Source organism: Allobosea sp. R86505, from assembly GCF_042466375.1.
GTDB lineage: Bacteria > Pseudomonadota > Alphaproteobacteria > Rhizobiales > Beijerinckiaceae > Allobosea.
This window is the reverse complement of record NZ_JAXHPY010000001.1, coordinates 3,470,672-3,524,904: the sequence shown is the minus strand read 5'-3', so window position 1 is coordinate 3,524,904 and position 54,233 is coordinate 3,470,672. Positions and strand designations below refer to the sequence as shown.

Annotated in this window: 58 protein-coding genes (2 of these 58 running past the window's edge); 27 read left to right on the top strand and 31 right to left on the bottom strand. The window is 68.2% G+C overall.

What is annotated here, in order from left to right; translation table 11 throughout:
• From SJY11_RS16945 to SJY11_RS16925, 5 genes are all read right to left on the bottom strand, one after another.
• Window positions 1-11 carry the beginning of a Zn-dependent hydrolase gene (locus tag SJY11_RS16945; RefSeq protein WP_376987938.1) on the bottom strand. It extends 1,270 nt beyond the left edge of the window, so the window shows 11 of its 1,281 coding nt (coding positions 1-11); it begins with the start codon at window positions 9-11; its stop codon lies off the left edge, out of view.
• Window positions 8-967 (bottom strand): agmatinase, encoded by a 960-nt coding sequence (locus SJY11_RS16940; RefSeq protein ID WP_376987937.1) that lies wholly within the window; start codon window positions 965-967, stop codon window positions 8-10. The genes SJY11_RS16945 and SJY11_RS16940 overlap by 4 nt, the downstream gene beginning before the upstream one ends.
• 155 nt (window positions 968-1,122) lie before the next feature.
• Complete coding sequence (locus SJY11_RS16935) at window positions 1,123-2,016, bottom strand: LysR family transcriptional regulator (RefSeq protein WP_376987936.1); 894 nt, start codon at window positions 2,014-2,016, stop codon at window positions 1,123-1,125.
• 86 nt (window positions 2,017-2,102) lie between these two features.
• Window positions 2,103-3,497: an amidohydrolase family protein gene (locus SJY11_RS16930; RefSeq protein WP_376987935.1), complete on the bottom strand. Its 1,395-nt coding sequence runs from the start codon at window positions 3,495-3,497 to the stop codon at window positions 2,103-2,105.
• Complete coding sequence (locus SJY11_RS16925; protein ID WP_376987934.1) at window positions 3,494-4,396, bottom strand: polysaccharide deacetylase family protein; 903 nt, start codon at window positions 4,394-4,396, stop codon at window positions 3,494-3,496. Before SJY11_RS16925 ends, SJY11_RS16930 begins: the two co-directional genes overlap by 4 nt.
• 474 nt (window positions 4,397-4,870) lie before the next feature.
• Between SJY11_RS16925 and SJY11_RS16920 the strand changes: the two genes are divergently transcribed.
• The 7 genes from SJY11_RS16920 (at window position 4,871) to SJY11_RS16890 (ending at window position 12,611) form a co-directional block, all read left to right on the top strand.
• Window positions 4,871-5,980: an ABC transporter ATP-binding protein gene (locus tag SJY11_RS16920; RefSeq protein ID WP_376987933.1), complete on the top strand. Its 1,110-nt coding sequence runs from the start codon at window positions 4,871-4,873 to the stop codon at window positions 5,978-5,980.
• A gap of 16 nt (window positions 5,981-5,996) precedes the next feature.
• Window positions 5,997-7,025: an extracellular solute-binding protein gene (locus SJY11_RS16915; RefSeq protein ID WP_376987932.1), complete on the top strand. Its 1,029-nt coding sequence runs from the start codon at window positions 5,997-5,999 to the stop codon at window positions 7,023-7,025.
• Between the two features lie 18 nt (window positions 7,026-7,043).
• A complete protein-coding gene (locus SJY11_RS16910) occupies window positions 7,044-7,907 on the top strand; it encodes an ABC transporter permease (protein WP_376987931.1) in 864 nt (287 codons plus the stop codon).
• A gap of 166 nt (window positions 7,908-8,073) precedes the next feature.
• Window positions 8,074-8,892 carry an ABC transporter permease gene (locus SJY11_RS16905; protein ID WP_376987930.1) on the top strand — a complete coding sequence of 273 codons (819 nt, stop codon included), beginning with the start codon at window positions 8,074-8,076 and terminating at the stop codon, window positions 8,890-8,892.
• A 154-nt stretch (window positions 8,893-9,046) separates the two neighbouring features.
• Window positions 9,047-9,961, top strand: a complete 915-nt coding sequence (locus tag SJY11_RS16900; protein ID WP_376987929.1) for an allantoinase PuuE — start codon at window positions 9,047-9,049, stop codon at window positions 9,959-9,961.
• Between the two features lie 124 nt (window positions 9,962-10,085).
• On the top strand, window positions 10,086-10,937 hold the full coding sequence (locus SJY11_RS16895) for an NHL repeat-containing protein (RefSeq protein WP_376987928.1): 852 nt from the start codon (window positions 10,086-10,088) through the stop codon (window positions 10,935-10,937).
• Window positions 10,938-11,072: 135 nt separating this feature from the next.
• Entirely contained in the window at window positions 11,073-12,611 is a 1,539-nt protein-coding gene (locus SJY11_RS16890; protein WP_376987927.1) for an amidohydrolase family protein, read from the top strand.
• 177 nt (window positions 12,612-12,788) lie between these two features.
• On the opposite strand, the gene SJY11_RS16885 is transcribed toward SJY11_RS16890, so the two are convergent.
• Genes SJY11_RS16885 through SJY11_RS16855 form a run of 7 tightly spaced genes read right to left on the bottom strand, consistent with a single transcriptional unit; the run spans window position 12,789 to window position 19,046 of the window.
• Window positions 12,789-13,445, bottom strand: coding sequence for an aspartate/glutamate racemase family protein (locus tag SJY11_RS16885; RefSeq protein ID WP_376987926.1), 657 nt, complete (start codon window positions 13,443-13,445; stop codon window positions 12,789-12,791).
• The gene (locus tag SJY11_RS16880; protein WP_376987925.1) at window positions 13,445-14,353 is read right to left on the bottom strand and encodes a polysaccharide deacetylase family protein; all 909 of its coding nucleotides are present in this window, start codon (window positions 14,351-14,353) and stop codon (window positions 13,445-13,447) included. The genes SJY11_RS16885 and SJY11_RS16880 overlap by 1 nt, the downstream gene beginning before the upstream one ends.
• 35 nt (window positions 14,354-14,388) lie before the next feature.
• Window positions 14,389-15,294: an allantoinase PuuE gene (locus SJY11_RS16875; protein WP_376987924.1), complete on the bottom strand. Its 906-nt coding sequence runs from the start codon at window positions 15,292-15,294 to the stop codon at window positions 14,389-14,391.
• Window positions 15,294-16,094, bottom strand: a complete 801-nt coding sequence (locus tag SJY11_RS16870; RefSeq protein ID WP_376987923.1) for an ABC transporter permease — start codon at window positions 16,092-16,094, stop codon at window positions 15,294-15,296. Before SJY11_RS16870 ends, SJY11_RS16875 begins: the two co-directional genes overlap by 1 nt.
• Window positions 16,091-16,927 (bottom strand): ABC transporter permease, encoded by an 837-nt coding sequence (locus SJY11_RS16865; RefSeq protein ID WP_376987922.1) that lies wholly within the window; start codon window positions 16,925-16,927, stop codon window positions 16,091-16,093. The genes SJY11_RS16870 and SJY11_RS16865 overlap by 4 nt, the downstream gene beginning before the upstream one ends.
• A complete protein-coding gene (locus tag SJY11_RS16860) occupies window positions 16,924-17,994 on the bottom strand; it encodes an ABC transporter ATP-binding protein (protein ID WP_376987920.1) in 1,071 nt (356 codons plus the stop codon). Before SJY11_RS16860 ends, SJY11_RS16865 begins: the two co-directional genes overlap by 4 nt.
• A 2-nt stretch (window positions 17,995-17,996) precedes the next feature.
• Window positions 17,997-19,046, bottom strand: a complete 1,050-nt coding sequence (locus SJY11_RS16855; RefSeq protein WP_376987919.1) for an ABC transporter substrate-binding protein — start codon at window positions 19,044-19,046, stop codon at window positions 17,997-17,999.
• Between the two features lie 303 nt (window positions 19,047-19,349).
• Between SJY11_RS16855 and SJY11_RS16850 the strand changes: the two genes are divergently transcribed.
• Complete coding sequence (locus SJY11_RS16850; RefSeq protein ID WP_376987917.1) at window positions 19,350-20,090, top strand: GntR family transcriptional regulator; 741 nt, start codon at window positions 19,350-19,352, stop codon at window positions 20,088-20,090.
• A gap of 117 nt (window positions 20,091-20,207) precedes the next feature.
• Window positions 20,208-20,912: a glutathione S-transferase N-terminal domain-containing protein gene (locus tag SJY11_RS16845; RefSeq protein ID WP_376987916.1), complete on the top strand. Its 705-nt coding sequence runs from the start codon at window positions 20,208-20,210 to the stop codon at window positions 20,910-20,912.
• A gap of 7 nt (window positions 20,913-20,919) precedes the next feature.
• Here SJY11_RS16845 and SJY11_RS16840 read toward each other — a convergent pair whose 3' ends face one another.
• Window positions 20,920-21,501: a type I phosphoribosyltransferase gene (locus SJY11_RS16840; protein ID WP_376987915.1), complete on the bottom strand. Its 582-nt coding sequence runs from the start codon at window positions 21,499-21,501 to the stop codon at window positions 20,920-20,922.
• Between the two features lie 88 nt (window positions 21,502-21,589).
• Here SJY11_RS16840 and SJY11_RS16835 point away from each other — a divergent pair, with 88 nt between their 5' ends.
• The 4 genes from SJY11_RS16835 to SJY11_RS16820 all read left to right on the top strand — a co-directional run bounded on the left by SJY11_RS16835 (window position 21,590) and on the right by SJY11_RS16820 (window position 24,790).
• Window positions 21,590-21,940, top strand: a complete 351-nt coding sequence (locus SJY11_RS16835) for an ArsC family reductase (protein WP_376987914.1) — start codon at window positions 21,590-21,592, stop codon at window positions 21,938-21,940.
• Between the two features lie 79 nt (window positions 21,941-22,019).
• Window positions 22,020-22,778, top strand: coding sequence for a hypothetical protein (locus SJY11_RS16830; RefSeq protein ID WP_376987913.1), 759 nt, complete (start codon window positions 22,020-22,022; stop codon window positions 22,776-22,778).
• A 57-nt stretch (window positions 22,779-22,835) separates the two neighbouring features.
• On the top strand, window positions 22,836-24,008 hold the full coding sequence (gene tgt, locus SJY11_RS16825; protein WP_376987912.1) for a tRNA guanosine(34) transglycosylase Tgt: 1,173 nt from the start codon (window positions 22,836-22,838) through the stop codon (window positions 24,006-24,008).
• A complete protein-coding gene (locus tag SJY11_RS16820) occupies window positions 24,005-24,790 on the top strand; it encodes a hypothetical protein (RefSeq protein WP_376987911.1) in 786 nt (261 codons plus the stop codon). Before tgt ends, SJY11_RS16820 begins: the two co-directional genes overlap by 4 nt.
• Here SJY11_RS16820 and SJY11_RS16815 read toward each other — a convergent pair.
• The gene (locus tag SJY11_RS16815) at window positions 24,770-25,702 is read right to left on the bottom strand and encodes a DMT family transporter (RefSeq protein ID WP_376987910.1); all 933 of its coding nucleotides are present in this window, start codon (window positions 25,700-25,702) and stop codon (window positions 24,770-24,772) included. The genes SJY11_RS16820 and SJY11_RS16815 overlap by 21 nt on opposite strands.
• Window positions 25,703-25,901: 199 nt before the next feature.
• Between SJY11_RS16815 and SJY11_RS16810 the strand changes: the two genes are divergently transcribed.
• Window positions 25,902-26,576 carry a hypothetical protein gene (locus SJY11_RS16810; protein ID WP_376987909.1) on the top strand — a complete coding sequence of 225 codons (675 nt, stop codon included), beginning with the start codon at window positions 25,902-25,904 and terminating at the stop codon, window positions 26,574-26,576.
• A 4-nt stretch (window positions 26,577-26,580) separates the two neighbouring features.
• On the opposite strand, the gene eno is transcribed toward SJY11_RS16810, so the two are convergent.
• Window positions 26,581-27,864: a phosphopyruvate hydratase gene (eno, locus tag SJY11_RS16805; RefSeq protein WP_326911915.1), complete on the bottom strand. Its 1,284-nt coding sequence runs from the start codon at window positions 27,862-27,864 to the stop codon at window positions 26,581-26,583.
• Window positions 27,865-28,059: 195 nt separating this feature from the next.
• Here eno and SJY11_RS16800 point away from each other — a divergent pair, with 195 nt between their 5' ends.
• On the top strand, window positions 28,060-28,185 hold the full coding sequence (locus SJY11_RS16800; protein WP_376987908.1) for a hypothetical protein: 126 nt from the start codon (window positions 28,060-28,062) through the stop codon (window positions 28,183-28,185).
• Between the two features lie 84 nt (window positions 28,186-28,269).
• Window positions 28,270-28,725, top strand: a complete 456-nt coding sequence (gene queF, locus SJY11_RS16795; protein WP_376987907.1) for a preQ(1) synthase — start codon at window positions 28,270-28,272, stop codon at window positions 28,723-28,725.
• Between the two features lie 31 nt (window positions 28,726-28,756).
• Here the strand turns inward: queF and SJY11_RS16790 are convergent, their stop codons facing one another.
• From SJY11_RS16790 to kdsA, 3 genes are all read right to left on the bottom strand, one after another.
• Window positions 28,757-30,178 carry a pilus assembly protein TadG-related protein gene (locus SJY11_RS16790; RefSeq protein ID WP_376987906.1) on the bottom strand — a complete coding sequence of 474 codons (1,422 nt, stop codon included), beginning with the start codon at window positions 30,176-30,178 and terminating at the stop codon, window positions 28,757-28,759.
• A 233-nt stretch (window positions 30,179-30,411) separates the two neighbouring features.
• Window positions 30,412-31,626 (bottom strand): MFS transporter, encoded by a 1,215-nt coding sequence (locus SJY11_RS16785; RefSeq protein WP_376987905.1) that lies wholly within the window; start codon window positions 31,624-31,626, stop codon window positions 30,412-30,414.
• Window positions 31,619-32,491, bottom strand: coding sequence for a 3-deoxy-8-phosphooctulonate synthase (gene kdsA, locus SJY11_RS16780; RefSeq protein WP_376987904.1), 873 nt, complete (start codon window positions 32,489-32,491; stop codon window positions 31,619-31,621). The genes SJY11_RS16785 and kdsA overlap by 8 nt, the downstream gene beginning before the upstream one ends.
• Before the next feature lie 278 nt (window positions 32,492-32,769).
• On the opposite strand from kdsA, the gene clpS reads away from it, so the two are divergent.
• The 5 genes from clpS (at window position 32,770) to SJY11_RS16755 (ending at window position 37,242) form a co-directional block, all read left to right on the top strand.
• Entirely contained in the window at window positions 32,770-33,111 is a 342-nt protein-coding gene (gene clpS / locus SJY11_RS16775; RefSeq protein ID WP_066716606.1) for an ATP-dependent Clp protease adapter ClpS, read from the top strand.
• 48 nt (window positions 33,112-33,159) lie between these two features.
• Window positions 33,160-35,697, top strand: a complete 2,538-nt coding sequence (clpA, locus tag SJY11_RS16770; RefSeq protein ID WP_376987903.1) for an ATP-dependent Clp protease ATP-binding subunit ClpA — start codon at window positions 33,160-33,162, stop codon at window positions 35,695-35,697.
• Window positions 35,698-35,701: 4 nt separating this feature from the next.
• Entirely contained in the window at window positions 35,702-35,980 is a 279-nt protein-coding gene (locus SJY11_RS16765) for a hypothetical protein (RefSeq protein WP_376987902.1), read from the top strand.
• A gap of 165 nt (window positions 35,981-36,145) precedes the next feature.
• Window positions 36,146-36,868, top strand: coding sequence for an AzlC family ABC transporter permease (locus SJY11_RS16760; protein WP_376987901.1), 723 nt, complete (start codon window positions 36,146-36,148; stop codon window positions 36,866-36,868).
• Window positions 36,865-37,242, top strand: a complete 378-nt coding sequence (locus SJY11_RS16755; protein ID WP_376987900.1) for an AzlD domain-containing protein — start codon at window positions 36,865-36,867, stop codon at window positions 37,240-37,242. Before SJY11_RS16760 ends, SJY11_RS16755 begins: the two co-directional genes overlap by 4 nt.
• Window positions 37,243-37,251: 9 nt before the next feature.
• Here the strand turns inward: SJY11_RS16755 and SJY11_RS16750 are convergent, their stop codons facing one another.
• The 5 genes from SJY11_RS16750 to SJY11_RS16730 all read right to left on the bottom strand — a co-directional run bounded on the left by SJY11_RS16750 (window position 37,252) and on the right by SJY11_RS16730 (window position 40,995).
• A complete protein-coding gene (locus SJY11_RS16750) occupies window positions 37,252-37,680 on the bottom strand; it encodes an HIT family protein (RefSeq protein ID WP_376987899.1) in 429 nt (142 codons plus the stop codon).
• A 100-nt stretch (window positions 37,681-37,780) separates the two neighbouring features.
• Window positions 37,781-38,542 (bottom strand): hypothetical protein, encoded by a 762-nt coding sequence (locus tag SJY11_RS16745; RefSeq protein WP_376987898.1) that lies wholly within the window; start codon window positions 38,540-38,542, stop codon window positions 37,781-37,783.
• Entirely contained in the window at window positions 38,535-39,746 is a 1,212-nt protein-coding gene (locus tag SJY11_RS16740) for a GNAT family N-acetyltransferase (RefSeq protein WP_376987897.1), read from the bottom strand. Before SJY11_RS16740 ends, SJY11_RS16745 begins: the two co-directional genes overlap by 8 nt.
• Window positions 39,743-40,522, bottom strand: a complete 780-nt coding sequence (locus tag SJY11_RS16735) for a glycerophosphodiester phosphodiesterase family protein (protein WP_376987896.1) — start codon at window positions 40,520-40,522, stop codon at window positions 39,743-39,745. The genes SJY11_RS16740 and SJY11_RS16735 overlap by 4 nt, the downstream gene beginning before the upstream one ends.
• Window positions 40,522-40,995, bottom strand: a complete 474-nt coding sequence (locus SJY11_RS16730) for a RidA family protein (protein WP_376987895.1) — start codon at window positions 40,993-40,995, stop codon at window positions 40,522-40,524. Before SJY11_RS16730 ends, SJY11_RS16735 begins: the two co-directional genes overlap by 1 nt.
• A gap of 228 nt (window positions 40,996-41,223) precedes the next feature.
• Here SJY11_RS16730 and SJY11_RS16725 point away from each other — a divergent pair, with 228 nt between their 5' ends.
• The gene (locus SJY11_RS16725) at window positions 41,224-42,060 is read left to right on the top strand and encodes a cell envelope integrity EipB family protein (RefSeq protein ID WP_376987893.1); all 837 of its coding nucleotides are present in this window, start codon (window positions 41,224-41,226) and stop codon (window positions 42,058-42,060) included.
• Here SJY11_RS16725 and SJY11_RS16720 read toward each other — a convergent pair.
• The gene (locus SJY11_RS16720) at window positions 42,017-43,375 is read right to left on the bottom strand and encodes a DNA polymerase IV (protein WP_376987891.1); all 1,359 of its coding nucleotides are present in this window, start codon (window positions 43,373-43,375) and stop codon (window positions 42,017-42,019) included. The genes SJY11_RS16725 and SJY11_RS16720 overlap by 44 nt on opposite strands.
• Complete coding sequence (locus tag SJY11_RS16715) at window positions 43,372-43,662, bottom strand: DUF3572 domain-containing protein (protein ID WP_376987889.1); 291 nt, start codon at window positions 43,660-43,662, stop codon at window positions 43,372-43,374. The genes SJY11_RS16720 and SJY11_RS16715 overlap by 4 nt, the downstream gene beginning before the upstream one ends.
• Before the next feature lie 142 nt (window positions 43,663-43,804).
• Between SJY11_RS16715 and SJY11_RS16710 the strand changes: the two genes are divergently transcribed.
• Both SJY11_RS16710 and SJY11_RS16705 read left to right on the top strand, forming a co-directional pair.
• Entirely contained in the window at window positions 43,805-44,176 is a 372-nt protein-coding gene (locus SJY11_RS16710) for a response regulator (protein ID WP_069057147.1), read from the top strand.
• A gap of 18 nt (window positions 44,177-44,194) precedes the next feature.
• Window positions 44,195-45,571, top strand: a complete 1,377-nt coding sequence (locus SJY11_RS16705; RefSeq protein ID WP_376987887.1) for a PleD family two-component system response regulator — start codon at window positions 44,195-44,197, stop codon at window positions 45,569-45,571.
• A 260-nt stretch (window positions 45,572-45,831) separates the two neighbouring features.
• Here SJY11_RS16705 and SJY11_RS16700 read toward each other — a convergent pair whose 3' ends face one another.
• The 6 genes from SJY11_RS16700 to rnr form a co-directional block, all read right to left on the bottom strand.
• Window positions 45,832-46,032: a hypothetical protein gene (locus SJY11_RS16700; RefSeq protein WP_326911934.1), complete on the bottom strand. Its 201-nt coding sequence runs from the start codon at window positions 46,030-46,032 to the stop codon at window positions 45,832-45,834.
• A gap of 207 nt (window positions 46,033-46,239) precedes the next feature.
• Window positions 46,240-46,473, bottom strand: a complete 234-nt coding sequence (locus tag SJY11_RS16695) for a BrnA antitoxin family protein (protein WP_326911935.1) — start codon at window positions 46,471-46,473, stop codon at window positions 46,240-46,242.
• A gap of 120 nt (window positions 46,474-46,593) precedes the next feature.
• Window positions 46,594-46,761, bottom strand: a complete 168-nt coding sequence (rpmG, locus tag SJY11_RS16690) for a 50S ribosomal protein L33 (protein ID WP_054141277.1) — start codon at window positions 46,759-46,761, stop codon at window positions 46,594-46,596.
• A 156-nt stretch (window positions 46,762-46,917) separates the two neighbouring features.
• Complete coding sequence (locus SJY11_RS16685) at window positions 46,918-47,652, bottom strand: NUDIX hydrolase (protein ID WP_376987884.1); 735 nt, start codon at window positions 47,650-47,652, stop codon at window positions 46,918-46,920.
• Window positions 47,649-48,095 (bottom strand): DUF983 domain-containing protein, encoded by a 447-nt coding sequence (locus SJY11_RS16680; protein WP_376987882.1) that lies wholly within the window; start codon window positions 48,093-48,095, stop codon window positions 47,649-47,651. The genes SJY11_RS16685 and SJY11_RS16680 overlap by 4 nt, the downstream gene beginning before the upstream one ends.
• Window positions 48,095-50,437, bottom strand: coding sequence for a ribonuclease R (gene rnr, locus SJY11_RS16675; RefSeq protein WP_376987880.1), 2,343 nt, complete (start codon window positions 50,435-50,437; stop codon window positions 48,095-48,097). Before rnr ends, SJY11_RS16680 begins: the two co-directional genes overlap by 1 nt.
• A gap of 697 nt (window positions 50,438-51,134) precedes the next feature.
• Here rnr and urtA point away from each other — a divergent pair.
• The 3 genes from urtA to urtC all read left to right on the top strand — a co-directional run.
• Window positions 51,135-52,364, top strand: a complete 1,230-nt coding sequence (gene urtA / locus SJY11_RS16670) for an urea ABC transporter substrate-binding protein (RefSeq protein ID WP_376989355.1) — start codon at window positions 51,135-51,137, stop codon at window positions 52,362-52,364.
• A 149-nt stretch (window positions 52,365-52,513) separates the two neighbouring features.
• Entirely contained in the window at window positions 52,514-54,115 is a 1,602-nt protein-coding gene (urtB, locus tag SJY11_RS16665) for an urea ABC transporter permease subunit UrtB (protein ID WP_376987878.1), read from the top strand.
• Window positions 54,112-54,233, top strand: partial view of an urea ABC transporter permease subunit UrtC gene (urtC, locus tag SJY11_RS16660; protein ID WP_376987876.1) — the start only. It continues 1,018 nt past the right edge of the window; only the first 122 of its 1,140 coding nucleotides appear in the window; the start codon lies at window positions 54,112-54,114; its stop codon lies beyond the right edge, outside the window. Before urtB ends, urtC begins: the two co-directional genes overlap by 4 nt.

The window sequence follows — 54,233 nt, the reverse complement described above, 5'->3', positions numbered from 1 at the left end:
GGGGCGATCACGAGGCGGCCTTGTCGAAATAGCCCGCGCGGACGGCGGCGCCGATCATGTTGACGACGAAGCGCCCGGCCGTGATGCAGGTGATCTGGTTGACGTCGCTGCGCGGCGTGATCTCGACGACGTCCATGCCGACGACGCGGCCCTTGCCGACGAGGCCGTGGATCAGCGTACGCACCTGCGGGAAGGTCAGCCCGCCGGGGCAGGGGCCGGCGACGCCCGGCGCGATCGCGGGGTCGATGCCGTCGAGATCGATCGTCAGGTAGTAGCGTCCGCCCGCGGGAATCCGGTCGAGAACCGCCTGCATGCCGCGCTCATGGACCTCGTAGGAGGTCACCAAATGGGCGCCATAGGCCCGCGCCGCCTCGACCTCCTCGATCCGGGCGCTGCCGGTGCCGTGCAGGCCGATCTGGAAGATCTCGCCGACATGGGCCAATTCGGAGGCGCGCCGGATCGGGCTGGAATAGCCGGTCGTGACGCCGTTCACCTCCTGGCGCCAGTCGAGATGCTGATCGATCTGGATCAGCGTGATCGGCCCGTCGCCGTCGAGCCCGCGCAGCACCGGGATCGGCACGCCATGGTCGCCTCCGAGCACGATCGGCATCGCGCCGGCCGCCCGAATCTTGCGGATCGCCGCTTCCGCCTTGACGTAATGGGCCGTGAGGTCGCGGAAATCGCCGATGATGTCGCCGCAATCGACGGTGCGGATCGGCCGGCCGTCATAAAGCGGCCCGCCGAGATCGAAATCATAGCGCTCGATCGAGCGGACGATCCGGTCCGTTGCGCGGCGCATCGCGGCGGGCATGTTGGTCTGGTCGTTGACGATCTCGGCGAAGCTGTAGGCATCGCCAAAGGGAATGCCGAGAAAGGCGATGTCGGCCTGGAGATGGTCGAGATCGGTCGCCAGTTCCGAATAGAGAAAGGTCGCGTGGCCCGTCTTCGGGGCGGTCGTCAATGACATGGAGTCATCCTCGCCGGCTGCTCGCCGGTTCTCCGCCCTCGCCGAGAGAGGCGTCGCCGACTTTCGCCCGACACTGCTGGAGCAGCGGGGCGCAGGCAATGGAGCCGCTTATCAGGAATCCGCCGGTGGCATTCGTCCGGCGAATACTCAGACCGTCAGGAGAGGCGCGGCGCTGTCTCGCCAGCCACGACGCGCACCTCCCGCAGGAAGGCCTGTGCCGCCCGCGACAGCGGCCGCTTGCGCGAATGCACCACCGAGGCCGAGACCGGCGAGGCCGGCTCGAAGCGCCGGACCGCGAGGTTGCGCGAGGAGAGCGGCGAGAGCGGATCGACCACCGCCACGCCGATGCCGGTCTCGGCGAGGATGCAGGCGGTGTTGCAGTAGCGGACCTCGACCGAGGAGCGGAACGGCACGCCGACCTCCGCGAAGGCCTGGCGCACGATCGTCCCCATCCGCGTGCCGCGTTCCAGCGCGATGAAGGCGGCAGAGCGCAGATCATCGGGCGTGATCGTCTCCATCGCCGCGAGCGGATGATCGGGCCGCATCACGCAGACCATGCGCTCGGAGAAGAAGCACTCGCTCTCGACACCGCGATAATCGTTCAGCCCCAGCACGAAACCGAGTTCGGCCAGACCGTTGTCGACGCTCTCGACCACGTTCTCGAAGCGGCGGATGTCGAAGGAGACGCGCGTGTTGGGGCGCTTCTCGAGGAAGTTGCGCAGCGCGATCGGGATCACGCTGTAGCCCAGAGGCGGCGTCGCGAGGATGCGGATATGCCCGGTGCGGTTCTCCTTCAGATCCTGCACCTTCGCCTCGAAAGCGGCGTGCATGCTGAAGATCGGATCGGAATCGAGGCAGAGCTCGCGCGCCTCGGCCGTCGGGAACAGCCGGTTGTTGACGCGCTCGAACAGCGGAAAGCCGATCTGGCTCTCGAGATGCTTGATCGCGTTGCTGACGGCCGGCTGCGACAGCCCGAGTTCGTGCGCCGCGCGGACCGTGGTCTCGCAGCGGACGACGGCTCGAAGCAGCTCGATCTGGCGCAGGTTCATATCACGCCTCCGAATAGGGTGGGGTGCTCCCTATTTCGTCAGCAAATCATGTGCCAGCTTACGGCCCGCCGCAAGCGGCGTCTCGCTCAGCCGTCGAGGAAGGGCATCTCGCCCCGCGGCGGCGCGATGTCGGCATTCGCCTCGACCATCCGTCGCCAGACCGCTTCCGTCACCGCCTGCGCCTCCGCCAGCAGCGCCGGTTCGTCCACCGTCAGCACCTTGCGGTCGCGCATGACGAAGGCGCCGTCGACCATCACCGAATGCACCACGCCGGGATGGGCGTAGTTCACGATGTTGGAGGTCAGCCGCAGGATGGGTCGCAGCGCCGGCTGGTCGAGGTCGAGCAGGGTGATGTCCGCCTTCTTGCCGACGTCGAGCGAGCCGATCCGGTCGAGCGCACCCAGCGTGCGGGCGCCGTTGCGCGTCGCCATGTCGAGCACGGCCTGAGGCTGCGGATCGACGCCGCCCTCCTGAGTGCGGCCGTAGCCGGCGCGGTGGACGATCATGCCGATCTTCATCGCCTGGAACATGTCCTCGGTCATGTTGTCGGTGCCGAGCGCGATATTGACCCCGGCGTCGCGGATCGGCCCGATCAGGACGCGATGCGGCCCCTTGCGGGAGGAGGGCGCCGGGTTGTGCGCCATGTGGACGCCGCGCTGCGCGAGCAATTCGATGTCCTCGCGCGTGCAGAAGGTCCAGTGCGCGCAGGTCAGGTCCGGCCCGAGGAAGCCCTCGCGCTCCAGATAGAAGGCCGGCGTCAGCCCATGCGCCGCCTTCACCGCCGCGACCTCGCCGGGGCTCTGGGCGAGATGGCAGGTGCGCGTCAGACCGTGGCGGGCGGCGAGGTCCATGATCTCAGCCAGCATGGCGGGCGAGCAGTTGTCGGGAGCATGCGCCGCGAGCTGGCAGCTCACCCGGCCGTCGCGCGCACCGTGCCAGGTCTCGATCAGCTCCTGCGTGCGCTCGAGGAACTGCCGCCCGAAGGCCTCGTCGATCCCGTATTCGCCGAAGCGGATCTTGCGCGTGTCGATGTCCGCGCAGCTTTCCGAGAGCCAGAGCCGCAGGCCCGTATCGGCCATCGCACCGGCATAGGAGGGGACATGGCGGAAAGGGTCGACCAGCGTGGTCGTGCCGCAGCGGATCGCCTCCAGGCAGCCGAGTGCGGCCATCACCGCCCGCTCATGGTCGCTCATCGTGTAGGAGATCGGCGACATGTAGCGGTAGATGATCTCGCCGTCCCAGTCCTCGACCGTGCCGCGCAGCGCCGTCAGCACCGTATGCGTATGCGCGTTGACGAAGCCGGGCAGAACGGCGAGGCCGCGCCCCGCCATCCGCTCATGCGTCGGAAAACCCCGCTCCAGCGTGGCGGTCTCGCCGATGGCGGCGATCCGGTCGCCGGTGATCGCGATCGCGGCGTCCTGCAGGATGCGCCGCTCCTCGTCGCAGGTGACGATGGTGGCGCCGGTGATGAGCAGGTTCATGGTTGCGCCCGCTGGTTGGAGAGAGCCGCGGTCGCCGCCTTTTCCTGCGCCACGAAATGCTCCGCGATTTCGCGCCCCGTCGCGATCCAGACATCGCCGAAGCCACGTGCCCGCGCCAGGAAATCGCGCATGATGCCGAAGCGCATCGGTCTCCCCGAGACCTGCGGATGCATCACCATCGAGACCAGCCCGCCCCATTCGCGGGTCTGGTCGAGCTCGCCGTTCCAGATCGACAGCACATGCTCGCTCGGAAACATCGGGCGCGGGCTGAAGCGCTGCGACAGCCCGTAGAGCCAGTCGTCGAAGGAGGCGTTGATCGGCAGTTCCACCACCCCGGCCGATCCGTCGCGCTGCCGGTGCCGATAGGGCCGGATATCGTCGCGGAACGAGGAGGAATAGAGGATGCCGCGTTCGCGAAGATAGGTCAGGAGCGCGTCGTAGTTCTCGCCGCCGGCCGCCCGGTAGCCGACCGGGACCACGCCGAGCACGCGCTTCAGGGCCTCCATGCCCTTCTCGAACTCCTCGACGTCCTCATTGAAATCGGCCGGGTCGGGGCGCTTGTGCAGATAGCCGTGATGGCCGATCTCGTGGCCGTCGCGGACGATCGCCTCGCACATCGCCGGATGCACCTCGACGATCCAGCCGGGGATGAAGAAGGTCGCCTTGATCTCGACCGATCGCAGATGGCCGAGGATCTTCGGCACGCCGACGCGCTCCTCGTAGCCGCCGAAGGAGAGCGTCACCAGCCGGTCGGTGTTGGCGGCGTCGTGCTGCAGCCAGGCGGTCTCGCCATCGACGTCGAAGGCCGGAAACAGCGCGCAGCTCTTGCCGGCGGGCCAGGGGAAGTCCGGCGCCGGGTCGGCGGGATTGGCGATCCGCATCGGGAAGACAGGCGTCATCGGAACCTCTCGTCGTGCAGGGCCAATGGCGCCCTGCAAAGCGAGGATAGCAAGGCGCGCGGGCCCGGCGAGCCGGCCGGCGCAAGCGCCGCTATGATTTATGGCGCCGCTCTATTCGCCCTGGTGATAGCGCCATGCCCCTCGGAGCGCGGCCCGCCCCTCACGCCACCATGCCCGGCCTTCCTCGCCGTTGCGCCCGATGCAGCCAGCCTTAGCCCGTGGCAGAGGGCTGGCGCTGTGTGTGGGCTGCACGCGCGATCACCGGTCGAACTGACGCTTTGCCGCATAAACAGGCATATGCCGAGCGAGCGGGCTAAGGTGCCTTACGATGCGTCATGTTGCGGCGCGGGCACCGGTCTGAGCGGCTTTGCGCAAACCCTCGGCCGTTTGCCGGCCACCATCTCCGTCGGAACGCGGTTGGCACGGCAGTTGCTGGCCTGCGGCGCCCACTGCCCGAGGATCTTCGTCATCACGATGGCTGCGCCTGCCCCGTCTGCCTCCTTGTCCGCCCAGCCGCTGACGCTCGACGGCATCACGCACAGCTATGGCGGCGGACTGGCGGTCGACAACGTCACGCTCGAGGTCAAGGGCGGCGAACTCGTCGCGCTGCTCGGCCCCTCCGGCTGCGGCAAGACCACGCTGCTGCGGATCGTCGCCGGCTTCATCCAGCAGGGCAACGGCAAGGTCCTGATCGACGGCCGCCCGATCGACACCCTGCCGCCGAACCGCCGCGAGATCGGCATCGTCTTCCAGAACTACGCGCTGTTTCCGCACATGACGGTGGCCGAGAACATCGCCTATGGGCTGGCCGCCCGCGGCGAGAGCCGCAGCGTTCAGGCCCAGCGCGTCGAGGAGATGCTCGCCACCGTCCAGATGGTGGGTTTCGCCGATCGCAAGCCCAAGCAGCTCTCCGGCGGCCAGCAGCAGCGCGTCGCGCTGGCGCGGGCGCTCGCCATGCGGCCGCGCATCCTGCTGCTCGACGAGCCCTTCGCTGCGCTCGACAAGAACCTGCGGCTCGACATGCAGATCGAGATCAAGCGGCTGCAGCGCCAGTTCGCCCTGACCGCGATCATGGTCACGCACGACCAGGACGAGGCGATGGCGATCGCCGACCGCATCGCCGTGATGAGCCAGGGCCGGATCGAGCAGCTCGGCACGCCGGTGCAGGTCTATGACGAGCCCGCCACGCTCTTCGTCAACAGCTTCATCGGCTCCAGCAATCTCCTGAGCGGACAGATCTCGGCGCCTGTCGAGGGCGGCTACGCCGTGACGCTCGGCAACGGAGCCGCCTGGACGGTGCCGTCCGCCGCTCGCTTCGCCCCGGGCCAGCCGGTTCTCGTCTCGGTCCGCCCCGAGCAGATGCACCTCGCCGACGAAGCCGGCGAGGGCCGTTTCCCGGTCGAACTCAAGCTCAGCCTGCCGATCGGTGGCGAACTGATCCACGACGTCACCGGTGCCGATGGCTGCTCGCTGAAGATCGCGATGTCACGCCGTCCCGGCATGGCCTCGGGCCGCGCGGGCACTGCTTTCTGCGGGCTCGCCGACCATGCCCGCCCCGTTCTCTTTCCCGCCACCCAACCCTGAACCGGAGCCCATGCCGATGACACAGATGAACCGTCGAGACCTCCTGGCCGGCGCCGGCGCGCTCGGCCTGGCGTCGCTCCTGCCGCTGCGCGCCAGCGCCTCCGGCAGCCTTACTGCCGCGATCTATCCCGGTACCTGGGAAGAAGCCTATCGCGGCGTCGTCGCGCCTGCGCTGAAGAAGAACGCCGGCGTCGACGTCGCCTTCGACGCGCTGTTCGCCGTCGATCAGGTCGCCAAGGTGCGCGCCGCCCGTGGCGTGCCGCCCTTCGACTGCTTCGTGCTCGATCCCGGTCCGGCCGCGGCGGCGCAGGCCGCCGGCCTGTTCGAGCCGATCGATCCCGCCAAGCTGACCAATGCCGCGAAGATCCCGACGGGCCTGATCAAGTCGCATGGCGTGACCTGCAACGCCCAGGTCGTCGGCATCGCCTACAACCCCAAGAAGTTCGCGACCCCGCCCAAGGGCTGGGCCGATCTGTTCAAGTCGCCTTATGTCGAGCGGCTGGGCCTCACCGGCTTCCAGACCACCTTCGGCACGGTCTCGATCATCGAGATGGCGAAGGTCTTCGGCGGCTCCGCCACCAATGTCGAGCCGGTCTTCGCCGAGCTGAAGAAGGCCGTGTCGAAGGCGGCTGCGGTCGCCGCGCCCGCCGCCATGCCCGGCCTGTTCCAGCAGGGGCAGATCGACATCATGTACACCAACACCAACACGGTCTCGACGCTGAAGGGTCGTGGCGTCGATATCGAGTTCATCAAGCCCGAGACCGGCGCGATCACCTTCCAGACCACGCTGCACATCGTGAAGGGCGCCGACAACGTCGCCAACGCCTACAAGTACATCGACACCGCCATCTCGTCCGAGGTCCAGGCCGCGCTGCAAAAGCAGCCCTACAACATGGTCCCGATCAACAAGGACGTGAAGCTGGTCGAGACGCTCGACATCAAGTCGCTCGACGAACTGGCCAAGATGGTCACGCATGACTGGACGGTGATCAACCCGCAGCGCGCCGCCTGGATCGAGCGCTTCAACAAGGAAATCACCAAGTAGGTCGCAGCGATGGCGGGCATGGCTGCAGCGGCCGCTGGGAACGGCGGTGTTCCGGGGGCCAGGGTCGACTGGCGCCTCGCGGCGCCGCTCGGCCTGACTTATCTCGCCTTCTTCGCGGCCCCCTTCGCGATCCTGCTCGGCATCAGCTTCTATGCCGATGCCGAGCAGACGCGGCTGGGGCTCGACTCCTGGGCCAAGTTCTATGGCGACGCCTTTTACCGGAAGGTGATCTTCGACACGCTCAAGCTCGGCGTCTTCGCCGTGCTGGCCACCACGCTGCTGGCCTATCCACTGGCGCTCGTCTTCCGGGGCTCGGGCCCGCGCGTGCAGCGGCTGCTGATCTTCATCATCCTGATGCCGCTCCTGACCTCGGTCGTGATCCGCACCTTCGCCTGGATCGTCATCCTGGCGCGCGAGGGCGTGCTCAACCAGACGCTGATCGGACTCGGCCTGACGTCGACCCCGCTCAACCTGCTGCAGACCGAGCTCGGCCTCGTCATCGCGCTGACGCAGATCGAGATGCCCCTGATGCTGCTGCCGCTGCTCACCATCATGAACCAGATGGACCAGAACCTGGTCGATGCCTCGCGTGCGCTCGGCGCTTCGAAATGGCGGACCTTCTTCCGGGTGATCCTGCCGCTGACGCTGCCGGGCTGGATCGCCGGCGCGACGCTGGTGTTCGCCTCGGCAACGACCGCCTTCATCTCGCAATCGGTCATCGGCGGGGCGCGGCTGGTCTATCTGCCCTCGCTGATCTGGCAGCAGTCCATGGTGGTCTACAACTGGCCCTTCGCGGCAGTCGCCTCGCTGACGCTGCTGTTCACGGTGCTCGCCGGCATCATGGCGCTCGGCTGGCTCGGCCGCTTTGCCAGGACGAGCTGAAATGAGCGGGCGTGCCAATCACCTCTGTCATTCCGGGGCGCGCCGAAAGGCGCGAACCCGGAACCCACGACCGGGTGAAACCGGCGCGAGGTTGTTTGCGTCGCCCGGTCGTGGGTTCCGGGTTCATCGCTTCGCGATGCCCCGGAATGACAAGGGGGAATAGGCCATGCAGCGCTCCACGCTTGGTGACGTCGGCTATTCCTGGGTCATCGGCCTGCTCGCGGGGCTGGGCATCCTGATCCTGATCGGGCCGGTGCTGATCGTCATCGCGACCTCTTTCACGACGTCGCAGACCCTGAAATTCCCGCCTCCCGGCCTGTCGCTGCGCTGGTATGGCGAATTGTTCGACACCACCCGCTCGGCCCAGATCCACACCGCCGCGCTCAACAGCCTCTGGGTCGCCGGCCTCGCCACCGCCATCGGCGGCGTGCTCTCGGTGCTAGCGGCGCTGGCGATCACGCGGGTCGCGCGGCCCTCGGCGCGCGTGCTGGAGGCGAGCTTCCTGTCGCCACTGGTGCTGCCGACGCTGTCCTACGGCCTCGCCGCGCTGATGTTCTTCTCGGTGCTCGGCATCCGGCCCTCGCTCAACCTGCTGATCGCCGGCCATCTCGTGGTGATCGCGCCCTTCGTCTTCCGCACCACGCTGGCGAGCCTGACGCAGCTCGATCCGGCGCTGCTCGAGGCCTCCGCCAATCTCGGCGCGAGCCGCCTCTACGGCTTCCGCCGGATCACCCTGCCGCTGATCGCGCCGGGCATCGCGGCGGGCTGCTTCCTCGCCTTCATCTCCTCGATGGACAATGTCCCGGTCTCGCTCTTCCTCTCGACCGCACGCACCGCCATGCTGCCGATCCGGATGTGGGGGATGATGGAGACGACGCTCGACGTCCGCATCGCCGCCATCGCCGGCGTGCTGATCCTGGCGACGCTGATCCTGATGATCGTGATGGACCGCCTGACCGGTCTGACGCGGCGGATGAGCGGGTGAGGCGTAAACCTTGTCATTCCGGGGCATCGCGCAGCGATGAACCCGGAACCCACGACCGGGTGCAACATCAATATAAACGGCCGGTCACCCGGTCGTGGGTTCCGGGTTCGGGCCTCTCGGCCCGCCCCGGAATGACAACATTGGGAGCCCCTCGATGACCATCCCCTATGACCGCGACCTGATCGGCTACGGCGCCAACCCGCCCAACCCGCAATGGCCCGGCGGCGCCCGCATCGCGATCAACTTCGTGATGAACTACGAGGAGGGCTCCGAGCCCTCCATCCAGGACGGCGAGGGCTACACCGAACTCGGCCTGACCGAGGCCAATGGCCTGCCGACCGGGGTCAAGGGCCGCGATCTCGCCGGCGAGGGCATGTTTGCCTATGGCAGCCGCGTCGGCTTCTGGCGGCTGATGCGGCTGTTCCAGGAGCGGGGACTGCCGATGACGGTGTTCGGCTGCGCGCTCGCCATCGAGCGCAACCCCGACGCCGCGGCCGCGATCCGGGCGTCGGGCTTCGACGTCTGCTGCCATGGCTGGCGCTGGATCAAGCATTACGACCTGACGGAGGCCGAGGAGCGCGAGCACATCGCCAAAGCGATCAAGTCGCTCGAAGCCACGGTCGGCGAGCGGCCGCTGGGCTGGTACTGTCGCTATGGGCCGAGCGTGAACACCCGCAAGCTGATCGTGGAGGAGGGCGGTTTCCTCTATGATTCCGACGCCTATGACGACGAACTGCCCTATTGGAAGGTGGTCGACGGCAAGCCGCATCTCGTCGTGCCCTATTCGCTCGTCAACAATGACGGCAAGTTCGGCTCGGGCTTCTTCGGCACCTCGAACGACTATTTCGACTGGCACAAGGATGCCTTCGACATGCTCTATGCCGAGGGCGCGACCCAACCCAAGATGATGTCGGTCGGCCTGCATATGCGCCTGATCGGTCACCCCGCCCGCGCCGCCGGCCTCGCGCGCTTCCTCGACTATGTCCAGAAGCACGAGAACGTCTGGGTGACCGGCCGGCTCGATATTGCGAAGCACTGGGCGAAGACGCATCCTTTCCAGCCGGCCTGACGCAACACCGTCATTGCGAGCGGAGCGAAGCAATCCAGTGACGTAGAGCGCTACGTCCCCTGGATTGCTTCGTCGCTATCGCTCCTCGCAATGACGGTCGCGATATCATCGAAGGAACGACACCTTGCCCAAGCCCGACCTGATCGTCGCCCTCGGCGATGCCCGCTACCTGATCGAGCGGCCCTTCGGCTCCTGGCCGCAGAATGCCGGCTTCGTCACCGATGTGACGGTCGATGCCCGCGGGCATGTCTTCGTCATGCTGCGGCACGACCCGCTGACGCAACCCGACGATCCGCGCGTGGTCGAGCTCTCGCCGGAGGGAGAGTATCTCGGTGGCTGGGGCGGCGACCTGATCGCCGATTCCCACATGCTCACCGTCGATGCGCAGGGGCGCTTCCTCTGCGTCGATCGCGACATGCATGAGATCGTCATCTGCTCGGCGACCGGCGAGCGCCTGGGCGGCCTCGGCCAGCGCGGCGAGCCGCTTTCGCCTTTCAACCACCCCACCGACGTGCATGTCTCGGCCTGGGGCGACATCTACGTCGCCGATGGCTATGCCGCGAGCCGCATCCACCGCTTCTCGGCCTATGGCGTCCATCTCCAGAGCTGGGGCGAACATGGCGCCGGCGAGGGTCAGTTCGGCTGGCCGCACGCGCTCTGGACCCATGCCGATGGCCGCGTCGTCGTCGTCGACCGCACGCACAACCGCGTCCAGGTCTTCGACCGCAACGGCCAGCATCTCGCGACCTGGAGCCATTTCCGCGACCCCGTGGCGATCTGGGGTGACGAGCAGGGAAACACCTATGTCACCGACACGCAGCCGACTCTGCAGAAGATCGGCCCCCGTGGTGAGCGCCTCGGCCGCTGCCGACCGTTCCTCAATGGCGCGCACGGCATCTACGGCACGCCGGGCGGCGACATCCTGCTGGCCGAAAGCAATCCGAGCCGCCTGACGCGCCTGCGGCTGCTGGATTGATGTTTTGCAGACGGCCTGAACCGTCGTTGCGAGGAGCTAAGCGACGAAGCAATCCAGGGGCGTCGCGCGAATCCCTCTGGATTGCTTCGCTTTGCTCGCAATGACGGCAGTCCCAGGCGACATCCAGGAATGGCCATGACCACGCAGATCATCTGGGGCGGGACGCTCCTCACCGGTTTCGACGCCGCAGGCGAGCCGGTCCTGCTGCAGGATGCCGGCGTCGCTTGCGAGGCGGGAACGATCCTCGCGACCGGGCCGCTCGCCGATCTGAAGGCGGCCTATCCCGAAGCGACCGTGACCGGCGGGCGCGACTTCGCGATCACGCCGGGCTTCGTCAACGCGCATCACCATGTCGGCCTGACGCCGCTGCAACTCGGCTCTCCCGACCACCCGCTTGAACTCTGGTTCGCCAGTCGCATCGCGCTGCGCGACGTCGATCTCTATGCCGACACGCTGTTCTCCGCCTTCGAGATGATCGAGAGCGGCGTCGCGACCGTTCAGCACCTCCACAGCCGCGCGCCGGGAACGCCGGCCGACATCCTCGCCGCCGCCGAGAAGGTTGTCAGCGCCTATCGCGACATCGGCATGCGCGCCTCCTATTCGATGGCGCTGCGCGACCAGAACCGGCTCGTCTACGAGGCCGACCAGGATTTCGCCGCCCGCCTGCCCGAGGAGCTGCGTCCGGCCGCGAGTGCCTTCTTTCAGCGTTTCACCGTGCCGCTCTCCGACCAGGTCGCGGTTTTCGAAGAATTGCTGGCGCGCTATGGTCACGGTGACCGCATCCGCATCCAGATCGCGCCCGCCAATCTGCACTGGCTCTCGGAGGAAGCCCTCGACGTCACCGGCGAACTCCAGCGCCGCACCGGGCTGCCGGTCCATATGCATGTGCTGGAGACGCCCTATCAGAAGGCCTATGCCCGCAAGCGCACGGGCGGCTCGGCGCTCGCCCATCTCGACCGGCTTGGCCTGCTCGGCCCGCATTTCACCATCGGCCACGGCGTCTGGATGAGCGAGGCCGATATCGAACTCGCGGCCGATCGCGGCGTCTGCATCTGCCACAATTGCAGTTCGAACTTCCGGCTGAAGAGCGGCGTCGCCCCGGTCAACCGCTTCCTCGCCCGCAGCATTCCCGTCGCCATCGGCATCGACGAGGCCGGTATCAACGACGACCGCGACATGCTGCAGGAGATGCGGCTCGTCCTGCGCGCCCATCGCGAGCCGGGCATCGACGCTCCCCATCCCTCGCCGGCGCAGGTGCTGCGCATGGCGACCGAAGGCGGGGCGCGGACCACGCCCTTCGCCGGGCGCATCGGCCGTCTGGAGCCCGGCATGGCGGCGGACCTCGTGATGTTCGACTGGCCGGCGGTGACCTTTCCCTATCAGGACGAGGGACTGGGCTTCGTCGAGGTGCTGGTCCAGCGCGCCAAGGCGAAGGCGGTGCACAGCGTCATGATCGCAGGCGAATTCGTCTATCGCGAGCGCCGCTTCACGAGGCTCGACCGTGACGCCGTTCTGGCGGGTCTCGCCGAGGCGCTGGCGAAGCCGAAGACGCCGGCCGAGCAGGACCGCATCGCCCTGTCGCAGGCGCTGCTGCCGCATGTCCGGCGCTTCTATGACGGCTATCTCGACGGGCAGGGCGACGAGCCCTTCTATCGCCCGAGCGGGCGCTTCTGACGGGCTCACCTACTAGGGTACCGGGCTCAGCGATCGCGGCCGTCATCCTGGGCGGCCGAAGGCCGACCGGGATCCATCATCGGGCGCAGTTGGAGCCCCCCGATGGATCCCGGCCTGCGCCGCTGCGCGGCTGGGCCAGGATGACGGTGGAGGTTCGTCGGTCTCCAAAAACGACGCTCAATACCCCCGCGAAACCCGCTTCTGCGCCAGCCGCACCGCGGCGGGGATCGGCGCGATCACCGGCACCGAAAACCGCAGATTGAGCGACTGCGCCGCCTGGCCGAGCGGGCCGCCGCCGATCACCAGCGCCTGGGCGCCCATGGTCTCGATCGCCTCCGCGCAGGCTTCGGCGAGCGCCTCCACCAGCGTGGCGTGATCGGCCATGATCGCGTGGACATCGCCCTTGGTCAGGGCGACGCCCCGGAACGTCTTCTCATGGCCATAGGCTTGCGCCAGCCCGGTGATCGAAGGGACGAGATCGGGCGTCGTCGTCACCACCGCGAAGGGCCGCCGGCCCGCTCCGGCCTCGGCCATGCCGGCCTCGGCGATGCCGGTGACCGGGCAGGAGAGGCGCAGGCGCAGCGCCGCCAGGCCGGGATCGCCGAAGGCGGCGATGATGACGCCGTCCGGCGGGGTCGTGGTGATCGTCCCCGTCAGCGCCTGAACCGCCTTGGCCGACTGGGCCAGCGCCTCCTCATTGGTGATCAGCGGCACGCCATAGGGGGCGCTCAGCGCGTCGATCATGGTGCCGGCCGGCGCCGCCGCCTGGGCGATGGCGCGCATCATGTTGGTCGTGCTGGCATTGGTGTTTGGGTTGATCAGCAGCAGGCGCATCAGGGGCTCTCCGGCACAGCGGCGATGAAGGCGCGCGCAATCTCGGCGCGGCTCGCGATCCAGAGTCGGTCGCGCCGGGCCGCCAGCAGGTTCATGATGTCGCGAAAGGCGGCGAAGCGCGCCGGGCGCCCGACGATCCTGAGATGGAAGCCGAGATTGAGCATCCGCGGCAGGCCGCGCGCGGCCTCCGCTTCCAGCACGTCGAGCGCGTCGGTCACGTACTCCACCATCTCGCGAGCCCGCACGAAGCCGTTGGGATGGAAGAACTTCATGTCGTTGCTGTCGAGCGCATAGGGCACGACGAGCAAACCCGGGCGCCCTGGGGCGCGATCCCAATAGGGCAAATCGTCGTCGAAGCCGTTGGAGGTGTAGAGAAAGCCGCGTTGCGCCAGAAGCTCACGCGTCCAGGGGCTCTCCCCGCCGCGGCAGAAGAAGCCGACGGGCGCGACACCGGTCGCTGCCGTGATGGTGGCGACGCAGGCGTCGATGTCGGCAGCCTCCGCTTGGGGCGTCTCATAGTCGGCATGGGGCCGCCAGCGCCAGCCATGCACCGCCGGCTCATGGCCTCGCGCCACCACCGCCTTCGCCAGCGCCGGCGAGCGTTCGACGGCGCGGCCGCAGAAGAAGATCGTCGCGCGGATGTCGCTCTCGTCGAGCGCGTCGAGCATGCGCCAGAGCCCGGCGCGCGTGCCATAGCCGAAAATCTGCTCCTGACCCTGGTCGCGCTTGCCGGCGGGAACGACGCTGATCACCTCGCCCATGCTTTCCGAGCGCGCATCGCCGTCGCCGAACTGAAGCTCCGCGCCCTCCTCGAAATTGATCACGACCGAGACGGCGAGCCGCTGGCCATTGGGCCAGGAAAAATCCGGCCAGGCGCCGGCATAGCCTTCGAGGTCGCGGTGGGTCATGCAGCAACTCCTAAGGCGTCGAGCGGGATGGGGCGTCAACCCGTTTCCAGCTCCGCCAGCCAGTGCCGCGCGATCGCGTCGCGTCGGGCGAACCAGACACCGGGCTTCGACGCCGCATGCGCCAGGAAGCGCTCGAGCCCCCCGATCCGTCCCGGCCGGCCGATGATGCGCAGGTGTAAACCCACCGACATCATCCGCGGGACCGTGGCGCCTTCTGCGTAGAGCCGGTCGAAGGCGTCGATGCAGTAGCGCGCGAAATCGTCCCCGAAAACGAAGCCGCCGCCGCGCTGGAAGCGCATGTCGTTGGTGTCGAAGGCATAGGGCAGCACCAGATGCGGTCCGCCCTCGACATCGACCAGAAAGGGAAGGTCGTCATTGTAAGCGTTGGAATCATAGAGGAAGCCGCCATGCTCGCGCAGCAGCCGGCGCGTGTTGAGCGAAGTCGCCGAGCGCGTGTGCCAGCCGACCGGCGGCGTGCCGGCGGCCTGCGTGATCGCGGCAACCGCGCGCGCGATCGCCTCGCGCTCCTGCGCCTCGTCCATATGGGCATGCCGCTCCCAGCGCCAGCCATGGGCGGCGACCTCGTGCCCGTCGGCCACCGCCTCCTGCACCAGCCAGGGCGAGAGCGCGACGGCGCGCCCATTGGCGTTCAGCGTCGCCGCCACGCCATACTGCCTCAGCAGCGCGCGGATGCGCGGCCAGCCGGCGCGCGGGCCATATTCGAAATGCGATTCCATGCAGAGATCGCGCACGCCGGTGATCTCCTCGACCACCTCGTAGACGCTCTCGTTGCGCTCGTCGCCCTGGCCGATCGAGAGCTCCGCGCCCTCCTCGACATTGACCACGACGGAGACGGCTAGCCGCGCGTCGTTCGGCCAGGCGATCGCGGGCGGATTGCCGCCATAGCCGCGGAAATCGCGGTCGCTCACGGGAGCCGCCATCAGAGATCGGCCATCCGGCGCAGGCCCACCAGCCGGTCGCCGATGACGAGCACGGCGGCGGCGAGCAGGATCAGCAGGGCGGAGATCGCCGCGATCGTCGGATCGGGGCTCTCCTCCACATATTGCAGCATCTGGATCGGCAAGGTCTTGGTCCAGGCGTCGGTGAAGAAGATCGAGATCGGATAATTGTCCATCGAGGCCAGGAAAGCGAACATGCCTGAGGTCAGGAAGGCCGGGGCGAGCGAGGGCACCAGCACCTTCAGCACGGCCTTCGGATAGGACAGCCCGAGCGTGCGGGCGGCGTCGATCAGCGTGAAGTCGAACAGTGAGAGCGCCGCATAGACGGTGCGCACCACATAAGGCAGCGTGATCACGACATGGGCCAGGATCAGGCTGGCCCACACGTCGCGCAGGCCCGCCGCCCGGAAGCTCTCCAGCATCGCGATGCCGATGACGAGGCCCGGCAGCATCAGCGGCGAGACGAGGAAGGTGACGATGCCGTCGCGGCCGCGGAACTGGCCGCGCAGCAGGCCGATGGCGCAGAGCGTGCCGAGCCCAAGCGCGATCGCAGTCGACAGCGCCGCGAGCTGGACCGAAGTCGCGACGACCGGCCAGAGCTCGCGCGAACGGCCGAGCGCCTGGTACCAGCGCAGCGACCAGCTCGGCGCCGGCAGCGTGAAGACGGCGCTCGATCCGAACGACACCAGCACGGTGACGACGAGTGGCGTCAGCAGGAAGACCACCGTGAAGGCGGCCAGCGCCCAGACGACGGCGGAGGCGATGCGCTCTATGGTCGTCACGACGCGCCTCCCAGCCGCTTCGAGAGCGCCGCGCTGCCGACCACGACCGCGACCGTCAGCACGAGCAGGACAACCGCCGTCGTCGACCCCAGCTGCTCGTTGCGCATGAACAGGAAGGAGCGCCCGGTCAGCGTCGCCAGGGTCTGGAAACGGTCACCGATCAGCAGGTTGGGGATGACGTACATCGAGGCCGCCATCGAGAAGACGAAGGCGACGCCGGTGACGATGCCGGGCAGCGAGAGGGGCAGGGCGACCTTGAAGAAGCGGTAGAGCGGCGAGGCGCCGAGCGTCGCCGCCGCCTCGCCGAGCCGCGGATCGACCAGCTTCAGGACGGAATAGATCGGCAGGATCATGAAGGGCACGAAGACATTGGCCGCGCCGATCACGAGGCCGGCCTCGGTGAAGAGCAGGCGCTGCGGCTCGCTCCACAGGCCGAGGCCCATCATCAGTTGCGAGACCACGCCGTCGCGCCGCAGCACGATCTGCCAGGCGAAGGCCTTCACCACGACGCCGACCGAGAGCGGCAGGATGATCGCCACCAGGATCAGCGCCTGTGCCGCGCCGCGCGCCCGCGACAGGGCGAGCGCCGTCGGATAGCCGATCAGCAGACACAGCAGCGTCACCAGCACCGCGATGCGCAGCGTGTTGCCGATCACCGTCCAGCTGAAGGGATCGGACAGGAAGGCCGCGAAGGGGGCGAGCGACGGGGCGCCGCCACTGAGCACGCTGCGGCCGAGCAGCATCATCAGCGGCACGCCATAGATGATGGCGAGATAGAGCACCGCCGGCAGCGCCAGCAGCAGCACCGGGTCGAGGCGTCGCGACGCGTTCATGCCGCTTCTGCCGGCGCGGGGTAGACCAGCGTGTCGTCGATCGCCCAGGACATCTTCAGCGACGTGCCGGGACCCGCCGCAGCCGGCAGGGACGGCGTCTCGACCAGGATCTGCCCATCGGGCGGGGCCTGGAAATGCAGCTGGACCCGCGCCCCCTGGAAGGCGGCGTCCGCGAGTGGCGCCTCGATCCGGTTGGCGCCGCCATGGTTGAGCGCGATGCGCTCGGGCCGCACGCCGAGCAGGACGGGGCTGCCGGGCAGGAAGTGGCCCGGGCCGCGCAGCGGGCCGGCCTGCGTCGCCACCGTGACGATGCCGTCGGTGGAGTCGGTGACGGTGCCGGCAAGCCGCGTCGACAGCCCGACGAAGCCCAGCGCGAAGGGCGTCGCCGGCCTGGCATAGATCGCGGCCGGCGTATCCAGCTGCTCGATCCGGCCGCGATGCATCACTGCGATCCGGTCCGACATCGTCAGCGCTTCGTCCTGATCATGCGTGACGAAGATCGCGGTGGTGCCGACCTCGCGCAGCAGGCGCTTCAGGTCGATCTGCATGGTCTCGCGCAGCTTGCGATCGAGCGCCGAGAAGGGCTCGTCGAGCAGCAAGAGCTTCGGCCCGACGACGAGCGCGCGCGCCACCGCCACGCGCTGCTGCTGGCCGCCCGACAGTGCCTTGATCGAGCGCTCGGCATAGGCGCCCATCTGCACGAGATCGAGGAATCGCGCTACTGCCGGCGCGATCTCGCTCGAGGGCGCGCCGCGCGCCCTCAGGCCGAAGGCGACATTCTCCGCCACCGTGAGATGCGGAAACAGCGCATAGCTCTGGAACACGACGCTGACGTCGCGCCGGTGTGGCGGCAGCCGGGTGATGTCCTGCCCGTCGAGCGCGACGCGGCCCTGGTCGGGCCGCATCAGCCCGGCCACGATCCGCAGCAGCGTGGTCTTGCCGCAGCCCGAGGGACCCAGCAGCGAGACGAACTCGCCGCGGTCCATCGCGAGGTCGACGCCGTCGAGCACGGTGGCGGCGCCGAAGGTCTTGGCCGCTCCCGCGACGGACAGGAAACCCTGGCTCATGCTCAGATCGCCATCTCGCGATCCCAGCGCTTGATCCAGTCGCCGCGCTGGGCCGCGACATTGGCCCAGTCGATCTGGTGGATCTTGACATCGGCGCCCAGCCCCGCCGGCTTCGGCACCGCCTTGTTGGTGCCGATCGAGAAGGTCGGCCCCGCCAGCTTGTTCTGCAGCTCGGCGCCGAGCAGCTCGTTGACATAGGCGAAGGCGAGTTCCTGCTGCGGCGCGCCCTTAACCACCGCGATGCCCGAGGGCATGGCGAACACGCCTTCCTTCGGCGCGGCGAGATCGATCGGCGCACCGGCCGCCTTGCGCTCCAGCGCATAGGACGACATCGCCGGCCCGATCATCCAGGCCTCGCCCTGCTCGAGCAGATTGAAGGCCTGCGGCTGCTGCGTGTAGATCGTCAGCAGATTGGGCTTCAGCGAGGCGAGCTTCTTGAAGCCGGCATCGGTGTCCTTCTGGACGCTCTCCATCGTGCCGCCCGCGAGCAGCCCGGCGACGAAGAGCGAGGGCAGGCCTTCCGTATTCTGCAGCGAGGGGATGACGATGCGGCCCTTGTATTTAGGCTCGAACATCTCGGCCCAGGAGGAGGGCGGGGTCTTCATCGCGGTCTTGCTGTAGGCGACGCCGAGCCAGGGCTGCAGGTAATTGGCCCACATGCCGTCCATATGGGTTGAGCCCGGCAGGAGATCGGCCATGTTCGGCGCCTTGGCGGTCGTCAGCGGCTCCAGCAGCCCTTCCTTCACCGCCAGGATCATGACCGGATCGTCCATCTGGACGACCGACATGTAGGGCTTGTCCTTGTTCTTCTGCATCTTCTCGAGGTTCACCAGCGAGCGCGTGCCCTCGAAGATGATCTTGCAGCCATATTTCTTCTCGAACATCGGCACGACGGTCTGCTCGACCCAGGGCTTGTGCCCGGCGGCGCCGCCGACGACGAGTTCCTTCGTCTGGGCCCGCAACACGGACGGGGCGGCGATCAGTGCCGTGGCGCCCATGCCCGCCTTGAGGAGCGTGCGGCGGTTCGGCGTGCCTGCGAACGGCTTATCCATGGTCGGACCTCTCGAATTCGGCGCGCTCCCCTTCGGCGCGGACGGGAACAGGTGTCAGCAACCGGCGTGCCAGCGCGACGCTCTACAGTCGTACGAGATGAAAAGCTCCATGAAACAAAACGTTACGATCGATTTCGGAATCTGTTTCTCGATCCCAGCGCGTGCTGCGCGAACAGGCTCAGGCGTCAAATTTGTGCACAATCGCTATCTGAATGTGCATAAAAATTGGCCCCATCAGTGCTAGGATCGAACTCCGGGCGGCCGCCTCCGGCTGAGCCGGCTTTGCTGTCGAGACAGGTTGGAATGAACGAAGCGGCGATCCACACGATCCTCTCGCGTCTGCTGTTGGGGGGCTCGCTGCCGGGCGGCACGAAGCTCGGGGAGCATCGTCTCGCTGAGCTCTTCGGGGTCAGCCGGGAGCGCATCCGCAAGGTGCTACACCGGCTCGGCCACGAGCGGCTGCTGGAGATCGTGAGGAACCGCGGCGCCTTCACCATCGAGCCGGATTTGCGCGAGGGCAGGGTCGTCTACGAGGCCCGCCGCATCCTGGAGAGCGGCATGGTCGCCCATCTCGCCGACCATCTGAGCGAGGCACAGATCGCGCGGCTGCGCGGCCATGTCGACGCCGAGGCCGATGCCCTGCGCCGCGGCGACCAGCCGACCTGGCTGAAGCTCTCGGCCGAGTTCCATTTCCTCCTGGCGGAGATGATCGGCAACCCGATCGTCCAGCGTCAGGCCCATGAGCTGATCGGCCGGACGATCATGCTGGTGAAACGCTACGAGACGACGCTGGGCTCGGCCTGCGGCTGCGAGGAGCACCGGCTGATCTTCAAGGCGCTGGCGGGCCGCGAGCGGGGCAGGGCGGTCAAGGCGATGAGCAGCCATCTCTCGCTGGTTGAGACACGGCTGCGTCCGATCGTCTGCGACGAAGCCGGTCCCTCGCTGGAGGCTTTGCTGGAGGAGGCCATCGCCGCCTTCCGGGCGGAGCGGGGCGAAGACAAGAGCCCGCGCCACGAGGCGCCGGCAGCTTCGGCCCCGCGCTGAGCGCGCGGTCATGATGCGTTCCGTGCGCCGCCGGCGCGATTGCGCAGCGGGGCGGGGCGACTATCTCCCGTCCACCCGGCGCCCATCCGCGGCGCCGGCCCCCTCCCGGAGCCCGCCATGGCAGACCTCTCCGCCTTCCAGATCACGCAGCGCTGGCCGGCCCAGCATCCCGACCGCATCCAGCTCTATTCGCTGCCGACCCCCAACGGGGTGAAGGTCTCGATCGCGCTGGAGGAACTCGGCCTGCCCTACGAGCCGCACACCATCAATATCGGCCAGAACGAGACCTGGGGGCCGGAGTTCCTGTCGCTGAACCCCAATGGCAAGATCCCCGCCATCATCGATCCCGACGGGCCGGGCGGAAAGCCCCTCGGCCTGTGGGAATCGGGCGCGATCCTGATCTATCTCGCCGAGAAGACCGGCCGGTTGCTGCCGGCCGACCCCGCCGCCCGCTACGAGACGATCCAGTGGGTGATGTTCCAGATGGCCGCGGTCGGCCCGATGTTCGGCCAACTCGGCTTCTTCCACAAATTCGCCGGCAAGGACTACGAGGACAAGCGCCCGCGCGACCGCTACGCCAATGATAGCAAGCGCCTGCTCGGCGTGCTGGAGGACCGGCTGACCGGGCGCGACTGGATCATGGGCGCCGACTATACGATTGCCGACATCGCTTTGCTCGGCTGGGTGCGCAACCTCGTCGGCTTTTATGGCGCGGGCGAACTGGTCGATTATGCCAGCCTGAAGGCCGTGCCGGCCTGGCTCGAGCGCGGCCTGGCGCGGCCGGCCGTCCAGCGCGGCCTCGAAGTCCCGAAACGGCCCTGAGATCGCATCAGGCCGGGACGGGCTCCTGCGGTGGCACTGTCGCCACCGCATAGGCTGCGATCCCGGCCTGGGCCAGCGCGCTCCGGCCGCCGAGACCCTCGATCTCGAACGTGAACAGGGCCTGGTCGCAATGCGCGCCGAGGTCGCGCAGCAATCGCGCCGATGCGAGAACGGTCGCACCGCTTAGAAGACAATCGTCGATGAGGGCGATGCGCCGGGCGGAAATCTTCAGGCCTTTCGTGAGGGCCAGCCCATGCCCGATATCATGGCTGGCGACGACACTGCGGACGATGTCGGTCCGCAGCGAGCCCACCTTCCTGATGTGGATGAAGCCGAGACCTCGGGCGCCGGCGACGGCGCCGGCAAGAGCCGCCCCGCCCAGATCGATCCCTGCAACGATGGTGACATCGTCGTGGAGCGCCCCCGCCAGGTCGCTCACCGCCCGCTGGATCACCGCAGCATCCTCCGCCACGGTGTTGATGTCGGGAAAGTCGATGCCGGGGCGGGGATGAGCCCTCCAGCGCCGATGGGGCAGTCCTGTTCCAGATGCCTGGGGATCCGTGCTATCCGCGAAATCGAGCGTCGCCATGCAAAATCTCCTCGATTTGGGAGCCGTTTCCGGGCGAAGGCGCGGTTCTGGCCGTCTGGCCGACGAATCCTCACCCATCGGGGCTGGCATGATCACCATCTACGGCATCAAGAATTGCGACACGATGAAGAAGGCGCGCGCCTGGCTCGACGGGCAGGGCGTCGCGCATGCCTTCCATGACTACAAGACGAGCGGCATCGATCGTGCCTCGCTCGCGCGCTGGGTCGACGAGCATGGCTGGGAGACGGTGCTGAATCGGGCCGGCACCACCTTCCGCGCCCTGCCGGAGGCCGACAGGCAGGGTCTCGACGCTGACACGGCGATCGCCCTGATGCTGGCCCAGCCCTCGATGATCAAGCGTCCGGTGCTCGATCTCGGGGGACGGACGATCGTCGGCTTCAAGCCCGAGGTCTATGCGGCCCTGAACCCTGTGGCTTGAGGTCAAATCGGCCCGAACGCCGGATATTTGAGGCGTCGGCGCAACGAGAGGTTGAGACTTCGCGGTTAGGGTCGGACCCATGACCGCTCCGTCCGCCGTCGCGCGCCCCGCCTTCCCGAATGTCTCCTTCGGGCCGTTTCGCCTGCTGGAGGCCGTGCCCTGGCTGCTGGTCGCGGCGACGATGCGGGTCATCGCCTTCGCCGGCGGGTTGATCGCGCTTCCCGCCATCATGCTGGCCAACATCGCGCTCCTGCTCGCCTTCGTGATCGTGACCTGGCGGATGGTGCTGGCCACCGACGGGCGCAGCGGGCTCGGTCTGCTCGGCCTGAGCCAGCAGATCGGGATGGCGCGTGCCGTGCTGCCGCCCATCTTCGGTGTGCTCATGGCGGCCACGGTGGTGTCGGCGCTGACCGGGCTGATCGGCCGCCCGGGCGAGTTCATGCTCGGCTTCGATGGCATTGCCTTCGATCAGGCCAGCCATGTCGGTCGCGTCTGGAGTGCTCTGGTCGCCGCGCTCGTTCTGCTGATGGTGCTGCAGGTCGACGAGGCGTCGAAACCAAGCCTGTCGAGGGCGATCAGGCGCTTCTGGCAGCATGCGCGCTGGCTCGTCCCCGGCGTTGTGCTGGTCGCGGTCGTGGCCGTGCTGCTGCATCCGATCCAGGGCTATGTGCGGGGACTGATCATCCAGATGTGGCAGCACTCGCAATTGCCCATGTTGGTGAAGAGCCTGCTGTCGATGGTCTTCATCTTCTCCTTCGCGACGGTGCGTCTCTGGCTGACGGTCGGCATCCTCGTCTTCGCGTTGCGCCAGTCCTACCGTGCGCAGCCCGGAGCCTGACATTGTGGCGGGTGCAGCCTCTTCCCTAATCACGCCCGCTGCTCTACCTCGCGGGCCATGACCGCATCGCCCCCGTCCGTGCCGGCCGCCCCCGCTCCCGCGACCGACTTCAGCTTCCATCTCCACGCCCGCGACGGCGCCGCCCGGACGGGCGAGATCGTCATGCCGCGCGGCGTCATCCGCACGCCGGCCTTCATGCCGGTGGGCACGGCCGCGACGGTCAAGGGCATGTATCCCGACCAGGTGCGGGCGCTCGGCGCCGATGTCGTGCTGGGCAACACCTATCACCTGATGCTGCGGCCGGGCGCCGAGCGCATCGCGGGGCTCGGCGGCCTGCACCGCTTCATGAACTGGCCGCACCCGATCCTGACCGATTCCGGCGGCTTCCAGGTGATGTCGCTCGCCAATCTGCGCAAGCTGACCGAGGAGGGCGTCGCCTTCCGCTCCCATATCGACGGCTCGAAGCACATGCTCTCGCCGGAGCGCTCGGTCGAGATCCAGAACCTGCTCGGCTCCGACATCGTGATGCAGCTCGACGAATGCGTCTCGCTGCCCTGCGAGGATGCCGTCGCCGAGAAGGCGATGCGCCTGTCGCTGCGCTGGGCGCAGCGCTGCAAGGACGCCTTCGGCCATCATCCCGGCCGGGCGCTCTTCGGCATCGTCCAGGGCGGGGCGGTGCCGCATCTGCGCGTCGAGAGCGCGCGCGAACTCGCCGCCATGGACCTCAAGGGCTATGCCGTCGGCGGTCTGGCGGTCGGCGAGCCGCAGGAGGTGATGCTGGCGATGATCGAGACGGTCGAGCCGCATCTGCCGGTCGAGAAGCCGCGCTATCTGATGGGCGTCGGCACGCCCGACGACATCGTCGAGGCGGTGCGCCGCGGCATCGACATGTTCGACTGCGTGATGCCGACGCGGGCCGGCCGCCACGGCCAGATCTTCACCCGCTTCGGTCGGATGAACCTGAAGAACGCCAGGCATGCCGACGATCCGCGCCCGGTCGACGAAGGTTCCTCCTGCCCGGCCGCCAATGGCTGGTCGCGCGCCTATCTCCACCACCTCGTCAAGGCGGAGGAGATGCTCGGCAAGATGCTGCTGACCTGGATCAACCTCGCCTATTACCAGGAGCTGATGGCCGGCCTGCGTGCCGCCATCACTGAGGGGCGGCTGGAGGATTTCGTCGCGCAGACCAAGGAAGGCTGGGCGAGGGGCGACATCCCCGCCGCGCCGTGATCGACCCCTGGTTCCTGATGCTGGCGGCCAAGATGGCGACGGCGGCGGCCATCGTCGTCGGCTGCTCGCTGCTGGCCGAGCGCAGCGGGCCGCTGATCGCGGCCCTCATCGCCACCCTGCCGATCTCGGCCGGGCCGGTTCTCGTCTTCCTCGCGCTCGAGCACGATGCGGCCTTCATGGCGGAGAGCGCACTGGGCGCCATGACATCCAACATCGCCAATGCCGGGCTGAGCTTCGCCTATGTGCTGCTGGCGCAGCGCTTCGGCACGCGGCTCTGCCTCGCCGCCGCGCTGGCCGCCTGGTGCGCCACGCTGCTGCTGATGCGCGGGCTCGAGCCCTCCTTCCCGGTGATGACGGTCGCCACCATCGCCGTCTATGGCGGGCTGCACCGGCTGTTCCGGCCTTATCTGGCGGCGCGCCCCGACCGGCCGCCGGGGCGGCCCTGGTATCTGATCCCGATGCGGGCGGGCTTTGTCGCGGCACTGGCGGGCACGGTGACGACGCTGAGCGCCCTTGTCGGGCCGGGCTGGTCGGGCTCGCTCGCCGCCCTGCCGGTGGTTCTCAGCAGCATGATCGCGATGCTGCAGCCCCGCATCGGCGGCCCAGCCACGGCCGCCGTTCTCGCCAATGGCGCGCTCCCGCTGATCGGCTTCGGTCTCGCGCTGGCGGCGCTGCATCTGACGGCCGTCCCGCTCGGCTCGGCCGCGGCACTCAGCCTCGCGCTGGCGATCGCTGTCGGCTGGAATCTCGGTGTGATGCGGCTAAGCCGCCGAGCGCGGTGAGCGCCGCCAGGATGCCACGAACAGGCCCGCGATGATCAGGCCGATGCCGGCGACCTGCAGCCCGCTCGGGATCTCCCCCAGCACCGGGATGGCCAGCAGCGTGCCGATGATCGGGATCGTCGGCGGGAAGCGCCCGGCCACCGCCGGCCCCATGCGCCGGGCTGCGACGCTCCACAGCCACAGGCCGAGGATGACGTTCAGCACGCCCTGGTTGATGCCGTGCAGCACGATGACCCACCAGGGGGCGATATCGAAGCCGCGGAAGAAGAACAGCGCGTAGAACGGCAGATAGGCCATCGACAGCACGGCGACGACGCTGGTCGCCTTCAGCGGGTCGAGCCGCCAGAGCTGGACCAAGAGCGGATACATCCCCCAGATCAGCCCGACGCCGACGAAGCAGAGATCGCCGAACAGGATCGAGGGGTTGGTGTGCGTCGTGCCGGCGATTCCGAGGCATGCCAGGCCGAGCAGTACCGCGACGATGCCGACGACGAGCTGGCGCGTGATGATCGCGCCGAACAGCGCCACGCTGCCGATGATCGAGATCACCGTGACGAGTCCGGGCCCGATCGTCGCGCCATGGGCGGCCGGCGCATAGGTCACGCCGGTCAGGAGCAGATAGCTCATCGGGAAGCCGCTCATCACGGCGAGCAGCACGCCGCGGCCCCAGCCGAGGCCGTTGCAGCTCTTCACGCCGCCCGCGATGAAACCCGGCAGCAGCAGCAGGCCGGCGATGCCGAAGCGCAGGGCGAGGAGGTCGTGCGAGGTCAGGCCGTTGAGCACGGCGTGTCGGCTGACCACGAAATTCGCGCCGAAGATCAGCATCGCCAGCACCATGCCGGCAAAGGCCAGCCGCCACAGGCGCCGGTCGCGCAGGCGGGCGGCTTCCGACAGGGGCGCGGTCTGGTGCATCAGCCGGTATCGCCCGTTTCGACCGAGCCGCGTTAGCGCCCCGGTTGCATGGCCCCCGCGCGAAATCCGCGCTGCCGCGCCCCCTGCGCATGGCGCTGGAAACAATCCGAGACGAAGCGCCACAATGGCTCCGCGCTTCGGCCCTCGCGGAGCCGAACCCGCCCGCTCTTGTGAGACCGTTCACGGAGGGTGGTCGGACATGACGGATTCGGTCTTCACGGCCACGGCCAGGTTCCTGCGGGGCGTCGGCGCACAGGCGACGGTGTCGGTCGCGGCCTCTGCTCTGGCGGCGGCTGTTCTGGCCCTGCCTGCGGGCATCCCGCTGCCGTTCTTCGGCGCCTCGGCTCAGTCAGATACGGCGGTGGCGCAGCAGGAGCGCTGGGTCTCGCTCGTGGCCTCGGACGGCAAGATCCGCGAGCGCCATCAGGATGCGCCGGCGACCGAGCCGCCGCTGCGGGCCGCCCAGGGGCTGATCAGCCCGGCGGCGATCGTGATGCCGATGTCGCTCGACTGGAAGCAGGCCGCCACCGAGATCGCCGTCCTTCGGCAGGAGCGGCCGGCGGCCACCGAGCCGCGGTCTCATGTCCTGCAGGCGCAGGCTGCCGCGACCGTCCAGCCGTCTCCGCCGCGCCGGCCCGTGATCGAGCGCGCCGTGGTGACGGCGGAGGCTGCGCCGCTCCAGATCGCTCCCGCCGTTCAGGCTGCGGCGGTGGACGGCGGCGCGCCGTCCCAGCCGCCGCTGCGGCTGCTTGGTTTGGCGATGCCCACCCCGGTCGCCCGCGTCGGCGACGCGATGTCCGGGGCGGTCGGTGTCGTCGGCGCGGCCGGCATTTGGACGCTGTCGCGCGCCTCCAGCCTGCTGCCGCGCCTGTGACGGCTCAGGCGAGGGCCTTCAGCGCGCTGCGGCCGGCATAGACCGCCTGCGCGCCGAGCTCTTCCTCGATGCGCAGCAGCTGGTTGTACTTCGCGGTCCGGTCCGAGCGGGCGAGCGAGCCGGTCTTGATCTGCCCGCAATTCGTCGCGACCGAGAGGTCGGCGATGGTCGAATCCTCGGTCTCGCCCGAACGATGCGACATTACGGCGGTGTAGCCGGCGCGCTGCGCCATCTCGACGGCCGCGAGCGTCTCGGTCAGCGAGCCGATCTGGTTGACCTTGACCAGGATCGAGTTGGCCGTCTTGCCCTTGATGCCCTGCGACAGGCGCGTGACGTTGGTCACGAAGAGATCGTCGCCGACGAGCTGGCACTTCGAGCCGACGAGGTCGGTCAGCGCCTTCCAGCCCTCCCAGTCATCCTCGGACATGCCGTCCTCGATCGAGACGATCGGGTAGCTGCCGACGAGCTTGGCGAGGTACTTCGCCTGCGCCTTGGGATCGCGCGTCTTGCGCTCGCCCTCATAGACATAAGACCCGTCCTTGAAGAACTCGGTCGCGGCGCAGTCGAGCGCCAGCGCGATGTCCTCGCCGGGCTTGTAGCCGGCGGCCTCGATCGCGGACATGACGAAGTCGAGCGCGGCTTCCGCCGACTTGATGTTGGGGGCGAAGCCGCCCTCGTCGCCGACATTGGTGTTGTGGCCGGCGTCGTGCAGCTTCTTCTTCAGCGTGTGGAAGATCTCCGAGCCCATCCGCAGCCCCTCCGAGAAGGAGGGCGCGCCGATCGGCATGATCATGAATTCCTGGAAGTCGATCGGGTTGTCGGCATGGGCGCCGCCATTGACGATGTTCATCATCGGCACGGGGAGCACGCGCGCCGAGGTCCCGCCGACATAGCGGTAGAGCGGCAGTCCGGCCGCCTCGGCCGCGGCCTTGGCGACGGCGAGCGAAACGCCGAGGATCGCGTTGGCGCCGAGCTTGCTCTTGTTGGGCGTGCCGTCGAGCGCGATCATCGCCTCGTCGATCGCGACCTGGTCCTCGGCGTCCATCGCCACGAGCTGCTCGGCGATGGCGACGTTGACGGCCTCGACCGCCTTGAGCACGCCCTTGCCGAGATAACGGCTCTTGTCGCCGTCGCGCAGTTCGACGGCCTCGTGCTTGCCGGTCGAGGCGCCTGACGGCACGGCGGCACGGCCCATCGAACCATCCTCCAGCACCACATCGACCTCGACCGTCGGGTTGCCGCGGGAATCGAGGATCTGGCGGCCGATGATGTCGATGATCGCGGTCATGGAAGGACTCCGTGGCGGGCACAGGGGAGGGCGTCGGCCGTGCTTCTAGCCAAGCGCCCGGCCCGCGGGAAGCCCCGATCGCCGGGGGATGGCTCCCGGACGCCTCCCGTCACGCCGCCTGTCCCGCCCCGGAACGGCCTGCCGCTTGCGGCCCAGCCGATGCCGACAGCGGCGCTGTACCATCGGGAGACGACTATGTTCCAGATCTTGTCCAACAACCGCCGGCCCTCGCGGGGCATCGTGCTGGCCTCGATCGCCGTCACGGTGCTGTACTGGGCCGGTCTCTGCCTCGTCGCCGGCCGCCCGATCTGGTTCTGGTGAGAGCTGCGGCACCGGCGCCCGCGAAAACCGGTTCCCACCCGGCATGACCTTGCTCTAGAAGGCGGCCAACCTCAGGAGCCTTCCATGTCCCTCGATGCCGCGACCCTGCAACTCGGGCAGCAGACCGGTCTGCCCGCCTCGCCGGAGGAGGCGCGCCTCGATCGCGTGCCCAATCCCCATGCCGGGACGTCCTATCTGGCGCGCTTCACCTGCCCGGAATTCACCTCGATCTGCCCGGTCACCGGCCAGCCCGATTTCGGGATCCTGGTGATCGACTATCTGCCGGGCAAATGGCTGGTCGAGTCGAAGTCGCTGAAGCTCTTTCTCGGCGCCTTCCGCAATCACGGCGCCTTCCATGAGGACTGCACCGTCGGCATCGGCAAGACGCTGGTCGACCTGCTGGAGCCGGAATGGTTCCGGATCGGCGGCTACTGGTATCCGCGCGGCGGCATCCCGATCGACGTCTTCTGGCAGACGGGCGAGCCGCCCAAGGGCCTTTGGCTGCCCGACCAGGGCGTCGCGCCCTATCGCGGCCGCTGACGACCCGGCCGGGCGGCCGGGCCGTCAAGGCTCACTGCGACAGGCGCAGGCTGGTCAGCGACTGGCCGATCGACTGAAAGGCGGCGGTCAGGGCGGCGGCGTCGGTCGCGTCGTAATAGTGACCGGAGCTGCTCGCACAGCCCTGCAGCATGGTCTTTGCGGCCACGTCCGTGACGGCGAAGGCGACCGTGAAGACCTCGATCTTCTTCGACTTCGCGTAGTCGCAGATCTTTGTCGTGTCGACGTTCGTCGTCGTGACGTGCCCATTGTTGGTGGCGTTCTGATGGGTGCCGTCGGAGGCCCGGAAATACATGGTGTTCGCGCCGTCCGTCATCAGCACCATCGCCTTGCGCGGCATCTTGTTGGCCGTGTCGTACACCTTGCCTTCGGCGAAGGGTTCTGTCGGGGAGAGCACGTTGACGCCCCAGATCAGCCCGCCCGGAATATAGGTCGAGGGCTTGTAGCCGCCGATATTGATGATCAGCTTGTCGATCGCGCTGGTCAGAACAGCCTTGTCGGAGGTCAGGGGCACGATCGGGTTGAGGCAGCGCTGGCTGGTGCCGAGGAAGCCCGTATAGGGCGAGGTCGGCTCGCTGTCGTTCAGGCGCAACTCGCCGGTCTTGCGCGACAGGACGCAGCCATACCACTTGTAGTTGGTCACGGTCGTCTTGGCGGGCGTGGGGCCGCTGCAGGACTGATAGGGCGTGATCGGCTGCTGGACGCAGGTCTGCGGCGTGCAGTCATAGGTCGAGACGACGCCGTCGGTCGTCGAGGTGCAGGTCTTCGGCGCCCCCTTCGTGCAGACCTGCTTCGTCGAGATCGTCTTGCAGGTGTAGGGAACGGCAGGAGTCGTCTTCGATGTCGAGTAGTCGGCCGGGACCGACATCCAGGCCTGATTGCGGTTGCCGACGCCGACATTGACGTAGTCGGCGAAGGGCACGATGCCGATCTTCACATTGGTGCCGCCCTGGGCGAGGACCGTGTTGATCAGGTTTTTCGCGGCCGATTTCAGCACGGTGATCTTGGAGCCGCCGCCGCCGGCGCTGTCGGACATCGACCAGGTGTTGTCGAGCACCAGCGCCATTTCGACCGTGCCGGTCACCTCCTTCAGCGCGGCCGAGCGCGAGCTGAACCCCATCGTCTTGATGCCGATGATCGACATCAGGGAGGTGTCGAGCACGCCGCTGCTCTCGATCGTCACGGTGCCCGACGATTCCTGGAAGTCGAACTTGGTGATCTGGATGTTCTGCCCGTCCATGCCAACCGTGTTGGCGACGAAGAACTTGTCGGCTGCCGCACGCATGGTGGCGGCATCCTTGCTCGGCAACCTTGCGGCTGCGAGCGCGGCGGAATCGGTCGCCGCCTGCAGGCCGGAGTGGACCTTGCTCAGGCGGCCATAGTCGAGAACCGCTCCGGCCATGCAGATCAGCGCGACGCCGGCGAAGGCGAACATGGTGACGGTCGCACCGGAGTCATCGCGGCGAAAACGGCGGACAACCTCGAGGACGACATCTCGACAGAAGGGGTGCATCGCAGCCTCTCAACTCTGGCGATGGCCCCAGGACTGTCCGGCCGAGCGCCGGAAGCCTGAAGCCGATCACGATGCCGGAGGTTATGCCGGCCAGAGGTTGCGATTCCGTTCCGTCAATTGTCGAAACTCCGCGATGTCTCGCATTTTATCGGATGTCAGGTCCGGCTGCGCGGCACGGGCAGGATGCGCGGCGTCAGATAGCCGAACAGCGCGATGGCGACCGCGAAGGCGAGGATGGCCAAAGGGGTTCCCAGGACGCTCATCGCCGCGCCCATCGCAAGTGGCCCGGTGGCCTGGCCGAGGAAGAAGCAGCAGGCGAACAAGGCCATGGCGGAGCCGCGGGCGGCAGGAGCGAGCTCCGTCGCCTGTGCCTGGAACGTGCCATGCAGCAGGAAGAAGCCGAATCCCTGCAGCGCGAAGAGCGGAATCGCGCTCCACCAGACCCAGTCGAAGGCGAAGAGGGAGAGGCCGATCGCGCAGACCACCCCGCCGAGGCGTGTCATCAGCGTGGGGCCGAGGCGCTCGACCAGGATGCGCGTCATCAGCCCGTAGACCAGGCAGCCGAAGCCCATCCCGGCGATCACGAGCCCGGCCTCCGCCGGCCCGACACCCGATCGCTCGAACAGGATCGCGGCGACATAGGCCGGAATGCCGAAGAGCAGGATGCCCTCGACCACGACCAGCCCGTAGAGCAGCCTGGTGCGCGGATTGGCGAAGACGATGCGGTAGTTGGCGAGCGCACCCGCGACGCTGAGCTTGGCGCGCGTCACATTGCGTCGCGGCTTCAGCACGAGCGCGACGAGCACGGCCGCCAGCACCGACACGACCGCCGCCGAGAGGAACGCGGCGCGCCAGCCGGCATGGGTGGCGATCAGCCCCGAACAGGCCGAGCCCGACATCTGCCCGATGATCATCAGCACGAGGAAGCGCCCGAGCGCGATTTGCCGCTCCTGCATCGGCGCGCGGTCGCCGATCGCGGCCATGGCGATCGGGATGATCCCGCCGGCGGCGATGCCGGTGATCGCGCGCACCGCCGTCATGATCTCGTAGGACTGCGAGAGCGCGGCCACCGTCGAGAACAGGGCCAGCGCGATGAGGCAGGTCAGGATCGTCCGGATCTTGCCGATGGCGTCCGCGACCGGCCCGAGAAAGGGCTGGCCGAGCGCATAGGCCAGCGAGAAGCCCGTCACCATCATCACGATCTGGGGAACGCTGCGCTCGAATTCGCCGGCGAGCGTCGGGATCAGCGGATCGATGATCCGCATCGTGAAGGTCGAGGCGAAGCCGCAGGCGCCGAGGACGAGGATGAGGGACGCAAGCGAGGTGGGGGCCGGCGCGGCGGCCGGTCCCGGAGGCGGTGTGTCAGACATAAGCCAGCGTAGGCTGGGCTCTCGCCTTGGCAAGTCGATCGAAGCCTTGCAGCTCTGCGATCAGCGCAGGGAAGGCCGAAAGCGGCACCATGTTGGGGCCGTCGCTCGGGGCGCTGTCGGGGTCCTCATGCGTCTCGATGAAGACGCCGGCGACGCCGACGGCGACTGCCGCCCGCGCCAGAACCGGCACGAACTCGCGCTGCCCGCCGGACGACGAGCCCTTGCCGCCGGGCTGCTGCACCGAATGCGTCGCGTCGAAGATCACCGGCGCGCCGATCGTCTGCGCCATGATCGGCAGGGCCCGCATGTCCGAGATCAGCGTGTTGTAGCCGAAGGAGGCGCCGCGCTCGGTCAGCATCACATTGGGGTTGCCGCTTTCGGTGATCTTGGCGGCGACGTTGACCATGTCCCAGGGCGCGAGGAACTGGCCCTTCTTGACGTTGACGACGCGGCCAGTCCGGGCGGCGGCGACCAGCAGGTCCGTCTGCCGGCACAGGAAAGCCGGGATCTGCAGCACATCGACGCATTCGGCGACCGCAGCGCAGTGCTCGACCTCGTGGACGTCGGTCAGCACCGGCAGGCCCGTCTGCGCGCGGATTTCGGCGAAGACCGGCAGCGCCGCGGCGAGCCCCATGCCGCGCGCCGCCTTGACGCTGGTGCGGTTGGCCTTGTCGAAGGAGGTCTTGAAGACGAGGCCGATGCCGAGTTCCTCGGCGATCTCCTTCAGCGCGAAGGCCATCTCCAGCGCGTGATCGCGGCTTTCCATCTGGCAGGGGCCGGCGATGACCGCCAGCGGCAACCGGTTGCCGAAGCGGACCGGGGCGGCGAGATCGGCACCGACGGTGACGATGGCATTGGCGGTCATGGGCGGCATCTCCCGTCTGCTGAGGCGCCGGGCTTATGGCCGGCGGGGGGCGCGGGTCAAGCCGCGGCCCTGCGACGCCGAAGTTATGCGTCTGACGCGCGATCGCACTGGCGAAGCAGCCCCGAGGTCTGTAAATTCACCTGCGAAGCATTATGTCGGGCAGGTCACGACAGGGATCGATCTTGAGAACGACGGTTGCGAGCACGAAGCGGGCGGAGGGCACCAGCAGGGCGGCCGGCGTCGCTTCATGCGTGGCCTCCGTCGGGACCGCGCCGTCCATGGCCGACCGGCCGCGCCGGGCGGGGCCGCCGGCCGATGGCGGGCGCGAGGGCGCCGGCACGGCCGTCCTGACCCGGACGCGCACCCGCAAGCCCAATCTCTACCGTGTCCTGCTTCTGAACGACGACTACACCCCCATGGAGTTCGTCGTTCATGTGCTCGAGCGCTTTTTCCAGAAGGACCGCGCGGCGGCGACGCAGATCATGATGCATGTGCATCAGAACGGCGTCGGCGAATGCGGGGTCTTCACCTATGAGGTCGCCGAGACCAAGGTGACGCTGGTCATGGATTTGGCGCGCAAGCACATGCATCCGCTGCAATGCGTGATGGAGAAGAAGTAGCCTCTTGAGTTCGCTCATCCCCTCGAAATCGGAATAGGAGCGCAATCCGTGCCGAGTTTCTCGCGCAGTCTCGAACAGGCGCTTCACCGGGCTCTGGCGCTCGCCAACGAACGCCATCACGAATACGCCACTCTCGAACATCTGCTGCTCGCTCTGGTCGACGACCAGGACGCGGCTGCGGTGATGCGCGCCTGTAGCGTCGATCTCGACACGCTCAGGCGCAATCTCGTCGACTATATCGACGCCGAACTCGCCAATCTCGTCACCGACGGGCGCGATGATTCGAAGCCGACCGCCGGCTTCCAGCGCGTCATCCAGCGAGCGGTCATCCATGTCCAGTCGTCGGGCCGGGAAGAGGTGACGGGCGCCAATGTGCTGGTGGCGATGTTCGCCGAGCGCGAGAGCCACGCCGCCTATTTCCTGCAGGAGCAGGACATGACCCGTTACGACGCGGTCAACTACATCAGCCACGGCATCGCCAAGCGCCCCGGCGCCAGCGAGGCACGGCCCGTCCGCGGCGTCGAGGAGGAGCCCGAGCAGCAGCGCGATTCGCGCGCGGCCGATCCGGTCAACGACGCCGACAAGGACAAGAAGAAGAAGGAAAGCGCGCTCGACGCCTATTGCGTCAATCTCAACCGCAAGGCCCGCGATGGGCGGATCGACCCGCTGATCGGGCGCGAGGCCGAGGTCCAGCGCACGATCCAGATCCTCTGCCGCCGGCAGAAGAACAATCCGCTGCTGGTCGGCGATCCCGGTGTCGGCAAGACCGCCATCGCCGAGGGACTTGCTCTCAAGATCACCCGCGGCCAGGTGCCCGAGGTGCTGGAAGACGCCACCGTCTTCTCGCTCGACATGGGCACGCTGCTCGCCGGCACCCGCTATCGCGGCGATTTCGAGGAACGCCTCAAGCAGGTGATGAAGGAGATCGAGGCCCATCCCAAGGCGATCATGTTCATCGACGAGATCCACACGGTGATCGGCGCCGGTGCGACCTCGGGCGGCGCCATGGACGCCTCGAACCTGCTCAAGCCGGCGCTCGCCTCGGGCAGCCTGCGCTGCATCGGCTCGACCACCTACAAGGAGTACCGCCAGTACTTCGAGAAGGACCGGGCTTTGGTACGCCGCTTCCAGAAGATCGACGTCAGCGAGCCCTCGATCCCGGACACGGTCGAGATCCTCAAGGGGCTGAAGCCCTATTTCGAGGAGTTCCACAAGCTGCGCTACACCAACGACGCCATCAAGGCGGCGGTGGAACTGTCGGCGCGCTACATCCATGACCGCAAGCTGCCTGACAAGGCGATCGACGTCATCGACGAGACCGGCGCCTCGCAGATGCTGGTCGCCGAGAACAAGCGCAAGAAGACGATCGGCGTGAAGGAAATCGAGGCGGCCATCGCCACGATGGCCCGAATCCCGGCCAAGACCGTCTCGAAGGACGATGCCGAGGTGCTGCGCAACCTCGAGACCACGCTGAAGCGCACTGTCTACGGGCAGGAGAAGGCGATCGAGGCGCTGTCCTCCTCGATCAAGCTCGCCCGTGCCGGCCTGCGCGACGGCGAGAAGCCGATCGGCTGCTATCTCTTCGCGGGGCCCACCGGCGTCGGCAAGACCGAGGTCGCCCGCCAGCTCGCGACCTCGCTCGGCGTCGAGCTGATCCGCTTCGACATGTCGGAATATATGGAGCGCCACACCGTCTCGCGGCTGATCGGCGCCCCTCCGGGCTATGTCGGCTTCGACCAGGGTGGGCTTCTGACCGACCAGATCGACCAGCATCCGCACAGCGTGCTGCTGCTCGACGAGATCGAGAAGGCCCATCCCGACCTGTTCAACATCCTTCTTCAGGTCATGGACCACGGCAAGCTGACCGACAACAACGGCAAGCAGGTCGATTTCAGGAACGTCATCCTGATCATGACCACCAATGCCGGTGCCGCCGACATGGCCCGCAACGCCTATGGCTTCACTCGGCAGAAGCGCGAGGGCGACGATACGGAGGCGATCAACAAGCTGTTCGCGCCGGAATTCCGCAACCGCCTCGATTCGGTGGTGTCCTTCGGCCATCTGCCGAAGACGGTGGTCGCCCGCGTCGTCGACAAGTTCGTGCTCCAGCTCGAGGCCCAGCTCGCCGACCGCAACGTCACCATCGAGCTCTCGGACGAGGCGCGCGAATGGCTGGTCGAGAACGGCTATGACGAGGCCATGGGCGCCCGCCCGATGGCCCGGCTGATCCAGTCGACGATCAAGACGCCGCTCGCCGACGAGGTGCTGTTCGGACGTTTGAAGAATGGCGGGGCGGTTCGCGTCGTCGTGGTCCAGTCCGAGACCGGCATCAAGGTGCTCGGCCTCGAATTCCCCGACGGGCCGGTCAAGCCCAAGCCCGAGAAGGACGTCGCCGCCGCGGCCGAGAAGCGCGAGCGCAAGCCGCGTGCGAAGGCGGCCGCTGCCAAGCCGGCTCCCGCCCCGCCGCGCCGCAGTGGCCCGGCCGGCAAGGCCGGCAAGGGAGACGGCGGCGGCAAGGGGCCGGAGGCGCCCAAGGGCCAGCGCTCGGTCCGCACCGTCCCCAAGGTCCCGCTGACGAAGGCTTGAGACCGTGTTGTTCAGGCGAAAGACCGATACGCTGCTCGCCCATGCGGCCGAGCCCGCGCCGGAACAGGCCGTTTCGGCGCGCAAGGAAAAGCTGAGCTGGTTCGAGAAGCGCGACCGGCGCCGGCGCCGGCGCAAGATGTTCGAGGAAATCCTGGGCTGGATTCTCGTTCCCGCCTTCGTCTACCTGATCTATCTCGGGGTGCAGGCGATCGGCGGGATCCCCAAGGAAATCATCGATTTCGGCAATGAGTTGCTGGGTATCGTCATGAAGGGCGGGCGCTGACGCGGCTCTCGTCCCCGATAAGCCTTTGCAGCCGGCGCAAGGCCGACCGCCCATCGTCGCGGCTCGGTTCGGCGCCCGCTCCGGGCTAGAAGGACTCTCGCAGACCGCCGTTCGGGACGGGACCTGCTCTCCCCGTCCTCCAAGCCCCCGCGTGCCGATCCTGCCATGACCGTATCCGCAGACTGGACCTGGTGGCGCGTCGCGCTGGCCGGCATGCGCGACGCGCTGTCGCTGCCGGCCTGGGTCGTCGGCTTCGGGCTGGTCGGCATCGGCTCGCTGGCGCGCGATGTCGGCTACCCCGTCGAGGTCGCGGTGCTCTCGACGATGCTGGTCTGGGCCGGCCCTTCGCAGGTGATCTTCTTCGCCTCGATTGCGGCCGGTGCCGCCTGGAGCGCGATCGCGATCGCGGTCGGCTTCGCCTCGCTGCGCTTCCTCCCGATGACGGTGGCGATCCTGCCCTTGCTGCGCCGCCCGGGGCAGGGCGTCGGCATGCAGCTCCTGCTCGCGCATTACGTCGCGGTGACGGCCTGGACGGAAGGCCTGCGCCGGTTGCCGCATGTGCCGCCGCCGCAGCGCGTCGCCTATTTCCTCGGTTTCGCCAACACCTGCATGGCGACGAGCTCCGTCGGCACCTTCCTCGGCTATTATCTGATCGGCGCCTTGCCGATCCCCTTCGCCGCCGGGCTGCTCTGCCTGACGCCGATCTTCTTCCTCGCCTCGCTCACGGCGGGCCTGCGCCATCGCGGCGATGTCACGGCCATCGTGCTCGGCCTCGCGCTGGCGCCGATCTGCGACCGCTTCATCGGCGGCGGCTTCGACCTGATCGTCGCCGGGCTGATCGCGGGCTCGATCGCCTTCGCGCTGCGGCCGAAGAAGGCAGCGCCATGACGGCGACCGCGATCACCCCGCCGATCGCCTGGCTCGACGGCCCGCTCTGGCCCTATCTCGCGCTGGTGCTGTTTGCGGTGCTGCCGACCGAGATCTGGCGCTGGCTCGCGGTGGCGTTCTCGCGGCGGATCGACGCCGATTCGCCCGCGCTCGAATGGGTGAGGGCGGTGGCGACGGCGCTGCTCGCCGGCATCGTCGCCAAGCTGATCGTGGCGCCGCCCGGTGCGCTCGCCGCCGTGCCGCTCGCCCTGCGGGTCGGGGCGCTCACGGTCACGCTCGCGATCATGCTGTTCGACCGAAGGCGGGTGATGCTGGCGGTGCTGGCGGGGGAGGCGACGCTGATCGGCGGCGCCTATTGGCTGCTGGCGCCGTGACGGACCCGCTCAGAGGGCCTTCAGCGCGTCCCTGATCTTGTCGGCGTTCGCGGCGAGGACCTCGGGCTTTTCCATCGCGCCGGTGTGGGGTTTCATCGCAACCCCGTCATGGCGCGGAATGACATGGACATGCAGGTGGAACACCACCTGTCCGCCGGCCGCCTCGTTGAATTGCTGGATCGTGACGCCATCGCCGTCGAATGCCGCCTTCACGGCGCGCGCCAGCTTCTGCGTCGTCAGCGCGACCGCCTGGAGCGCCTCGGGCGGCGCGTCCAGCACATTTCGGCAGGCCACCTTGGGGATCACCAGCACATGCCCGTCGGCCCGCGGCATGATGTCCATGATCGCGACCGTCGCCTCGTCCTCGTAGACCGTGTGGGAAGGCAGCTCGCCCCGCAGGATGCGGGCGAAGACGTTGCTGGGATCATAGGCGGTCATGCGACATCCGGGGCAGGCGGGACGAACGGGGCGCCAGCCTGTCGCGCCCGGGCGGTCGGCGTCAAGGCCGGAGCGGTTTCGCGGAGATCGGCGCCTCGGCTTAGAGGGCCAGCCTGTCGGCGATCTGCGAATCCAGGACCAGATCGTCGCAGGCACCGAGCAGCCAGAGTTCCGTCACCTCAATGCGCACCAGCGACACGCCCCACCAGCGCGCGATGATCTCCGCCAGCGCGGCGGTCTCGCTGGCGTCGAGATCGTCGGTCAGGTTGTAGAGCCCGACGAGGTAGAGATCGCCGGGCGGGCGACCGAAGGCCGCCTGCACTTCATGGATCGGGTTCAGCCCGTCCCGCTTCTGCGGATAGACCCGCAGATAGATCCGCCCGCGATTGACGTTGCCCGAGAAGGGCCCGCGCAGATCGACCGCGAAGGGCTCGATTCGGGAGAGGGCGGCGCGGGTATCGTTCGAGATCGTCGGCGCGTCCCCGGTCGAGAGCGTGCCGCACAACGTCGCATGCAGCCGCTGTGCGCGTCGCGGCAGGATGTCCCAGGCGATCTTCGCTGCGAACGGAGCCGCGCGCATCTCGGCGTCGAGCTTTTGGAAGGGCTCCGACGCTGCCAGCAGGGCTCCGTCGATGGGCAGGACCAACGAGAAGACGGGCGGATGCCGCCCTATCTCATAGGATCGCCCCTCCTGCCGCGCGATCACGCGGGGATGGTCCGGCGCGACGAGCGGCAGATGCGCCAGTCGATAGGGCTCGTCCAGCGTCAGCTGACCCTGCGCGAAATCGGTCAGGCTGCGCCGGTAGCCCAGTTCGCCGTCCTCCCAGAAGGCAGGCCCGGCGGAGCCTTTTGGATCAGACATCGGCATCGCCGGATTTGCGGAACGGGCTTTCGGCCGCCAGCGCCGCCTGCGCCTCGGCGATCTGCGCCCGCTCGCGTGTCAGGTAATGGGCGACCGCCCGCTTCAGGCCGGGATCGGCCAGATGGTGCAGCGACCGGGTCACCACGGGGCGGTAGCCGCGCGCCAGCTTGTGCTCGCCCTGAGCTCCCGCCTCGACGCGGGCGAGCCCCTGCGCGATCGCATAGTCGATGGCCCGGTGGTAGCAGACCTCGAAATGCAGGAAGGGGTGATCCTCTATGCAGCCCCAGTTGCGGCCATAGAGCGTGTCGGCGCCGCGGAAATTGATCGCGCCGGCGATGTAGCGCCCGTCGCGCTTCGCCATCACCAGCACGATCCGCTCGCCCATCGCCGCGCCGACGCAGGAAAAGAAGGCCCGGTTCAGATAGGGCCGCCCCCATTTGCGCGAACCGGTATCCTCGTAGAACGCATGGAAATCGTCCCAGACCCCCTCGGTCAGGTCGCTGCCGCTGAGCACCTCGATGGTGATCCCGGCGGCCAGCGCCTCGCGGCGCTCGCGCTTCAGCGCCTTGCGCTTGCGCGAGGCCAGCGTCGCCAGGAAGTCGTCGTAGGTGCCGAAACCCTCGTTGCACCAGTGGAACTGGAGGTCGTGCCGCTCGAGATAGCCGGCCTCCCGCAACGTCGCGACGTCGGGCTCCCCAGCGAAGGTGACATGGACGGATGAGGCTTCGGTCTGGTCGCACAGCGCCTCCAGCCCCGCGATCAGCCCGGCGCGGGCCTGTCCCGCCCGCGGACCGGGCGCCACCAGCAGACGTGGCCCGGTCGCAGGGGTGAAGGGCGCCGCGACCTGGATCTTCGGGTAGTAGCGCCCGCCCGCCCGCTGATAGGCCTCGGCCCAGCTGTGGTCGAAGACATATTCGCCCTGGCTGTGGCTTTTGAGGAAGCTCGGCGCGGCGGCGAGGAGCCTGTCCTCGCCATCCTCAACCAGCAGATAGGCCGGCGACCAGCCCGAGCGGCCGCCGACGCAGCCGCTCTCCTCGAGCGCACGCAGGAATTCATGGCAGACGAAGGGGTTTTCGCGATCGAACCCCGCCGCCATCGCGTCTTGCGCCTGCGGATGGGCGCAGGCGTTCCAGGCCGCGGCCGGAACCGCCTTCAGCGAGGTCGCGACGCGCACCCGGAGGTCGTCGGCCCCGCTCTCGCTCAAGGCTTGAAGCCCTCGAACACCATCTGGTCGGCGAGTCGCGAGGCCTTCTCCCGGTCCTCCGGGGTCCGCACCGTCCAGCTCATCAGCGGCATGCCCAGGACGTTGCGGCAGAGATAGGGCGCCGCGCTGTCGAGATCCGTGACCCTCCAGGACAGGAAATCCGGCCAACTCCGCTCGAAATGCAGCAGATTGGCCATGGCCCGACGCTGGCCCGCATCGAGATGGGCATAGTCCGGATAGGAATAGTCGTTCATCGCGACGATCCCGCGCGGCACAGTGGGAGCGATCTCGTGCAGCGCCGCGACGATGTCGGGATCGAAGGATTTGAACACGATCGGCTGACTGGCGCGGCCGGCGACGATCTCGGCGGCGCGCCGGGTCAGCCTGAGATCGCCGTCGAATCGGCTCTTGATCTCGATCACGAGTGGCACCCGCCCGCCGATCAGGTCGAGAAAGCCCGAAAGCGTCGGGATGCGGGCATTACTGCCGCGCAGCGGAATCGCCGCGAGCGCCTCCGCCGTCTGTGCCGAGACGGCGCCCTGGCGCTCGGTCAGCCGGTCCAGCACGAAATCATGGAAGACCATCGCCTCGCCATCGGCGCTGAGCTGGATGTCGCATTCGATGCCGAACCCGCCGGCGATGGCCGCCTCGGCTGCCGGACCGCTGTTCTCGATCACGCCCGCGGCGGCGTCATGGAGCCCGCGATGGGCGATCGGGCGGGCGATCAGCCAGCCGAGATCGGGACGGGCACCGTCGTTCAGGAGAGGGCCGCGCATCAGGCGATCTCGAACATCGCCTCGACCTCGACCGCCGCATCGGCCGGCAACTGCGCCACGCCGATCGTCGAGCGGGCATGGCGGCCCTTGTCGCCGAGCACATCGACCATCAGGTCCGAGGCGCCGTTCATGATCGCGGGCAGGGCGGCGAAATGCGGCGCGACATTGATGAAGCCGCCGAGACGCACGCAGCGGGTGATCCGGCTGAGATCGCCGTTCAGCGCCGCCTTGGCCTGGGCGAGCACGTTGATGGCGCAGAGCCGCGCGGCCTCGAGACCGGCCTCGTTGAAGATCTCGCCCCCGAGCTTGCCCTTGTGGGCGTCGGAGAGCTTGCCGTCGAGCCCGAAGCAGAGCTGCCCCGAGATCACCAGGAGATTGCCGCTGATGACGTGGGGGACATAGTTCGCGATCGGCGCGGCCGGGGTCGGCAGGGTGATGCCGAGTTCGGCGAGACGGGTATCGACGGCGTTCATCGGGACGGCTCCACAGGGTGCTGTCGGCGGGAGCACCGTCCCGCACGCAGGCGTCTTTCATGGCCGATGCCCGGGCCGCCCGCAAGCTGGCCGCCATGCGCCGCGCTGCCGCGTCGCCCGCGCAGTGCGAGCGGCGACAGCACCACAGGCCGCACCGTCGCCTTGTTTGCGCCATCGCCGCAATGCACCTAGATTCCCGCAGCATGAACAGGGAAGGCGACGGGCCCGATGACGACGAACGCAACCGGTTGGGCGGGGTGTCTGGCGCTCCTGGCGCTCTGGAGCGGGCCGGCCGGCGCCCAGGCGCAACCGGCCGATCGCGTCGTCCTCGCCCCGCACCGGGCGGTCTATGATCTGGTGCTCGATTCCGGCAAGGCGACCAAGAACGTCGACTCGGCCCGCGGCCGCATCGCCTTCGATTTCACCGGCGACGCCTGCGACGGCTATGCGCTCTCCTTCCGGCAAGTCACGCAGCTCCAGAGCGGCGAGGGCGGCCCGCGGCTGATCGATGCGCGGACGACGAGCTTCGAGGCCGGCGACGGCGGGAGCTACCGCTTCAAGACCGAGAGTTCGGCCAGCGGCACCCCGAAGGAGACCGTCGATGGCACGGCGACCCGCACGGGGCAGGGCTATGAGGTCAAGCTGACCGCGCCCAAGCCCGAGACGCATCGCGAGCCGGTCGCGGCCCTGTTCCCCAATGCCCAGATGAAGGCGGTCATCAAGGCGGCGCGCGAGGGGCGCAACACGCTGAACGTCCGGCTCTATGACGGCGCCAATGGCGGCAAGGACGTCTACGAGACGCTTTCGGTCATCGGCCGCAAGCTCGACAGCAAGCCCGCCGAGGAGCCGCTGCAGCGCCCCGAATTCGAGAAGCTGGCCCGCTGGCCGGTGACGATGTCCTATTTCAAGGTCGGCTCCGGCGAGACGACGCCGACCTACACGATCTCGTTCGAGCTCTACGAGAACGGCGTCACCGGCGCCGTCAGGCTCGATTACGGCAGCTTCGCGCTGCGCGGCACGCTCACGCGTCTGGATCTTCTGCCTCAGGCGGATTGCGCGAAATAGCGGTGCCGGAGCCGGCCCGCTGCGGCAGGCGCAGGCTCAGGCCCTTGCCGATCGCGGCGTCGCCGAAGCGCGCGCGCAGGCTGTCGAGGGCCCCCTCCATCGCCTTCAGCCGCGGTGTCGCGACATCGGCGAGATCGCCGTGGTCGGCTTCTTCCGGGCCGGTCAGGTCGCTCGCGCCGATGCCGATCAGCCGGTAGCGCGGCCCGGTGCATTCGCGCCGCAGCAGCTCGCGTCCCGCCACGAACAGCCGCGCGGCGAGCTGGGTCGGCTCGGGCAGCCGCGTCGCCCGCGTGATCGAATGGAAATCCGCCGTCTTCAGCTTCAGCGTGATCGTTCGGCCCGCCAGTTCCTGATGCTTCAGACGCTTGGAGGTCTTCTCGCAGAGGCGCCAGAGCACCGGCTCCAGCTCCTCGAAGCGGGACAGGTCGACATCCAGCGTGGTCTCGCTGGACACGCTCTTGGTTTCGCGGTCGGGCGTGACACGGCGCGGGTCGATGCCGTTGGCGAGGTTCTTCAGCCGCGGGCCGTCCTTGCCGGCCAGCCGGAAGAGTTTTTCGACCGGCGCCTCGCGCAGATCGCCGATCAGACGGAAGCCCGCCTCGGCCAGCTTGGCCGCGCTGGCCTGGCCAATGCCGGGAATGAGACCGACCGGCTTGGCGGAAAGGAAGGCCACGGCTTCCGCCCGCCCGATCACCGAGAAGCCGCGCGGCTTGTCCATGTCGGAGGCGACCTTGGCCAGGAACTTCGCATAGGACAGCCCGACCGAGACGGTGATGCCGATCTCGGCCTCGATCCGCCGGGCGAAACGCGCCAGCGTGATCGCGGGGCTGGCATGGTGCAAGAGCTCCGTGCCCGCGAGGTCGAGGAAGGCTTCGTCGATCGAGATCGGCTCGACCAGCGGCGTCAGCTCCTGCATCAGTCGGCGCACCTGCCGGCCGACGGCGACGTATTTCGCCATGTCGGGCTTGACGACCACGGCCTGCGGGCAGGCCTTCAGCGCCTTGAACATCGGCATGGCCGAGCGCACGCCATAGGTCCGGGCGATGTAGCAGGCGGTCGAGACGACACCGCGCTTGCCGCCGCCGATGATCACCGGCTTGTCGAGCAGGCTGGGATCGTCGCGCTTCTCGATGGCGGCGTAGAAGGCGTCGCAGTCGATATGCGCGAGGCTGAGGGCATCCCGCTCGGGGTGCCGCAGCAGCCGTGGCGAGCCGCAGGCCGGGCAGCGGCGGGGCGAATCCCCCTCCGCCTCGTGCTCGGTCAGGCAGTCGCGGCAGAGGACGCGCCGCGCCGCCACGGGCTGCACCGCGCTCAATCGGCCACGCCGCCGGGCGGACCGCTCAGGCGCTCGCGCGCCAGGGCGACCGTCTCGGGGGCCACGCCGAGATTGGCGGCGAATTCGAGCAGCAGCGAATCGCTGCCGCCGACATGCTCGAGAACGGCGGCGAGAAAGGCCGGCTCCCCCGCCGCCGCCCGCAAGGTCGCCGGTCCTAGGCCGGTGACGGCGAGAAAGGGCTCGAGCCGCTCGGGCTCGGCGGCGAGAAAGCCCAGGGCGCGCAGGGCCAGCATCTCCGCTTCGTCGAGGCTCGGTGATCTGGCCATGGCTTTCGAAAGGCTCCTGTCGGAATCGGTCTTCGGGTTTGCGTTTCGTCAACGGCTTACGTGTTACGCATCATGGAACGAGGCTGCCAGCTTGGACAATCTGGATCAGTCCCCGATGTCCGTGGCGCAAATGAAGGGCGGCATCATGAAGACGGTTCTGATCGTCGAGGACAACGAGCTCAACATGAAGCTCTTCAACGACCTCCTCGAGGCGCATGGCTACGCCACGCTGAAGACGGCCGACGGCATCGAGGCGATCGAGCTGGCCCGGGCGCATCATCCCGACCTCATCCTCATGGACATCCAGCTGCCCGAGGTTTCGGGGCTCGAGGTCACGAAATGGCTGAAGGAGGATGACGACCTGAAGGCGATTCCGGTCGTCGCGGTCACCGCCTTCGCGATGAAGGGCGACGAGGAACGCATCCGGGAGGGCGGCTGCGAGGCTTATCTCTCGAAGCCGATCTCGGTCGCGAAGTTCCTGGAGACCGTCCGCGCCTATGCCGGCGCGGCCTGAGCCTTCGAAAGCGAACCCATGTCCGCGCGCGTCCTCGTCGTCGACGACATCGTCACCAATGTGAAGCTGCTGGAGGCGAAGCTCTCCGCGGAGTATTTCGACGTCGTCACCGCGCTGAACGGCCCCGACGCCATCGCCATTTGCGAACGTGGCGAGGCCGACATCGTCCTGCTCGACGTGATGATGCCAGGCATGAACGGCTTCGACGTCTGCCGTCGCCTCAAGAGCGAGGCGACGACGGCGCATATCCCCGTCGTGATGGTCACCGCGCTCAACCAGCCGGGCGACCGGCTCAAGGGTCTCGATGCCGGGGCCGATGATTTCCTGACCAAGCCGCTCGACGACACCGCGCTCTTTGCGCGGGTCCGCAGCCTCGTGCGGCTGAAATCGATGACCGACGAACTGCGCAACCGCGCGCTCGCCTCGCGCCGCCTCGGCATCGCCGATCCGCTGGCGGCGGCGGCCTCGGAGACGGGGCTGAACGGCCGCATCCTCGTGGTCGAGGACCGGCCGCGCGTGATCGAGCGACTGGAGAGTGCCCTGTCGGCCTTCCATGTCGTCGAGACCGAGCCGGACCCGCAGCAGGCGCTGCTGCGCGCCGTCGAGGGCGATTTCGACAGCGTCCTCGTCAGCCTCGATCTGCAGGGCTATGACGGGCTGCGCCTGTGCAGCCAGCTGCGGTCGCTCGAGCGGACCCGCAACGTCTCCGTGCTGATGATGGGGGAGGCGGAGGACCGCACCCGCATCCTGCGTGGCCTCGAGATCGGCGCGCATGACTTTCTGATCCGGCCGATCGATCGCAACGAGCTGCTCGCCCGCGTCCGCACCCAGGTGCGCCGCAAGCGGTTCACCGAGAAGCTGCGCGACAGCGTGCAGTCGTCGATGGAGATGGCGGTGATGGACCAGCTCACCGGGCTGCACAACCGCCGCTACATGGACATCCGCATGGCGGCGCTGTTCGACGAATCCGCCCTGCGCGCCCGCTCGCTGGCCCTGCTCGTGCTCGACATCGACCATTTCAAGCGGGTCAACGACAGCTACGGCCATGATGTCGGCGACGAGGTTCTGCGCGAATTCGCCGACCGCGTCCGCTCCTGCACCCGCGGCATCGATCTCGTCGCCCGCATGGGGGGCGAGGAGATCGTCGTGGTGCTGCCGGATACGGCGCTCGACGCCGCCTATGCGGTTGCCGAACGCATCCGCGAGCGGGTCGTGTCGGAACCCTTCGGCATTCAGGGCGCGACGAACAGCATTCCCGTCACCGTCTCGATCGGCGTGTCGAGCCGGCGCGCCGGCGACGCCTCGCCCGCCGAGATCATGAAGCGCGCCGACGACGCGCTCTATCTGGCCAAGGCCAATGGCCGCAATCGCGTCATCGCCGCCAACGCCGCCTGACGCGGCGCGCTGCGCGGCGCCGCGACTGGTTACGCGGTAAGGTTAAGCGCCGAAGATCATTGGTGAATCGCGTCCGCGCGATTGATTCGAAGGCCTTGCCCCTGCAATGGTCCGGCCGACGCAGCGTCAATGGCTGCATCGCGACGCCCCCCGGCTCTCAGGTCCGCCGCATCTCCTGGGAACCCGGAGGGCTCGGCCGGTCGGTTGCGGACATTCTGGCCTCCTCAGAACCGCCGCCGGCCGGCCACCTCTCCCCCGCCTCAGAAATACTGCGAGAGCACGGCCGGCACGAGATAGCCGAGCCCGGCGAAAATCGCGAGGATGGCGATGAGCGCAACCGCCGCGACGACGCGGTTGCCGAGGAAGCGCGAGGAATCGATTTCGATGAGGAGTTTCAGCAGCCGGCGGCCGGCCCCGTGAGGCGTGCTGCGGGCGTCGGGATCGGGGTCTGCGGCGTTCACGGGTCGGTCTTCCGGTGACGAGGGACGAACGCCTGCGCAGCGCGCATCGCTGCCGCAGGTGGTCGTCGCCCCCGACCGATCCTCAACCTGACATCATTCAGCGTGCCGCGGCGTGACAATTGCGCCGCAGCCGAGCAAAAAGTCGCTCTCCGGGTCTCGCTGCATCGTCATCCTGGCAGGATGCGCCCGCCGCCGGCGGAGGAATGTCTAAAGCCCGGTCGCGCGCCGCAGCGCTGCGTTGATGCGGTCCTGCCAGCCGGGGCCCTCGTCCTGGAAATGCGCGAGCACGTCGCTGTCGATCCGCAGCGAGACGAGTTCGCGCGCGCCGGGCACGGCCATGCGCTTCTCCGCAGGCGGGGCCACCCTCGGTACGGCCACGGTGAACAGCGCCTCGGCCTTGTCGCGTGCGCTCATCGGCCGGCGGGGCCTGTCGGTGCTCATGGCGTCATGACCTTCCTGCGGAGGGGCGGGGGCTCACGCCGCCAGCGTCGCTCCGGCAACAAAAAACCGCCCGGGAGAGGGCGGTTTCGATGGCGACCGGGATCGGCAGGCGCAAGCGCCTCACTTGATCTTGGTTTCCTTGAACTCGACGTGCTTGCGCGCGACGGGGTCGTACTTCTTCATCGACATCTTTTCGGTCATCGTGCGCGAGTTCTTCTTCGTCACGTAGAAGTAGCCGGTGTCGGCGGTCGAAAGCAGCTTGATCTTGATGGTCACGGCCTTGGCCATGGGGATATCCTCGAACCATGCGGGGCTGATGAGGCCCACGGAAAATGAGAAAGGCCGGGCGAACCCGGCAAACCGTCGGGCGTGGGAATGCCGGAAAGCCCCGCCGAAGTCAAGGCGCCATGGCGCTGTGCGCCGCGCATCGCCCCGGCCGAAGCCTCAGAGTTCCTCGCGGACGAAGGCGCCATTCTTCTCCCAGTAGAAGGGCACCGGCAGAAAGGGCGCGAAACCCCCTTCGATCCGGGCTTCGACCTCCTGGATGATCACCTTGGTGATCGTCGGCAGATCGAGCGCCTTCGCCTCGTCGAAATCGACCCAGACCAGGTCGACCAGCTCCGAATCGGGCCCGACCACGTTCTCGATGCGCTTGGCGACGGCCGAGGCGTCGACGGTGAAGAAGCGGGTGTCGAAGCGCTTGGGGCGCCGCGGCGGCGTGATCGCGCGTGCCACATAGGAGACGGCGGAGAGATCGGGATAGACGCCGTGGGCGGCGAAGTCCGTCCAGCTTCCGGCCGGCGGCGCCTCGGGTGCACCGTAATCCGCCGAGCCGAAGAGCAGGCCGGTCTCCTCGAAGGTCTCGCGGATCGCCGCCAGCGCCAGCGCGCGCGCCTTGCCGATGCTGGGGCGCACGGTGCGCTTCAGCAGGCGGTCCTCGCAGATCTGGGCCAGCGCTCCGGTGGCAGCCATGCGACGGTCGCCCGGGTCGAGGCGCCCGCCTGGGAAGACATATTTGCCCGGCATGAACTTGTGGCCGGCATGGCGCTTGCCCATCAGGATCCGCGGCTTGGCGGCCCTGAGGTCGAGGATCATCATCGTCGCCGCGTCGCGGGGGCGCTGATTGGCGGCGACCCGAACCCGCTCGGCGTTCGTCAGGGTGACGGCGTGGTCGTTCATGGCTGCTGGACCGCAGGCGGCAAGGGTTGGCGTTCCGGCAGGTCCGGCATCCCGCCGAAGCCGTGCATGCGCATCGCCCATTGCAGCCAGATGACGCCGCCCTTCACCGGCTGCATCAGCAGCAGGGAGAGGATGATGGTCAGCGCCGGCCAGATCGCCATGTGCAGGCCCATCGACCAGTCGGCGTATTTTTCGGCCAGCAGCAGGCCGCCGACGACGACATGCCCGACGATGGTGATGACGACATAGGGCGGCAGATCGTCGGCGCGCTGGTGATGCAGCGCCTCGCCGCAGGCCTCGCAGGTGTCGACCGGCTTCAGGAAGCCCTTGAACAGGCGCCCCTGGCCGCAATGCGGGCAGCGCCTGCGCAGGCCGTTGCCGATCGCCCGGCGCCAGTCTCGCGCCTGCGGTTGGGGGGCCGCCGTGTGGATCTGGACTGCCATCACCGCCTCTTTCCGGATTTGGGTTTGCCGGCCTTGCCCTTGGCGAAGCGCCCCGGGCCGCTGCGGCCACCGGGCGGACCGCCGAAGGCGCCGGCCTTGCCGCGGCGCGGCGCGGGCCCGTGTCCGCCGAGGCCGCCTCCCGTCGCCGCGCGGCCGGCCGAGAGCAGTTCGAAGCGCAGCGCGCCGGCGACCGGTGCCGCCTCGACGAGCTTCACATGGACGCGGTCGCCGAGGCGGAAGCTCTCGCCCGTGCGCTCGCCGATGAGGGCATGCGCCGCCTCGTCGTAGCGGTAGTAGTCGGCGCCGAGCGTCGAGGCAGGAATGAAGCCGTCGGCGCCGGTGCCGTCGAGCTTGACGAAGAGCCCCGCCTTGTTGACGCCGCCGATGCGCCCATCGAAGGAGGCGCCGATCTGGTCGGCGAGGAAATGCGCGATCAGCCGGTCCACCGTCTCGCGCTCGGCCGCCATGGCGCGCCGCTCGGCGGCCGAGATCCGCGTCGAGACCTCGCGCAGCGTCTCCAACGTCGTGCCCTTCGGCAGGCCGTCCTCGCCGAAGCGCTGGGCCGCGATCAGGGCGCGGTGGACGACGAGATCGGCATAGCGCCGGATCGGCGAGGTGAAATGGGCGTAGCGGCGTAAATTGAGCCCGAAATGCCCGTAATTCTCGGCGACATACTCCGCCTGGGCCTGGCTGCGCAGCACGACCTCGTTGATGAAGATCTCGTTCTCCGAGCCCTTGATCATGCCGAGGATGCGGTTGAACAGCGCCGGGCGCAGCACGCCCTCCTTGGGCAGCTTGATGCCGATCGAGGCCAGCACCTCGCCGAGCGCGCGCATCTTCTCGAGCGAAGGCTCGTCATGGCAGCGATAGATCAGCAGGCTGCCGGCCTTCTCCAGGGTCTCAGCCGCCGCGACATTGGCGAGGATCATGAACTCCTCGATCAGCTTGTGCGCCGCCAGCCGCTCCGGCACGACGACGCGGTCGACCGAGCCGTCCGCTTTCAGGATCAGCTTGCGCTCGGGCAGGTCGAGATCCAGCGGCTGGCGCGCATCGCGGGCGCGCGCCGCCACGCCATAGGCCGCCCAGAGCGGCATCAGGATCGTGTCGCGGACGGCCGAGGCCTTCTCGTCGCCCTGTCCGTCGATGGCGGCCTGCGCCTGCTGGTAGGAGAGCTTGGCGGCCGAGCGCATCAGGATGCGGTGGAAGGAATGGCTCTTCTTCGAGCCGTCGGCCTTGAGCACGAGCCGCACCGCCAGCGCGGGCCGGTCCTCGCCCTCGCGCAGGGAGCACAGATCGTTCGAGATCCGCTCTGGCAGCATCGGCACGACGCGGTCGGGGAAATAGACCGAGTTGCCGCGCTCCAGCGCCTCCCGGTCGAGCGCGGAGCCCGGCCTGACATAGGCCGCGACATCGGCGATCGCGACGGTGACGACATGGCCGCCGGGGTTGTCGGGGTCGCCGTCGGGCGCGGCATGGACGGCGTCGTCATGGTCCTTGGCGTCGGCGGGGTCGATCGTGATCAGGGGCAGGTCGCGCCAGTCCTCGCGTCCCGCCGTGCCGGCCGGCCGCACCGCCTCGGCTTCCGCGATCGTGGCCGGCTGGAAGACGTTGGGAATGCCATGGGCGTGGATCGCGATCAGGCTCACCGCCCGCTCCGACTTCAGCGAGCCCAGCCGCTCCTTGACCTGCGCTTCGGGCGGGCCGAAGCGGGTCTCGCGTCGCAGCGCCACCGAGACCAGGTCGCCATCCTGCGCATCGCCGGTCTGGCCCTTCGGGATCAGCGCCTCGCGCCCTTGCGCCTTCTTGTCGATCGGGATCAGGCGGCCCGAACCGTCCGGCATGGCGCGGAAGATGCCGAGCACCTGCGCCTTGCCCTTGCCCATCACCTTCAGCACGCGACCGGAATAGGGATAACCCTCGACGCCCTTCAGCCGCGTCAGCTTGAGCAGCACCTGGTCACCGAAGGCCGGCGCCGGCGCGGCATGGCGCTTCGCCCGGAACTCGCGCGGCCGCTCGATCAGGATGCGGGGCGCCGTGCCGTGATCGGCCTCGTTCCACTCGAGCGGCACGGCATAGGCGTCGCCGTCGCGATCCTTGCCTTTGATCTCGCAGAGCAGCACCGGGGGCAGGGCGCCGCGCGGATGCACTGGCCGCTCGACGCCGTCGCCGCCGGTCTCGCCCTCTTCCTCGAGCTCCTTGAGCAGGCGCTTCAACCAGATCTTGCCGCCGCCCGAGAGCCCGAACGCCTTGGCGATCTCGCGGCGGCCGACCTCGCGCCCGGCTTCGCGCTCTGCGTCGATGAAGTCGAGGATCGCCTCGCGGCTGGGTTCAGGCGCGGACAAGGCCGAAGCTTTCCGGATGGGGCAGGGACTGCGTCATCCGCCTGATGTGGCATGCGCGACGGCCGGATACCAGAACCGGCGGTGGATTCCTCCCCTGCAACGGAAGAAGGGCCGCCCTTTCGGGCAGCCCTTCCATTGCCGAACCGCAGCCCCGGTAACCGGGCCTGAAGGTCCAAAACTCAGGCGGAACACGACCCCCACGGAGAGAGAGACCCTGTCTGCCCGCCTTGAACCAGCGGTTGATGACAATGAGACACTGGATCACCTCCTTTCAGTTGTTACCGACCAGAGGAGGCTAGGGCGATTCCCGTCACGGCGTAAATGTCAAAAAACGCGCTGCCTTTCGCCGCTGCGAAGCCGGCTTTTGCGGCGGTATCGTCGACGTGACGTGCCGCTGCCTGTTCGGTGGGCGGTTCGTCTGCTCATGAAATGGGCAGACATGGCGCTGATGCACGATCCTTGCGTGTTGGAGCGGCTGCCTCGCAGGAAATGGCGTTGACGGCGCATGAATGGCAGAGACTTGTGGGCCTGTAACGTCCGGTTGTGCCGTTGGCACGCCCCTTGCCAGTTCAGTCTCCGGGCCGGGGAGGCCCGCCGACGCCTGTTCGAAGGCGCGGCCAACCAGGGTTGGTTCGGGGGATCATCCGTGAACACCACACGTCGCGTTATTCTGGGCGCCGCACTCGCGGGCGCCACCATGCTTGCATCCCATCTGCCGGCGGCGGCGCAGGAGACCATCAAGGTCGGCATCCTTCACTCGCTCTCGGGCACGATGGCGATCTCCGAGACGACGTTGAAGGACGTCATGCTCATGCTCATCGAGGAGCAGAACAAGAAAGGCGGCGTGCTCGGCAAGAAGCTCGAGGCCGTCGTCGTCGATCCGGCTTCGAACTGGCCGCTGTTCGCCGAGAAGGCCCGCGAACTGATCACCAAGGACAAGGTCTCGGCCGTGTTCGGATGCTGGACCTCCGTGTCCCGCAAATCCGTGCTGCCCGTCTTCAAGGAGCTGAACTCGATCCTGTTCTACCCCGTCCAGTACGAGGGTGAGGAAAGCGAGCGCAACGTCTTCTACACCGGCGCGGCGCCGAACCAGCAGGCGATCCCCGCGGTCGACTATCTCGCGAAGGAAGAGAAGGTTCAGCGCTGGGTGCTGGCCGGCACCGACTACGTCTATCCGCGCACAACCAACAAGATCCTCGAGGCCTATCTGCTCGCCAAGGGCGTGGCCAAGGAGGACATCATGATCAACTACACGCCCTTCGGTCATTCCGACTGGCAGACGATCGTCTCCGACATCAAGAAGTTCGGCACCGCCGGCAAGAAGACCGCCGTGGTCTCGACGATCAACGGCGACGCCAACGTGCCCTTCTACAAGGAACTCGGCAACCAGGGCGTCAAGGCCACCGACATCCCGGTCGTCGCCTTCTCGGTCGGCGAGGAGGAACTGGCCGGCATCGACACCAAGCCGCTGGTCGGCCATCTCGCCGCCTGGAACTACTTCCAGTCGGTCAAGACGCCGGAGAACGAGGCCTTCATCAAGCAGTGGAAGGCCTTCAAGAAGAACGACAAGGCCGTCACCAACGACCCGATGGAGGCCCATGTCATCGGCTTCGCCATGTGGGTGAAGGCGGTCGAGAAGGCCAAGAGCTTCGATCCCGACAAGGTGATCGACGCGCTGCCGGGCATCCAGGCGCCGAACCTGACCGGCGGCATCTCGACGATGCTCCCCAACCACCACATCACCAAGCCCGTGCTGATCGGCGAGATCAGGGCCGACGGCCAGTTCGACGTGGTCTCCAAGACTGATCTCGTGCCCGGAGACGCCTGGTCCAAGCACCTCGACGGTTCGAAGGACCTGATCGGCGACTGGGTCGAGAAGAAGTGCGGCAACTTCAACACCAAGACCGGCAAGTGCGGCGGCGCCTGACGACTTGAGAGGGGGAGGGCCGGCACGGGCGCCATAAGGCCCGGCCGGCCCTCGCAATCAGCGGCACCCCCGGCTCGGGCCGGGGGTGTTCGCGAAACCACGACCCGGCGCTGCGCTCCGCCCGCCGACGGATCATTCGAAGCGAGCCCATGCGGATCCTGTCCTGCCTTCTGCGCACCCTGGCGCTGGCGATGCTGCTCGCGCTCCACCCGGGCGCGGCAACCGCCCAGAGCGCCGACGACGCCTTCGTCCGGCTCGGTGCCGACAGTTTTTCCGAAACCAACCGTGCCATCGAAGCGCTGATCGCCCAGGCGCATCCGCAGGCGGCCGTGATCATCGAGGCGCTGGCCGAGGGCCGGCTGCTGGCCGGTGGCGGCGCCGTCGTCGTCCGGATGCCGGATGGCCGCGTCCTCGATGCCCGCACCGGCGCGGCTCTCGCTGCCGCGCCTTCGGGTCTGGCGGCCGTACGGCTCAACAACAGCGTCCGCCGCACCATTCAGGGCGCGCTGGGCGGTCTCGGCCTGCTCAATCCCGATGCCGGCCGGCGCATCGCCGCGGCCGAGGCCGTGTTCAAATCGCGTGATGCGTCGCTTCTGCCGGTGCTCGAAGGCGCCATCGCCAAGGAGGCCGATGCGCGGGTCAAGGCCGTGCTGCGCCAGGCCCAGGCCGCCATCCTCGTCGCGAAGCCGGACGCACCGCCCTTCGACCGCATCGCCGCCATCGACGTGCTGCGCGAGCGCGGCGACCAGGATGCTCTGGCGACTTTGCGCTCGCTGCCGGCCGACGCCTCCGCCTCGCTGAAGGACGCCCAGGCCCGCGCCGTCTCCGACATCGAGGGCCGGCTGGCGCTGTGGCGGGCCGGACAGAACCTCTGGTACGGGCTCTCGCTCGGCTCGGTGCTGCTGCTCGCCGCGATCGGGCTGGCCATCACCTTCGGCGTGATGGGCGTGATCAACATGGCCCATGGCGAGATGGTCATGATCGGCGCCTACACGACCTTCATCGTCCAGGAGGTCATCCGCACCAGTGCGCCGGGCCTGTTCGACTATTCGCTGCTGATCGCCGTGCCGCTCGCCTTCCTGGTGGCGGGGCTGGTGGGCATCGCCATCGAGCGCGGCGTCATCCGCTTCCTCTATGGCCGGCCGCTGGAGACGCTGCTCGCGACCTGGGGCATCAGCCTGATCCTGCAGCAGGCGGTCCGCACCGCCTTTGGGCCCACCAACCGCGAGGTCGGCGCGCCGGCCTTCATGTCGGGCGCGGTCGAGATCGGCCAGCTCGCCATCACCTGGAACCGGCTCTGGATCATCGTCTTCGCCGGGCTCGTCTTCGCCGCCCTGCTGGCGATCCTGAAGCTGACGCCGATCGGCCTGCAGATGCGCGCCGTCACCCAGAACCGGCGCATGGCCTCGGCCATGGGCATCCGCACGGGCCGCGTCGACGCGCTGACCTTCGGGCTCGGCTCCGGCGTGGCGGGGCTCGCCGGTGTCGCGCTCTCGCAGATCGACAATGTCAGCCCCAATCTCGGCCAGAGCTACATCATCGACTCATTCATGGTCGTGGTCTTCGGCGGGGTCGGAAATCTCTGGGGCACGCTGGTCGCCGCCATGACGCTGGGCGTCGCCAACAAGCTGCTCGAACCCTATGCGGGGGCGGTGCTCGGCAAGATCGCGCTGCTCGTCTTCATCATTCTCTTCATCCAGAAGCGCCCGCGCGGCCTGTTCGCGCTCAAGGGCCGGGCGGTGGAGGCATGATCGCGCGCTTCCTCCTGCAGGACATGGACCGGCGCGGCACGGTCTTCCTCGCCCTCATCGCCGGCCTCGCCATCCTGATCCCGGCGCTGAACCTGCTCGTGCCGGCCGGCTCGCCCTT

What these genes read in the sequence shown, in the direction of transcription:
- SJY11_RS16940 (WP_376987937.1), bottom strand. Translation starts at nt 967, where the DNA reads ATGTCATTGACGACCGCCCCGAAGACGGGCCACGCGACCTTTCTCTAT.
- SJY11_RS16935 (WP_376987936.1), bottom strand. Translation starts at nt 2,016, where the DNA reads ATGAACCTGCGCCAGATCGAGCTGCTTCGAGCCGTCGTCCGCTGCGAG.
- SJY11_RS16930 (WP_376987935.1), bottom strand. Translation starts at nt 3,497, where the DNA reads ATGAACCTGCTCATCACCGGCGCCACCATCGTCACCTGCGACGAGGAG.
- SJY11_RS16925 (WP_376987934.1), bottom strand. Translation starts at nt 4,396, where the DNA reads ATGACGCCTGTCTTCCCGATGCGGATCGCCAATCCCGCCGACCCGGCG.
- SJY11_RS16920 (WP_376987933.1), top strand. Translation starts at nt 4,871, where the DNA reads ATGGCTGCGCCTGCCCCGTCTGCCTCCTTGTCCGCCCAGCCGCTGACG.
- SJY11_RS16915 (WP_376987932.1), top strand. Translation starts at nt 5,997, where the DNA reads ATGACACAGATGAACCGTCGAGACCTCCTGGCCGGCGCCGGCGCGCTC.
- SJY11_RS16910 (WP_376987931.1), top strand. Translation starts at nt 7,044, where the DNA reads ATGGCTGCAGCGGCCGCTGGGAACGGCGGTGTTCCGGGGGCCAGGGTC.
- SJY11_RS16905 (WP_376987930.1), top strand. Translation starts at nt 8,074, where the DNA reads ATGCAGCGCTCCACGCTTGGTGACGTCGGCTATTCCTGGGTCATCGGC.
- SJY11_RS16900 (WP_376987929.1), top strand. Translation starts at nt 9,047, where the DNA reads ATGACCATCCCCTATGACCGCGACCTGATCGGCTACGGCGCCAACCCG.
- SJY11_RS16890 (WP_376987927.1), top strand. Translation starts at nt 11,073, where the DNA reads ATGACCACGCAGATCATCTGGGGCGGGACGCTCCTCACCGGTTTCGAC.
- SJY11_RS16885 (WP_376987926.1), bottom strand. Translation starts at nt 13,445, where the DNA reads ATGCGCCTGCTGCTGATCAACCCAAACACCAATGCCAGCACGACCAAC.
- SJY11_RS16880 (WP_376987925.1), bottom strand. Translation starts at nt 14,353, where the DNA reads ATGACCCACCGCGACCTCGAAGGCTATGCCGGCGCCTGGCCGGATTTT.
- SJY11_RS16875 (WP_376987924.1), bottom strand. Translation starts at nt 15,294, where the DNA reads ATGGCGGCTCCCGTGAGCGACCGCGATTTCCGCGGCTATGGCGGCAAT.
- SJY11_RS16865 (WP_376987922.1), bottom strand. Translation starts at nt 16,927, where the DNA reads ATGAACGCGTCGCGACGCCTCGACCCGGTGCTGCTGCTGGCGCTGCCG.
- SJY11_RS16860 (WP_376987920.1), bottom strand. Translation starts at nt 17,994, where the DNA reads ATGAGCCAGGGTTTCCTGTCCGTCGCGGGAGCGGCCAAGACCTTCGGC.
- SJY11_RS16855 (WP_376987919.1), bottom strand. Translation starts at nt 19,046, where the DNA reads ATGGATAAGCCGTTCGCAGGCACGCCGAACCGCCGCACGCTCCTCAAG.
- SJY11_RS16850 (WP_376987917.1), top strand. Translation starts at nt 19,350, where the DNA reads ATGAACGAAGCGGCGATCCACACGATCCTCTCGCGTCTGCTGTTGGGG.
- SJY11_RS16845 (WP_376987916.1), top strand. Translation starts at nt 20,208, where the DNA reads ATGGCAGACCTCTCCGCCTTCCAGATCACGCAGCGCTGGCCGGCCCAG.
- SJY11_RS16840 (WP_376987915.1), bottom strand. Translation starts at nt 21,501, where the DNA reads ATGGCGACGCTCGATTTCGCGGATAGCACGGATCCCCAGGCATCTGGA.
- SJY11_RS16835 (WP_376987914.1), top strand. Translation starts at nt 21,590, where the DNA reads ATGATCACCATCTACGGCATCAAGAATTGCGACACGATGAAGAAGGCG.
- SJY11_RS16830 (WP_376987913.1), top strand. Translation starts at nt 22,020, where the DNA reads ATGACCGCTCCGTCCGCCGTCGCGCGCCCCGCCTTCCCGAATGTCTCC.
- tgt (WP_376987912.1), top strand. Translation starts at nt 22,836, where the DNA reads ATGACCGCATCGCCCCCGTCCGTGCCGGCCGCCCCCGCTCCCGCGACC.
- SJY11_RS16815 (WP_376987910.1), bottom strand. Translation starts at nt 25,702, where the DNA reads ATGCACCAGACCGCGCCCCTGTCGGAAGCCGCCCGCCTGCGCGACCGG.
- SJY11_RS16810 (WP_376987909.1), top strand. Translation starts at nt 25,902, where the DNA reads ATGACGGATTCGGTCTTCACGGCCACGGCCAGGTTCCTGCGGGGCGTC.
- eno (WP_326911915.1), bottom strand. Translation starts at nt 27,864, where the DNA reads ATGACCGCGATCATCGACATCATCGGCCGCCAGATCCTCGATTCCCGC.
- SJY11_RS16800 (WP_376987908.1), top strand. Translation starts at nt 28,060, where the DNA reads ATGTTCCAGATCTTGTCCAACAACCGCCGGCCCTCGCGGGGCATCGTG.
- queF (WP_376987907.1), top strand. Translation starts at nt 28,270, where the DNA reads ATGTCCCTCGATGCCGCGACCCTGCAACTCGGGCAGCAGACCGGTCTG.
- SJY11_RS16790 (WP_376987906.1), bottom strand. Translation starts at nt 30,178, where the DNA reads ATGTTCGCCTTCGCCGGCGTCGCGCTGATCTGCATGGCCGGAGCGGTT.
- SJY11_RS16785 (WP_376987905.1), bottom strand. Translation starts at nt 31,626, where the DNA reads ATGTCTGACACACCGCCTCCGGGACCGGCCGCCGCGCCGGCCCCCACC.
- kdsA (WP_376987904.1), bottom strand. Translation starts at nt 32,491, where the DNA reads ATGACCGCCAATGCCATCGTCACCGTCGGTGCCGATCTCGCCGCCCCG.
- clpS (WP_066716606.1), top strand. Translation starts at nt 32,770, where the DNA reads ATGGCCGACCGGCCGCGCCGGGCGGGGCCGCCGGCCGATGGCGGGCGC.
- SJY11_RS16760 (WP_376987901.1), top strand. Translation starts at nt 36,146, where the DNA reads ATGACCGTATCCGCAGACTGGACCTGGTGGCGCGTCGCGCTGGCCGGC.
- SJY11_RS16755 (WP_376987900.1), top strand. Translation starts at nt 36,865, where the DNA reads ATGACGGCGACCGCGATCACCCCGCCGATCGCCTGGCTCGACGGCCCG.
- SJY11_RS16750 (WP_376987899.1), bottom strand. Translation starts at nt 37,680, where the DNA reads ATGACCGCCTATGATCCCAGCAACGTCTTCGCCCGCATCCTGCGGGGC.
- SJY11_RS16745 (WP_376987898.1), bottom strand. Translation starts at nt 38,542, where the DNA reads ATGTCTGATCCAAAAGGCTCCGCCGGGCCTGCCTTCTGGGAGGACGGC.
- SJY11_RS16735 (WP_376987896.1), bottom strand. Translation starts at nt 40,522, where the DNA reads ATGCGCGGCCCTCTCCTGAACGACGGTGCCCGTCCCGATCTCGGCTGG.
- SJY11_RS16730 (WP_376987895.1), bottom strand. Translation starts at nt 40,995, where the DNA reads ATGAACGCCGTCGATACCCGTCTCGCCGAACTCGGCATCACCCTGCCG.
- SJY11_RS16725 (WP_376987893.1), top strand. Translation starts at nt 41,224, where the DNA reads ATGACGACGAACGCAACCGGTTGGGCGGGGTGTCTGGCGCTCCTGGCG.
- SJY11_RS16715 (WP_376987889.1), bottom strand. Translation starts at nt 43,662, where the DNA reads ATGGCCAGATCACCGAGCCTCGACGAAGCGGAGATGCTGGCCCTGCGC.
- SJY11_RS16705 (WP_376987887.1), top strand. Translation starts at nt 44,195, where the DNA reads ATGTCCGCGCGCGTCCTCGTCGTCGACGACATCGTCACCAATGTGAAG.
- SJY11_RS16695 (WP_326911935.1), bottom strand. Translation starts at nt 46,473, where the DNA reads ATGAGCACCGACAGGCCCCGCCGGCCGATGAGCGCACGCGACAAGGCC.
- rpmG (WP_054141277.1), bottom strand. Translation starts at nt 46,761, where the DNA reads ATGGCCAAGGCCGTGACCATCAAGATCAAGCTGCTTTCGACCGCCGAC.
- SJY11_RS16685 (WP_376987884.1), bottom strand. Translation starts at nt 47,652, where the DNA reads ATGAACGACCACGCCGTCACCCTGACGAACGCCGAGCGGGTTCGGGTC.
- SJY11_RS16680 (WP_376987882.1), bottom strand. Translation starts at nt 48,095, where the DNA reads ATGGCAGTCCAGATCCACACGGCGGCCCCCCAACCGCAGGCGCGAGAC.
- urtA (WP_376989355.1), top strand. Translation starts at nt 51,135, where the DNA reads ATGCTTGCATCCCATCTGCCGGCGGCGGCGCAGGAGACCATCAAGGTC.
- urtB (WP_376987878.1), top strand. Translation starts at nt 52,514, where the DNA reads ATGCGGATCCTGTCCTGCCTTCTGCGCACCCTGGCGCTGGCGATGCTG.